The following is a 55,724-nucleotide window of genomic DNA, read 5'->3' on the forward strand; positions in this document are numbered from 1 at the left end:
CAAAGCTCGCTCGCAACTGTGCGCCCGGGATCACCGGCGAGATGGTGCTGATGGAGTTGCTCGATGCGGTAATCGACCGCTGCGCCGACATTCTCGAGAAGGTCGGGGCCGATATCGACCAGGTCAGCCACGAGATCTTCGAGCCGAACAATGAGCGTCACGGGCACGCCAAGCAGTATTCGCAGATCCTGATCGCGATCGGGCGCAAGGGCGACCTGACCTCGAAGGTGCGTGAGAGCCTGGTGTCGATCGGTCGTCTCGTCACGTTTCTCTCTGCGGTCGTCGAAGGCGTGAAGTGGTCGAAGGATATGCGCGAGCAGCTCAAGACCATGCAGCGCGACGTCGCCTCGCTGACCGACCACGCGTCCTATCTCGCGGGCAAGATCACCTTCGTGCTGGATGCGATGCTCGGTGTCGTCAACCTCGAGCAGAACAACATCATCAAGCTGTTCTCGGTGATGGCGGTGGTGCTGATGCCGCCGACCTTGATCGCATCGATCTACGGCATGAACTTCAAGATGATGCCGGAGCTCGAATGGGTGCACGGCTATCCGATGGCGCTGGTGCTGATGCTGATATGCGCGATCGTGCCGTACTACATCTTCAAATTGAAGAAGTGGCTGTAGTGCCGCGGGCCTGAAAATCCAGGCTCTGTCGACAGATCTGGGCGATGCCTGCGGCATTGTGCCGTCATTCCAAGTGATGCCTCATTCGCGCCCCGTTGTTAGCAGCGGGACAGAGTCCGTCGCTATGCACCTCAGGTGACACAAGCGGTGAGATGCAACACATAATGGGAAATACTTGTTAGGCCGGCTGCAATGCCGCTGCAAAGCCGCCCCAATTCCTCAGGTAAAATTTGATGGGAACGCTGAACGTTTGATCGAAACTTCTCTGCGATAAATCTGCACCAGCATGACAAACAACGAGCGCCTCGGCGCGTGGCATGCAAGGCAGAGCTCGAGGGCGCGTTCATCGCGCCTTATCCAAGAGGCGGCGGCAATGATTGAGAAACGCATAATGGCATCGAACAACGTGATCGATCTTGCCAGCTATCAGCGCAGCCGCGCCGACATCGTCGTGGCCCATGCGCTGTCGCCGCGCACCTGCCGCTACTGCGGCGCCGATCTCGAGGAGGACGAGCGCGACGATGATTGCTCCAGCGCCCTCAACGTCGAGTCCGACCGCCTGCGCTGGCGCGCCGCGCAGATTCTGCGCGGTTTGGTGTGCGAAGGCTGAACGACCGTTCTCGACCGGACGGTATTTAGGCAATGCCGCCCGCGCAGCCAGCGACTGGAAATTCAGTACGCCGATCCCATCCCATGAACAGCGTTCCCTCCGGGAGCGCTGTCTTGTTTGTGGTGGTCGGTAGGTCCGTATCGATCTTCGGAGATGGCGTTAATCACGCCTTCGCGCGGTCATCGGGAACTTGCCGAACGTGGCAAGCCGCCATGAACCAAATCGAACACGGGCAACCGTCTCTGCGCCGAATGGCTCAGACGTGCTGGCCGCCGTTGATGTGGATCTCGGCGCCGTTCACGTAGGAGCTGGTCTCCGTGCACAGCACGTAGATGATCTTGGCGACCTCGTCGGGCGTGCCGAGGCGCTGCATCGGGATCTGCTCCTGCACGATCTTCTCGGTGCCCGGCGACAGGATCGAGGTGTCGATCTCGCCCGGCGCGATCGAGTTGACGCGAACGCCGACCCGGCCGAAATCCGACGCCATCTCGCGGGTCAGGGCGGCCAGCGCCGCCTTGGAGGTCGCGTAGGCCGCGCCGGCGAAGGGATGCACGCGCGAGCCGGCGATCGAGGTGACGTTGACGACGGAGCCCCTGGCCGCCTTCAGCTCGTTGATCAGGCCGCGCGCCATCATGATCGGCGCGAAGAAGTTGACGCGGAAGACGTGATTCCAGGTGTCGAGGTCGGTGTCGACGGTGCCGAGCCGGGCGCCGCCGGCGCCCTTCGGCGAGATCGCGGCGTTGTTGACCAGCGCGTGCAGCTCGCCGCCGTCGATCCGCTGTTTGATCTCGGCGATCGCGCGCACGGTGTCCTGGGGATCGGACAGGTCGACCTGGACGTGGTCCTCGGGGCCGGCGCCCCACGGGCATTCTTCGGGAAAGGGGTGCCGCGAGCAGGTGAGGACGCGCCAGCCGGCTGAGGAGAAGCGGATCACGGTGGCATGGCCGATGCCGCGGCTGGCACCGGTCAGCAGCATCGTGCGCCGTGGCTGATTGGAAGAGGTCGGCATGAACTGCGTCTTTCACGATCCCGGACGGGATCAACTTACCACAATGGTTGTGCGTTCGGCGCCTGATTCACGCGCGCGATGGCGATTCGTTGGCGTATCGGACGCCTGGAGGCCGGGCGCAAGCCCGCGCGGCGATCCCCTACGGATACATCCGCACCTTGGTCCACGGCCGGCCCGAAGCCTCGCGCCGGAATTCGATGCGGTCGTGCAGGCGGAATGGCCGGTCGTGCCAGAACTCCATGCTGACGGGAGTGATGCGCCAGCCGCTCCATCCTGGCGGGCGCGGCACCTCGCCGATGATGTATTGCGCGGCGACCTTGGCGATCGCCTGCTCGAACGCGAAGCGGCTCTCCAGCGGCTGCGACTGCTTGCTGGCCCAGGCGCCGAGCTGCGCCTGCTTCGGCCGGGTCGCGAAATAGGCGTCGGCCTCTTCGTCGGTCACCGGCGCCACGAGGCCGCGGATGCGGACCTGGCGGCGCAGCGATTTCCAGTGAAACAGCAGCGCGGCCTTCGGATTGGCGGCGAGCTCGCGGCCCTTCTGGCTGGCCTTGTGGCTGTAGAAGACGAAGCCGTCCTCGTCATAGCCCTTCATCAGCACCATGCGCACGTCAGGCAGCCCGCTGTCGTCGACCGTTGCCAGCGCCATCGCATTCGGATCGTTGGGCTCGCTCTTGCCGGCTTCGGCAAACCACGCCGCAAACAGCGCAAACGGCTCGCCGGCCTGGGTAAAATCGGCCGATGTACCGGATGTTAAGGTTGTCTGGTGTTTGATGCTCGTGGGGTCGGTCATGTGTATGGGGAGTCCGAGTTTTGCGTTCACCCGCGGCCAGGCGCGTGCAAGTCCATTCTGGTCCGGCCCTATATAGGGCATCGGTCCGGCTTGGCCTATCCGCGATCGGTCATGCCGGCACGGCTTTGACACTCATTCTAATCGGCCTGTCCGGCGGCGGCTGCAGCCTGTCGCGCCCTGAAACGGCCTTTGCCAAGATGGACGATGCGGAGATCACCGGCGCGGTCAGCTCGCCGCCCGAGCGCGAGCCGACCGAAGCCGATCTCGCTTTTGCCCGCAACGCCGCGTCGGACGTGCTGACCAAGGGGAGCAAGGATTCCAGCCAGCCGTGGCAGAATCCCCAGACCGGCGCCCGCGGCTCGGTGACGCCGATCGCCAAGTCCTACACGGCCGACAACGGCCGCACGTGCCGCGATTTCCTGGCGAGCTACGTCAACGGCAAGACGGAACGCTGGCTGCAGGGCTCGGCGTGCCGTATCGAGCGTGGGCGCTGGGACATCCAGACGCTCAAACCCTGGCAGCAAAGCTAGCGGGGGTCGTCTGGAACCCGTTGCAAAAATACAACGGACTCCCCAGATGAAATGCGAAGCGGGCGGGGAGCCCATAGGTTAGTATCTGACTTTCTGTAAGGAGACGTGACGGATGCGCGACCCCTATGAGGTCTTGGGGGTGCCGCGAAGCGCCAGCGCTGCGGCCATCAAGAGCGCCTATCGCAAGCTCGCCAAGAAGCATCATCCCGACAGCAACAAGGATGACCCGAAGGCATCGGCGCGGTTTGCCGAGATCAATTCGGCCAACGAGATCCTGGGCGACGAGGAGAAGCGCAAGCAGTTCGATCGCGGGGAGATCGACGCTGACGGCAAGCCGCGCTTCCAGGGCTTTCCGGGTGGCGGCGCCGGCCGCGGCGGGCCGGGTGGCGGCTTCGAGAGCTATACCTTCCGCAGCGGCGGCGGGCCGGGCGGCGGCTTCGGCGGTGGCGGATTCGAGGACATTCTGAACAGCATGTTCGGCGGCGCCGGCGCGCGCGGTGCACGCGGCGGCGGCGGCTCGTTCGAGTTCGACACCGGCGGTGTCGGCCTCGACCTCGATCTGAAGGTTGCAATGTCGGTCTCGCTCGAGGAGTCCGTCAATGGCGGCGAGAAGCGGGTGCGGCTGCCGTCGGGCAAGGAGCTCAACGTCAAGGTCCCCGCCGGTGTTACCGCCGGCCAGCAGATTAGGCTGAAGGGGCAGGGCGAGAGCGCGCCCGGACACCGGCCGGGTGATCTCCTGATCACGATCCAGATCGCGCCGCATCCGTTCTTCAAGGTCGAGGGCAGCGACCTCAGGCTCGATCTGCCGATCACGCTTTACGAGGCGGTCCTGGGCGCCAAGGTGAGGGCGCCGACTCTCGGCAGCGCGGTCGAGCTGTCGATCCCGAAGAACACCTCCAGCGGCCGGACCTTCCGGCTCAAGGGCAAGGGCCTGCCCAAGAGCGACGGCTCGGCCGGCGATCTGTTCGTCACCACCCGGATCGTGCTGCCCGATGGCAACGACGCCGAGCTCGAGGCCCTGATGACCAAATGGCGCGACCGTCATCCCTACAATCCGCGCAGCAACCTCTCCTGAGGTTGCGCGTTGCGGACGACTCGGCTGAAAGCTGAAGGACGAGCTGGAAAGCTGAGAAAAAAGTGCGGCCTCGAAAGGGGGACCAGCGCGGTACAAAACCCCAATCGAGGCCGCTTCCGTGTCGATCGGCGGATCGAACACTCCTCATTTTTTCGTGAACATTTGGCGCTATATTGAGACGTGCCGGTGACCTGATTCCAGATTTCCGGTGACCGAATTGCGGCGCCGACCCTGGCGTGTCGCCCGCCTGAGCCATGCGGGGATCAGTACCCTCTCGGGCAGCGTTCGCGGCCATCCTGCAAACGCTTCTGATCACGGCCGTAATCGCGCCGAGGCCGGCACCTCGCGAAATCGGGCAATGGTCCGCCGCTAGCCGCCCGTCCGTTCGGTCTGGTCATAAACAAGGCGCGCGACCTGGGTGAGACGCGTCCGGTCACTGCCGCCGCTGACGACGTAGCTGACGCCGCGCTCCGCCCACGACAGTGCAGCGGTGTTGCCCTGCGTCGTATAGCGCATCTCGGCCGCCTCGATCCCGACCTTGGTCGCATACACCGTGAAGCGCTCGCCGGAGGTGCTCTCGTACATCAGGAAGGACGCCGGGCCGGTCGGCCCCGGCAGCAGCCGGCCGCCGACGAGCTTCAGCCCGGTGGTTTCCAGCTCCGGCGCCTGCACGGTGCGACCGCAGCGCCGCGTCAGCCATTGCTGCAGATGGGCCTTCTCGTCGCCAGGAACCTCGACCGGATGGCGCACCTCCACGACATAGAGTCGGTGCGCATCGAGCGCCTCGCCGGCAAGGGCCTGGAGCGGCGACGGCGAGGAGGCGGCGCCACGCGCGACCCAGCCGACCGCGCCGCCGACCGCGAAGGCCGCCACGCTTGCCGCCATGGCCGCGACGACCCAGCGCCGCGGCCGGCGCTCCAGGCCGTCGAGGTCGAGCCGCGGCGGCACCGGCTCGTTGACGATCGAATCGTAGCGGGCATGGAGCGCCTCAGCCATGCTGCGCCAGGATTGCACCCGCTCGGCGTCCGCCGGATGCGCGGCCAGCCAGCGCTCGACGTCGCTGCGGCGCTCGGCCGGCAGCTCGTTGTCGACATAGGCGTGCAGCTCGTCTTCGGTGACGGGAATGGTCGGGTCGGTCATCATCGGGATCTCGTTGCAATCGGGCGGCTGCGGCGATGCGCGGTCGCTGCAGGCTTGGGCAGCCGAACATGGCAGGGCGGCTTTTGTGCAGTGGTCATTTCACCCTCCGCAGCGCCGGCCGCTCGCCCTCGAGCACGGCACGGACATGGGCGCGGGCGCGGGCGAGGCGGGACATCACGGTGCCGATTGGGACACCCTGGATGTCGGCGACCTCGCGGTAGCTCAGGCCCTCGAGCACGACGAGGAGAAGCGCCGCGCGCTGCTCCTCCACCAGGGTCGCCAGCGCGTGCTCGATGTCCCGGCCCTCGGCCTCGGTGCCGCTGGCGTCGGCATTGTCGTCCTGGAGCGGCATGAAGTGCGGCCGCCGCGCCAAGGAGCGCCGGCGGTTCTTGTTCAGATTGGTCAGGATCGTGTACAGCCAGCTCCTGATGTCGCCGCCCAGGAACAGCCGCTCCGAGCGCAGCGCCCGCACCAGCGTGTCCTGGACCAGTTCGTCGGCCGCGTCCATGTCGCGCGCCAGCGCCCGGGCATAACGGCGCAGTGCCGGAATCATGGTCTCGACGCTCTGGCGGAACGCGTTCATGGAATGCCCTGCGGCTGTTCGCTGCGATGACAAGGGCGCAGGCCGCAGCCGGCGTCTTGCAAAGATCATAACCCCGCGATGATCAGCGTATTCCGGACCGCAAGCCCTGCGGGGGAGTTTGCCACAGAGCGGGCGGAATGGGGCTGTACCGGGCCAGACCGGTGGTGTACGTCCAGTCCTTAATAATCAGTTCGATGGGAAGCCGCATGGCGCAGATTTCAGGTTTGATGCAGGGCAAGCGCGGGGTCGTCCTTGGCGTGGCCAACAACCGCTCGATCGCCTGGGGCATCGCCAAGGCCGCGCGCGCGGCCGGCGCGGAGATCGCGTTGACCTACCAGGGCGACGCGCTGAAGAAGCGGGTCGAGCCGCTGGCGGCCGAGCTCGGCGGGCTCGTGCTCGGCCATTGCGATGTCACCGATCCCACGACCATCGACGCGGTGTTCGACGTGCTCAAGGAGAAGTGGGGCCAGATCGATTTCGTGGTCCACGCCATCGCCTTCTCCGACAAGGACCAGCTCGACGGCCGCTACATCGAAACCACGCAGGACAATTTCTCCAAGAGCATGCTGATCAGCTGCTACTCGCTGACGGCGATCGCGCAGCGCGCCGAGAAGCTGATGACCGACGGCGGCTCGATCATCACCTTGACCTATTACGGCGCCGAGAAGTGGATGCCGCACTACAACGTGATGGGCGTCGCCAAGGCCGCGCTGGAAGCCAGCGTGCGCTATCTCGCCGCCGATCTCGGCGAGAAGAACATCCGCGTCAATGCGATCTCGGCAGGACCTATCAAGACGCTGGCCGCCTCGGGCATCGGCGACTTCCGCTACATCCTGAAGTGGAACGAATACAACGCGCCGCTGCGCCGGACCGTGACCATCGACGAGGTCGGCGACAGCGCGCTGTATCTCTTGTCCGACCTGTCGCGCGGCGTCACCGGCGAGGTGCATCACGTCGATTCCGGCTATCATGTCGTCGGCATGAAGCGGCCCGAGGCGCCCGACATCTCGCTGAACAATTCCGTCGGCGCCAAGGAATAACGTCAACGCGCAATGCCACGGCCCACGATCTACTACATCCGCCACGGCGAGACGGAATGGAATGCGCTCGGCCGGCTGCAAGGCACGCAGGACATTCCGCTGAACGCGCTCGGGCGGGTGCAGGCGGTGCAGGCCGGCAACATCCTGGCCGAGCTCGCTGCGCGCAACGGCCATGATGCGGCGCGCCTGCCCTACGTCGCTAGCCCCCTCAGCCGCGCCCGCGCGACCATGGAGTTGGTGCGTGAGACCCTGAGCCTGCCAGCCGAGGGCTATGCGCTCGATGCCCGGCTGCGCGAGATCGGCTACGGCAAATGGGAAGGGGCGACGCTGCCGGAAATGCAGGCGGCCGATCCCGCCTTCTATGCCAGGCGGCTGACCGACAAATGGTCGCTGGCGCCCGAGGGCGGCGAGACCTATGCCGACGTCGAGCGCCGCGTGCGCGACTGGTACGATGGGCTGTCTGGCGATATCGTGGCGGTCGCCCATGGCGGCACGGCGCGGGCGCTGATGGTCGCGCTGGGCTTCGAGACGCCGCACGGCGCCGTCGACCTGCCGATCCAGCAGGGCGCGGTCTATGTGTTCGGCGAGAACGGGTTCGAGAAGTACAGTTAGTTTGTCTCCGTCGTTCCGGTGCGCCTCGCGGAGGCGAACCCGGAATCTCGAGAGTCCGGTCTGGTCCTTGACCATCCCGGAATGATGGTTTTTCCGGTTGGGTGATCAGCTCATGTCCTTCAACACCTTCGGCCACATGTTCCGCGTCACCACCTTCGGCGAGAGCCATGGCGTGGCCATCGGCTGCGTGGTCGACGGCTGTCCGCCGCGGATCCCGCTCGCCGCCGACGAGATCCAGCGCGATCTCGACCGCCGCCGTCCCGGCCAGTCGCGCTTCACCACCCAGCGCCAGGAGCCGGACCAGGTGAAGATCCTGTCCGGCGTGATGGCTGATCCCGACACGGGCGTGCAGGTCACCACGGGCACGCCGATCGCGCTCCTGATCGAGAACACCGACCAGCGCTCCAAGGACTATTCCGAGATCAAGGACAAGTTTCGTCCCGGTCACGCCGACTTCACCTACGAGGCCAAATACGGCCTGCGCGACTATCGCGGCGGCGGTCGTTCCTCGGCGCGCGAGACCGCGACGCGCGTCGCCGCCGGCGCGATCGCGCGCAAGGTCCTGCCCGACGTGAAGGTGCGCGGTGCGCTGGTGCAGATGGGTCCGCACAAGATCGATCGCGGCAACTGGGACTGGGACGAGGTCGCGCGCAATCCCTTCTTCTGCCCTGACAAGGACAAGGCGGCGTTCTTCGAGGACTATCTCGACGGCATCAGGAAGTCCGGCTCGTCGATCGGCGCCGTGCTCGAGATCGTCGCCGAGGGCGTGCCGGCGGGACTTGGCGCGCCGCTCTACGGCAAGCTCGATGCCGATCTCGCCGCGGCGATGATGAGCATCAACGCCGTGAAGGGCGTCGAGATCGGCGCCGGCTTCGGCGCGGCCGAGCTGACCGGCGAGGAGAACGCCGACGAGATGCGCTCGGCCAATGACGGCACGCGCTTCCTCTCCAACAATGCCGGCGGCATTCTCGGCGGCATCGCCACGGGACAGCCGATCGTGCTGCGCTTCGCGGTCAAGCCGACCTCGTCGATCCTCACCCCGCGCCAGACCGTCGACCGCTCAGGCCAGGAGACCGAGATCCTGACCAAGGGCCGTCACGACCCCTGCGTCGGCATCCGCGCGGTTCCCGTCGGCGAGGCGATGATGGCCTGTGTGCTGGCCGATCATCTGCTGCGCCACCGCGGCCAGGTGGGGTAGCCGCACGCTGCCGCCGCGGCTGTTTGCTGTTGCCACGCTGCTCGCCTAGTGTCGTCCCATGGACACTTCCAAGCTGCGGGACATCAAGGACTGGCTGGTCGACGGCGCGCGTTCCGCGGCGACGCCGAGCCAGATGATGTCCGAATGCTGCGATCGTCTGGTCGGGCTCGGCGTGCCGCTGTGGCGCGTGGGCGTGTTCGTCCGCACCCTTCATCCTGATATCGCCGGCCGCAGCTTCATCTGGCGCCAGGGAGCGGAGGTCGAGATGGGCTCGGTCGATTTCGGCTTCGAGAGTACGCCGGCCTACAGGGACAGCCCGCTTGCGCGCGTGTTCGAGCAGGGGACCGAGTTCAGGGCCGATCCTCGCGATCGGGAAGCCGAGCTCTTTCCGATCCTGATGGATCTGCGGGCCGAAGGCGTGACCGACTATTTCACTCTACCTTTGACCTTCATCGACCGTGCGGTCCACGCGTCGAGTTGGACCACCAAATCTCCAACAGGCTTCACCGACGCGCATCTGAATGCAATTCGCTCGCTGATGCCGGCTTTGGCGCGCTACACCGAGATCGTCACGCTTCGACGTACGGCCTCGATGCTGCTCGACACCTATGTCGGCAACCGCGCCGGCGAGCGCATCCTGGGCGGCCAGATCCGCCGAGGCCATACCGATACGCTGGATGCGGCGATCTGGCTGTCGGATCTGCGCGGCTTCACGCCCTTGTCCGATCGCCTGCCGGCTGAGGACGTGGTGGCGATCCTCAACCACTATTTCGACTGCCAGGTCGATCCGATCCGCGAGCAGGGCGGCGAGGTGCTGAAGTTCATGGGCGACGGCCTGCTCGCCGTGTTTCCGTTTCGCGAGCAGGGCGGCGATCCGACCGAGGTCTGCGCCCGCGTCCTTGCGGCGGCGCGCGCCTCGCGGGCCCGCGTCGATGCGCTCGATTACGCGGCCGGCGGCACCGGGGAACGCTTCCGCTTCGGCGTCGCGCTGCATGTCGGACGGCTGCTCTATGGCAATATCGGCGGCGGCAACCGGCTCGATTTCACCTGCATCGGTCCGGCCGTCAATCTTGCGGCCCGGCTGGAGAAGATCGCCGCGCGGCTGAGGCGCACCGTGGTCGCCTCGGAGACTTTCGCCGGAGCCTGTGCCGAACCATGGACCGATCTCGGCGCGTTCCCGATCGCGGGCCTTGCGACGGAGCAGCGCGTGTTCGGGCTTCGCGAAGAGGATTAGTTCTCCGGCCTGAAGCACGATCCGGAAAGGTGGAAACCGGTTTTCCGAAAGATCATGCTCTAGGTCTCCGGCTCGGTGGTGAACAGCAGCGGGTATCCCTTGGCGCGGCCGGCATCGGTCGCGCGCGTCGCCTTGGTCTCGGCGACGTCCTTGGTGAACACGGCCACCACGCAGACGCCGAGCTTATGCGCCGTGATCATGACCTTGTAGGCCTGGTCCTCGGTCATGCTGAATTCCGCCTTCAGGATCATCACCACGAAATCGCGCGGCGTGAAGTCGTCGTTGACGAGGATCACCTTGTAGAGCCGCGGACGCTCGGTCTTGGTGCGTACCTTCGTTTTGGGCTTGGTGACGGCATCGTTCATTCTGAGGGCGTGCCTGTGTTCCGGATGCGGCAGTCACGCCACGATACAGGCTTCGGCCGCTCCGGGAAACCACGGGCTGCATGCCTTGCGCGATGGGCGCACGCGGCTGCCTGACATCCGGGCAAACCCCAGGGGACTAACCGGAATGTGAATGGATGTGTGCGTTCCCGCTTTGCGCTCTGCGGATTGCATGTCACCATCATCAGACGCGATTGGAGGGCAGCTCATGCGCTGGTGGATCTCGATCGGGGTGGCGTGTCTGGCGGGCGCCTTGGCCGGCGGCGACGTAGCCACCGTCGTGGCAGCGCCGAGGGCCCAGCCGGCGCAGCAGCTGAGCGAGAAGGAAGCGTCCGTCGACGTCGAACTGATCCTCGCCGTCGACGTGTCCTACTCGATGGACCTGGACGAGCTGGCGATCCAGCGCGAAGGCTACGCCCAGGCGCTCAGCTCGCGCGAGTTCCTGCAGGCGCTGAAGAGCGGCGTGCACGGCAGGATCGCCGTGACCTATTTCGAATGGGCGGCCTCGAGCGACCAGAAGATCATCATTCCATGGCGCCTGATCGACGGACCGGAAAGTGCCGACGCCGTCGCCGCCGAGATCATGAAGACGCCGATCCGCCGGGCGTCGCGCACCTCGATCTCCGGCGCGATCTACTTCGCCATGCCGCTGTTCGATGAGAATCCCTACCGCGGACTGCGCCGCGTCATCGACATCTCCGGCGACGGGCCCAACAACAATGGTCCCTCACCGGTGACGATCGCGCGCGACGAGGCCGTCGACAAGGGCATCACGATCAACGGCCTGCCGATCATGGTCAAGGAGCCGTCCTATTCGACCATGGATATCGAGAACCTCGATCTCTACTACAAGGATTGCGTCACCGGCGGCCACGGCTCGTTCGTCGTCACCATCAAGAGCCGCGACGAGTTCAAGGAAGCCATCCGCACCAAGCTGCTGATGGAGGTTGCCGGACGCTCACCTCCGCCGTGGATCGTGCCTGTCGCCGACGATGCCGACAAGGAGCCGCGCGTGTCCTGCACGATCGGCGAGAAGATCTGGCAGGACCGCTGGGGGCGGTGACCCGCAGGCCCAGGCTGCCGAGCAGACGCGCGCGCGGGGAGACTTGATTGGTAAGGCGCCGATCTCAGCTGGCCGTCGCAGCATGGACCAACGCCTGTTTCAATTCGGCCTCGACCTCCCGCAGGCTGCGGAGCGCCGCACCGAATTCGCCATTGCCGATCGATTGCCAGATGAGCTCCACGCGCGCCGCGAGATCGGCGAGTGCCAGTCCAAACGTCGCGGCCTCCATGAGCGCGCCCTTCTCGTTGATCAGGTAGCGCCCGTTGACCGCAAACAGCACCTGCGCAAGGCAGGCGAGGGCGCGATAGGCGCAGCCCGCGACGTGGGTATGATCGCCACGCCCGACAGCCAACTCGGCATTATCGATGCTGAATGCGATCTCCCAGTGGAAGCGCGCAATAATCGCGTCGCGCAGGCGGCGCGGATAGGGCGTGCAGCGCGACTTCAGCCCCGCCAGCAGTTGCGCGGGATCGTGCAGCGGGCGGCAGAGCGCGACCTCGCCCATCCAGATCGCCGAGACGAAGCCATGCGGATGGCCTGGCTGGTAGTGCATCTCGATCCGCCCTTTCCGGCAGTCGTCGATCACGCCGCCGACCGCATCGATCTCGCGATAGAGCAGGTCGACCTTGTGCCCGTCGATTCTGAGCCAGCCGCCGCCGACGATCCACTGTCCCCAGCCGCCGACCGCCGTCAGTTCGAGCGTTTGCGGGTCGTCGACGAGCCGCCGCACTGCTTCGCGCAGCACGTCGGTGTCGAGGCCGTGCCTGGATGCGATGTAGAGCCCGACGTCGTAGTCCGAGCCCGCCTGCGCGGTGCCGCGCGCACGTGATCCACCGAGCGCGATGGCGCGCAGTCCCGGGACATCGGCAAGTTCGCCGACGATGCGGGTCAGCAGCGGGTCAGGCATTCACGTGTTCTCCCAGGATGACAGTATGAAGTTCTTGCGTGGAAAAACTCCACAAGGCCGCTGTTCAGGCTGATCTGTTGCCATTGAGCCACAATCTCCCAAAAACCAGGGGTTGCATCTCCCGCAAGTTTCCCTTTGCCACCGTGCCGCCGCGATTGGGCCGCGACCATGAGCGGATTGAGGCGGAGGCGCACAGAACATGCGTATCATCGACCGGACAGCACGTCCCGCGCAGCGCGTCAGGCGCTCGTCAGTCATCCAAGGTCCGCGTGCAGGGCTCGCTTGCCAACTTCTCAGGGCAGCGCTGGTGTGTGCGGCGGCGGCTTCGCTCGCAGCCTGCGCGCAATCATCGGCGGTCCGGCAGGCGCGCTGGGCGGCGCCGACGAAGCAAGCCGGAGCCGAATTTCGGCCGCAGGTGCAGCGCGCGGAGAAGGCGCCGGAGTCAGTGGTGCGCGTCCGGCGGGCCGAGCCCAGCCCGCCGCCGGCGCACTCCGGAGCGTCCGGTCTCGCCAGCTACTATTCGGAAGGCCAGAAGACCGCGAGCGGCGAGCGCTTCAATCCCTCCGAGCTGACGGCCGCGCATCGCAGCCTGCCGTTCGGCACCCGCCTGCAGGTCACCAACGTCAAGACCGGCCGCTCCGTGGTGGTGCGCGTCAACGATCGCGGACCGTTCGTGCAGGGGCGGGTGGTCGACGTGTCCTACTCAGCCGCGCAGGCGCTCGGCATGGTCAACTCCGGCGTCGCGCCGGTGAAGGTCAGCGTGGTGAGGTAGCGCATCGGATAGGCGACATCGCTGGTCGATCGCCTACGAGTTCGTGCTCATAGTCAGCGGCGTTCTCAGTCGACCTCGCCCCGCAAGCGGGGCGAGGGGGCGCACCGAGCGTGATGCGCGAGCTCCGTGCGTCATTGCAGGGGCAACGCTTGGCGCTCCCCGAAAAAGCCGATCTCGCTCATAAATCCGTTGACGGTGCTCACCGCACCAGCCTCGCCACCAGCTCGACATGCGGGGTGTGGCGGAACTGGTCGACCGGCACCACGGTCTCGAGCTTGTAGCCGCCGTCGATCAGCATGCGCATATCCCGCGCGAACGTCGTGACGTTGCAGGACACCGCGACGATCACCGGCACCTTGCTGGCCGCGAGTTGCCTGGCCTGCGCCTGAGCGCCCTGGCGCGGCGGATCGAACACGACGGCGTCGATGTCGCGCAATTCCGGCGGCATCAGCGGGCGGCGGAACAGGTCGCGCGCCTCGGCCTTGATCGGCTTGAGGCCGGGCGTGCCAGACGCCCTTTGCAGCGCCGCGATCGCGCCGGCATCATTGTCCATGGCGGTGACGCGCGCCCGCGTGGCGAGCCGCAGCGCGAACGGGCCGACGCCGCAGAACAGGTCGGCGACGTGCTTGGCTTTGCCGATCCGCTCCATCACCAATTGCGCCAGCGTCTCCTCGCCTTGCACGGTGGCCTGCAGGAACGAGCCGGGCGGCAGCGTCACCTGTGCCGTCCCCATCGTAACCACGGGCGCATTGCGCATCAGCACCAGCTCGCCATGGCGCGTCAGCCGCGCCAGCCGGTGCTGTTCGGCGAGGCGGGACAGGGCCGCGATGCGCGGCGGCGGCAGCGGGCCGGAGCCGCGGATGTCGATGTCGAGGCCGTTGCTGGTCGCGGTCGCCTGGATGTCGAGCGGCTTGCCGGTCGGCTTCAGCGCCTCCGCCAGCGCCCATGCGGCTTCCAGCGCACCATCCAGAGCAGGATCGAGGATCGGACAGCGGTCGATCGGCACGATGTCGTGGCTGTTGGCTGCCGAGAATCCGACGCGGAGAACCTCGTGCGTGCCCATCCGGGCGTGGAAGGTGGCGCGGCGCCGGCCGGCGCCGTGGGCATCGATCAGATCGGCCACTTCGCAATCGACCTTGGCGGCCCGTAGCGTCTCGACGACGATGTTGCGCTTCCAATGCTGATAGGGCCCGGGCGCCCAGTGCTGGATGGCGCAGCCGCCGCACACGCCGAAATGCGCACAGAACGGCGCGATCCGCTCGGAGCTCGCCGCCTCCATGGCGAGCAGCTTGCGGCGATCGGGATGCCCGGGCACGACGGCCGCCTGGACGGTCTCGCCGGCCAGCGTGTAGGGCACGTACAGCGCCTCGCCTGATGACAGCGACACGCCATCGCCGCGATGGCCGACATGGTCGATGACGAGACGCTCAACCATGGCGGCGCGCTCCCAGGAAGAATTCGGCGTTGCCGTCGCCGCCCTTGATCGATGATGGGAAGATCTCGATGTCACTGCAGCCCAGCGAGGCGGCGAAGGTGGCGATGTCGTCGCAGACGGCGGCGTGCACCGCTGCATCCTTGATGATGCCGCCCTTGCCGTGCTTTCCCTGCGCCTCGAATTGCGGCTTGATCAGCGCCAGCAGGCTCATCGGCGAGGCAGCGAGTGATAGCGCGACCGGCAGCACCGCCTTGAGCGAGATGAAGCTGCAGTCGATCACGACGACGTCGGGGCGCTGCGGCAGGCGCTTGCCGTCGTAGCTGCGGATGTCGGTCTGCTCCATCGAGATGATCTTCGGGTGATTGCGCAATGATGGGTGCAATTGGTCGCGGCCGACATCGACCGCGAACACGAGCGCCGCGCCATTCGCCAGCAGGACCTCGGTGAAGCCGCCGGTGGAGGCACCGACATCGAGGCAGACATGGTCTTCGACCTCGATGCCATAATGCTCCAGCGCCGCCGCCAGCTTGACGCCGCCACGCGACACCCAGGGATGCGCCGGCTCGGCCTGCAGGACGGCGTCGGCGGGAATGTTCTCCGAGGCTTTGCCCACCTGCTTGTCGTTGGCGAACACGAGCCCCGCCTCGATCGCCGCCTGCGCCCGCGCGCGGCTCTCGAACAGGCCGCGTTCGACGAGGAGGATGTCAGCACGTTTGCGGGCAGGGGTCATGGGCCGGATCGCGAGATAGGTGAGATGAGGGCGACGCAATGAATTTTGAACTCCGTCATTGCGAGGAGCGAAGCGACGAAGCAATCCAGACCTCCTTTGTAGCCCTGGATTGCTTCGCTTCGCTCGCAATGACGGGTGTTGCAAGCTGTTCGTGCGTATTCGCGGCTTCGGAGGGGCCCGGGATCAAACCGTCCTCGTCGCCAGCCGCTCCGCCGCCAATCTCACGCAGGTCTCGAACGCTGCCAGATGATGCCAGACGTCCGCAGGGCGTTCGCGTGGAGCGACGAGCGGAGCGCCGCGTAGCTCGAGCGCGTGGATCATCATGAGATTGTCGGGCAGGCCGAAATCCTCGACAGTCAGGCCTTCGCCATCGACCAGGCGACCGTCCTGCTCCGTCACCGCCGTGAAGCGCCGGGCACGATCGGCGTAGACGGCCGGGTCGTTGCAGTAGCCGAGACACAGCTTGCCGGAGCCGGCCATGTAGCCGAACTCATAGACCGTGCCGGCATCGGCGCCGGGCCCGCGGAACGGTGTGAGATTGGCGATGATGGCATCGGCGTCGTCCATCATCGCCTCGTTGCCATGGAAGATCTGGCGCGAGGCGTCGGAGGAGGCGAGGTCGATGCTGTTGTCGAGGGGGTAGAGGCCGATCAGGCCGTGGCGGTCGCAGATCGCGACCTTCCGCCGGCCGATTTCAATGGCATCCGGCAGGAACACGTCGGGACCTGCCAGATAGATCTTCATGGCTCACCACTGCGGGACGCAAGCTCGCCTCAGGCGAGCTTGACCGACTCGGTCGTGTAATCCTTGCCGAGCGCCTCGAACACCTTGCGGACGATGCCTTTGGCGTCGAGCCCGGCGCGCGCGTACATCGCTGCCGGCGTGTCGTGGTCCTGGAACTCGTCGGGCAGCACCATCGAACGCATCTTCAGGCCGCCGTCCAGCATGCCCTGGTCGGACAGATACTGCATCACGTGCGAGCCGAAGCCGCCGATCGAGCCTTCCTCGATCGTGATCAGGATGTCGTGCTCGCGGGCGAGCTTCATCACCAGCTCCTCATCGAGCGGCTTCATGAAGCGCGCATCGGCGATCGAGGCGGACAGGCCATGGGCGGCGAGCTCGTCGGCGGCCTTCTCGCACTCGGCAAGCCGGGTGCCGAACGAGAGCAGGGCGACCTGCTTGCCCTGGCGGATCATGCGGCCCTTGCCGATCGGCAGCGGAACGCCAACCTCGGGCATTTCCACGCCGCGGCCTTCGCCGCGCGGATAGCGCACCGAGCTCGGCCGGTCGTTGATCGCGACCTGGGTCGCCACCATGTGCACCAGCTCGGCCTCGTCGGAGGCCGCCATGATCACCATGTTCGGCAGGCAGCCGAGATAGGCGTTGTCGAAGGAGCCGGCATGGGTCGCGCCGTCGGCGCCGACCAGGCCGGCGCGGTCGATGGCGAAGCGCACCGGCAGGCTCTGGATGCAGACGTCGTGGACGATCTGGTCGTAGCCGCGCTGCAGGAAGGTCGAGTAGATCGCGCAGAACGGCTTGAAGCCCTCGGCTGCGAGGCCGGCGGCGAAGGTCACGGCGTGCTGCTCGGCGATGCCGACGTCGAAGGTGCGCTTCGGGAACGCCTTGGCGAAGATGTCGATGCCGGTGCCCGAGGGCATCGCGGCAGTGATGCCGACGATCTTGTCGTCCTTCTCGGCTTCCTTGACCAGGCTCTGGCCGAACACGTTCTGATAGGCCGGCGCGTTCGGCTTGGCCTTCGCCTGGGTGCCGGTGGCGATGTCGAACTTGGCCACCGCGTGATATTTGTCGGCCGCCGCTTCCGCGGGCGAGTAGCCCTTGCCCTTCTGGGTCACGACGTGGACCAGGATCGGGCCGGTCTCCATGTCGCGGACGTTCTTCAGGACGGGGAGCAGATGGTCGAGGTTGTGGCCGTCGATCGGGCCGACGTAGTAGAAGCCGAGCTCCTCGAACAGCGTGCCGCCGTCCATCATGAAGCCGCGGGAATATTCCTCGACGCGGCTGGCGCGGTTGGCGATCACCTTGGGCAGATGCTGGCCGAGCTGCTTGGCGGCATCTCGCAGCGTTCGGTAGGTCTTGCCCGAGTACAGGCGCGACAGATAGGCCGACATGGCGCCGACCGGCGGCGCGATCGACATGTCGTTGTCGTTGAGGATCACGATCAGGCGGGAGTTCATCGCGCCGGCATTGTTCATGGCCTCATAGGCCATGCCGGCGGACATCGCACCGTCGCCGATCACGGCGATCACGTTGTTCTTGCCGCCCGACAGGTCGCGGGCAACGGCCATGCCGAGGCCGGCGGAAATCGATGTCGACGAGTGCGCAGCGCCAAACGGATCGTAGTCGCTCTCGGCGCGCTTGGTGAACCCGGAGAGGCCGCCGCCGGTGCGCAAGGTGCGGATGCGGTCGCGGCGTCCGGTCAGGATCTTGTGCGGGTAGGCCTGGTGGCCGACGTCCCAGATCAGGCGGTCACGCGGGGTGTCGAACACGTAATGGATGGCCGTGGTCAGCTCGACCACGCCGAGACCAGCGCCGAAATGGCCGCCGGTCACCGAGACCGCGTCGATGGTCTCCTGGCGCAATTCGTCGGCGACCTGCCGGACCTGCTCGACCTTCAGCCGGCGCAGATCTTCCGGGGTCTTGATGGTGTCGAGAAGCGGCGTCTTACTAAATGTGGTCACGGTGACATTCCAATTTTGCAGGTCGGGTTCAAGGGCCGACATCTGAGAGGTTCATCGTAACGGGCGGCGAAACCTGAGGTCTTGAAGGTCACATCCGCGCGGATCGAAGCCGCAGTCCGAAGACTAGCCGGGTTTGGGATCGATCTATGTGATGTAAGTCACTCTTGGTGGCCTTGCCGTCCTCGTTAGTCGCCCAAGATCGCCAAGTCGTTCAGCCAAGTCAGTTTTGCTAGCTCTTGCAAGCGCTTAGATTCCTCTCTCCGGAGAGGATGGACACTTCCAAAAACCCGCAGTTGCGAGAAGCTTTACACCAAAGTGCGTCTTAAAGCCAACCCGGCGGGAGTTGGCAAGCCCGCAAACGGTACCTTTGCGCCACGTCTCAACCGCGGCGGCGTGCCGGAGGTTCCATTGCTCTGCTCAAATCGACGGCAGCCGTCGCTCCGGAATAGAGCGGGGACGCGAGCTCGGTCCAGGCTTTTTCCCGCGCCGCAGAATCCGCCGATGCGGCGATTGCGCGCGCCGCGGTACGGTGAGCCATGCGTCCGCGTCAGGGGATCGGTCCACAGACGATCATGAAGAAGTCGCAGGCGTGCGGCCTTTCGTGGATCGTCGCGAAGCGGACGCGGAAGACCTGCGATCCAAGCAAGTTGTCATGATCGGGCCGGACGATCGCAGACGCGGAACGGCACGATCGTGGGATCGGGGGGACGCCACGACGAACTGCCCGGATCCAATCGTGCCGCATGGTAAACGAAGGACGTCGCGCTGGCTCTCGACCGGTGAACGCGGTGGCGGAGACTTCGCCGGCGGACACTTGGCGGCCAAGCCCATTGACGATGCAGTTGCACCGATGTGCGGCTGAATTGCACGAATGGGAGGCGCTTTGCCCGCGTGTCGCGTCGGGCCACACGCCGCGAAATAAATCCGGACTGTCGCTCGGAGACGGCCGGTCGGCCGCAAGCCGCTATTGCACGTCGAGCGGCACGGTTCCCACCGCATGGCCGCTGGCATCGGTCGTGATCTTCTCGACCCGGGCCTCCGCCTGACGCAGCAGCTCCTCGCAGCGGCGCTTCAGCGCCTCGCCGCGCTCATAGATCGCCACCGACTCCTCGAGCGGCACCTTGCCGTCCTCGAGGCGCTTCACGATCGATTCCAGCTCCTCGATCGCGCGCTCGAACGACAGCTTCTTGACGTCGGTTACGGTGTTGTCCGCCATGCGGGTTCCCTGCAGCTCACTCAACTCCGGGGCCGTGCTTTTACACCCCGCTCGCGGCCCTGTCAGGCCCTGCCGGGGTGGATCGGCTGGAACCTGGGGATTACGCCCCGGTCAGCGCCGCAACGTGGGCCGCGACGGATTCCTTAAGTCCCTGAAGGTCATAGCCGCCCTCCAGGACAGAGACGACGCGGCCGCCGGCGGTCTTGTCGGCGAGCTCCATCAGCTTGCGGGTGACCCAGCCGAAATCCTCCGCCCGCAGGTTGAGCGACGCCAGCGGGTCGCGATAGTGGGCGTCGAAGCCGGCCGAGATGATCACGAGCTCGGGGCTGAACTTGGTGAGCTGCGGCAGGATCAGATTCTCGAAGGCGGAGCGGAACTCGAGGCTGCCGTCCTCGGAGGCCAGCGGCGCGTTGACGATGGTGTCGTGCTCGCCGCGCTCGCCGCGGGCGCCGGTGCCCGGGAACAGCGGCATCTGATGGGTCGAGCAGTACATCACGCTCTTGTCGGCCCAGAAGATGTCTTGGGTACCGTTGCCATGGTGGACGTCGAAGTCGACGATGGCGGCACGCTCGATGCCGAAGGTGCGCTGGGCGTAGCGGGCGGCGATCGCGACATTGTCGAAGAAGCAGAAGCCCATCGGCTTGGCGATCTCGGCATGATGTCCGGGCGGGCGCACCGCCACGAAGGCGTTGCGGTGGCGGCCCGACATCACCGACTCCGTCGCCGCGACGGCGCCGCCGACGCCGCGCATCACGGCCTCCCAGGTGCCGGGCGACATCGAGGTATCGCCGTCGAGATAGATGATACCCGAGGTCGGGGCCATGTGGCGCAGCTCGGTGACGTAGTGCTCGTTGTGGCAGAGCAGGGCCAGCTCGATGTCGGCCTCCGGGGCCTCGTCGCGATCGAGCAGGGCGAAGCGCTCCTCGGTCAGGGCCTCCTCGACGGCGCGCAGGCGGTCGGCGCGCTCGGGGTGGCCGGACGGCGTGGCGTGATCGAGGCAGGCTTCGTGAGAGAGATACAGCGTCGACATCAGGGCTCTGCCACTCGCGCGTTGCGGGAGGGCCCAATCTATGCGCTGAACGCAGCCTCGGAAAGAGCCCCGCGGGCGATATGACCGGCTTTCCGCCCGGCGCGGCAGGCGTCACGAAGCCTTGTTGACGATACGGCCGCGCGGCGGCGGGGCCAGCGGGCTGTTGGCCTTGAGATAGGCGAACAGCGCCTCGTCGTCATAGGGTCCCGTGATCGGATCGCGGCCGCTCTTGAACGCGGTGAAGCCGTCGCCGCCGAGCGCGAGGTAGTTGTTGATGGTGACCCGGTAGGACGCGGCGGGATCGATGGCCTTGCCCTCGAGCATCATGCTGGCGGCATCGATCCGCGCGCCCGCGGACTGTTTCGCATCGAAGGCATAGGAAAAACCGCTGGAGACCTGCAGGATGCGCGGCCGCGCCGGGTCGAGCCATTGCTGCTCCAGCGCGGCCTTGATCTCGGCACCGGTCAGGGTGACCGTCATCAGCTGGTTGCGAAACGGCTGGCTCGCGAACACGTCGGCATAGGTCACCGCGCCGTCGTCGCGGCGAACGAGATCCGTCCGGATGCCGCCGGGATTGGTCATCGCGATGACCGCGCTCCCTTTGTCCGTCGCGGCTGTCGCTGCGAGCTGGGCATCGGCGATGACGTCGCCGAGCACGCTCTCGCCGGAGGCGTTCGGCAGCCGCGACAGCGTCGCGGTGAGCACGCCGGCGGGGCGATTGGCGTAGGGCGCCGCGAGCTTCTCATAGGCGTCGATCAGCGCGGTCTGCGCCGGATCCTTCGGCAGGCTGGTGTCGACGACGATGTTCGTCGCGGTGGCGCTGATCACGTCGCGCGTGGTGCGGTCGAGCTTGACGTCGATCGCCGTCACCAGCGTGCCGAACTTGTCGCCCGAGGTGACGAGCCGCTTGTCGATGGTGCAGACATAGGCCTGATGGGTGTGGCCGGAGATGACGATGTCGACCGCGCTGTCGAGGTCCTTGACGATGTCGACGATCGGCCCCGACAGCCCGGGACATTCGTTCATGCCACCGGACGGCCAGCCGCCCTCGTGGATCAGCACGACGATCGCCTGCACGCCCTTGGCCTTCAATTCCGGGATCAGCGCGTTGACGCTCTCGGCCTCGTTGCGGAAGTCGAGGCCGGCCGCGCTCGCCGGCGAGATGATGCCCGGGGTCCCTTTCAGCGTCAGCCCGATGAAGGCGACCGGGACGTCCTCGAAGGTGCGGATCTCATAGGGCGGAAACACCGTCTTGTCGGTGCCGGCGAGGAACGTCGACGCCGCGAGATAGTGGAATTTGGCACCGGTGAACGGCTGCGGCCCGCGGCAGCCGTCGGTCGGATGACAGCCGCCGTTCTGCATCCGCAGCAGCTCGGCCTTGCCCTCGTCAAACTCGTGATTGCCGACCGCCGACAGGGCGAGCCCCATCTGCGACATCGATTCGATGGTCGGCTCGTCGTGGAACATCGCCGACAGGAACGGGCTCGCACCGATCAGGTCGCCGGCTGCGACGAAGATCGTGTTGGGCTGGCCGTCGGCGAGCAGCTTGACGAGGCTCGCCATGTGCTCGGCGCCGCCGGCTGGAACAACGGTGGTCTTGGTTGGATCGGCGGGATCGGCGACGCGGATGCCGGAAGAGGGCGGCTCCAGATTGCCGTGGAAGTCGTTGATGGCGAGGATGCGCAACGCTATCGGCTCGTCCTCGGCCGATGCTGGCGGGCCGACGATGCTTGCAACGGCGGCGCCGGTCAGCAGGCAGGCAAGGGCGAAGCGGGAGAGACGGCTCATGGCAGGGTCACGTGTGATGCAGGGGCCGCGGGACGAAGCGCGATTGCCCCGCCGCGGTCGCAATGACATAAAACGATTTCATAACACCAATACATCGGGAGGCCGGAATGAAAAGAATGATGCTGCTCGCGGCGACATTGTCGCTGGCCGCCGGCTCCGCTGCAGCGCAATCGCTGCCGGACCTGATGAAGCAGATGGTCGCGGCGTGGAATAAGCCGACCGAGCCGTTCAAGGTGATCGACAACGTCTACTACGTCGGCACCAACGGGCTCGCTTCCTACCTGATCACCACGCCGCAGGGCCATATCCTGATCGATACCGTGATGCCGGAATCGACCGCGCAGATCGAGGCCAGCATCGGCAAGCTCGGCTTCAAGGTCGCCGACATCAAATACATCCTCAACACCCACGCCCATATCGACCACACCGGGGGGCTGGCGCAGATCAAGCAGGAAACCGGGGCGCAGATGGTGGCGGGCGCCAAGGACGTGCCGCTGCTGGAAGGCGGCTTCTATCCGGGCCGCGAGGAGGAGCGCTATCTCGGCTTCCCGCCGGTCAAGGTCGACCGCGCCGTGCGCGAGGGCGACACCGTCACGCTCGGCGGCGTCACGTTGACGGCGCATGAGACGCCGGGCCATTCGCCGGGCTGCACCAGCTGGACGACCGACGTGAAGGATGGCGACGCCACCCGCAGCCTGATCTTCTTCTGCAGCGCCACCGTGGCGCTGAACCGGCTGGTCGGCCGTCCCACCTATCCGGGCATCGTCGACGACTACAAGAAGACCTTCGCCTGGGCCAAGACCGCGCATCCCGACATCCTGCTGGCGCCGCATCCGGAGATGTACGACATGGCCGGAAAGCGAGCGAAGATTGCCGACGGCGCGCCCAACCCGTTCGTCAAGCCGGGTGAGTTCAACGCCTATCTCGACAAGCTCGAGACGCAGTTCGACGACGGGCTGGCCAAGCAGACGGCGGCGCTGCAGTCCGGCAAGTAGTTGCGCCGTCCGCTATGCTGGATCGGCGACGGCCAGCCGATCCAGCGTGAAGCCGGAGAGGTCGACGCGCGGCGTCTTGCCCAAGGCCATCGCCGCAAGCGCCTCGCCGACCGCCGGCGAATGCTTGAAGCCGTGGCCCGAGCAGGCCGAGGCGTAGATCACCTCGGCGTCACCTGGATCGTGGTCGATGACGAAGCGGCCGCCCGCCGCGTTGGTATAGAGGCAGACCTCGCTGCGCAGGCAGCGCGGGCCGAGATCCGGCACGAAGGGGCGGACATAGGTCTCGTAAACCTCGGCGATCTCGTCCGCCGTCACCGCCCGCGACACGTGGTCGGGATCGGTCTCGCCGGTCAGCACCTCGTTGGCGATCTTCACGCCGTTGTCCGGCGAGCCGAGCCAGGGGAAGCCGTAGATATCGGACGCCGCCCGCCCGCGTCCGCTGACGTCCCATATGAAGACCGGCGTGTCCGGCCCGAAGCGCTCGGGATGGGACAGGACCTCGAACCAGTACAGCACCTGCCGTGTGACATTCACACGCCGGCGCAGAGGCGCGATCAGCTCGGTGATCCACGGCCCGGTGGTGACGATCAATCTGTTGGCCGACGCCGTCGTGCCGTCGTCCATGGTCACGATGTGGGCGCCGGCGGCACGGCGAAACGCCGTCACGCGCCGGCCGGTCATGAGCTCCGCGCCATGCCGCGTGGCGACCGCGAGCTCTGCCCGGACGCAGTCCTCGACCATGAGATAGCCGCCCTCGCGATCGAGGAAGGCGCGATCGCCCGCCGCGATGGCGAAGGCCGGATAGTCGGCGCGCAGCCGCTCCGGCAAGATCGTCTCGCCGTCGACGCCGTGCAGCCTCGCGGCGGTTTCGATGTTGCTGAAGAACTGCGCGCTGCTGACGCCGTGGACCTCGCCGCCGTCCTGGCTCGGGATGAACAGGCAGCCGCATTGTTCGAACAGATGCGCGCCGGTCTCGCGCTCCAGCTCACGCCACAGCACGTGCGAGCGCTGCGCCAGCGGCGTGTAGTCGACGCCTTCGCCGATCGCCGCGCGGGTGATGCGGGTCTCGCCATGGGTCGAGCCGAAGCGGTGCGGCGGCTGGAAGCGGTCGATGCCGAGCACGCGCGTCCCGGCCTTGGCGAGATGCAGCACGGCGGCGCTGCCGACCGCGCCGCAGCCGATCACGATGACATCAAACTGCGCCATGCGCGCCCGCCGCGGCCCCGCTCATTTCTTCTTCTTGCGCGACAGGAACGCCTTGAACGCGCCGACCGCCTCCTCGGAGGTCATGCGCTCGGCGAACAGATAGGCCTCCTGGTCGATCCGGCGCGTGAGCTCGTCAGGCGCGGTGCGGATCAGCCTGCGCCCGATCGCCACCGCCTCGGCCGGCAGCCGGCAAATGTCGCGCGCCACCTTGTGCGCCTCGACCTCGGTATGGCCCGGCGCTACCACCGTGTTGACAAAGCCCGCGATCTGCGCGTCGGCCGCGGTCATGGTGCGCCCCATGACCAGCATCGCGAACGCCCGCTGATAGCCCATGGTCTGCGGCATCAACAGGCTCGAGGCGCCCTCGGGCACCAGGCCGAGATGGATGAAGGGCGTCGAGAACGTCGCCGTGGTGGAGGCCAGCACGTAGTCGCAGTGGAACAGCATCGTCGTGCCGATGCCGATCGCGACGCCGTCGACCGCGGCGATGATCGGCTTGACGTTATGCGCCAGCGAATACAGGAACTTGGTCGCCGCCGAGGTGCGCGCGGCGTCGTTGCCGGCCGCCCCCGCATGCAGGAAGTCCTCGAGATCGTTGCCGGCCGTGAACACGCCGGAGCCGCCGGTGATGATGATGCATCGCACCAGCGGATTGTTCTGCGCGGTGTCGATGGCATCGCTCATGCCGAGATACATGGCCTGGGTGATCGCGTTCTTCTTCTCCGGGCGCCTGAGCTTGATCGTCCGCGTCTCGCCCTCGTCGGTCACGATCAGATGGTCGGTCATGGGCCCCTCATGCGCGTGCGCCGGCGGCTGCGATGCTACCGGTCGTTTCGAGTCGTTGTTCTCGCCTCAGCCTACATCATCTGCTGAGCGCGCCAAGGGCTGAGCATGCGACGAAAACACGGGAAGGTTGCATCCCGTCGCGCGGGCAAGGCGTCATGCATTCATGGTTGATGACCGGTTTGCGGTCGCATCGGAGCAGGATGAGGTCGGGAGCCAGGCTGTGATCGTCACAGCTTGAACCCCAGGGTTGATTACATGACGAAGTTCTTTTCGGTGCTGATGGCGTTGCTGCTGTGCGCCGTGTTCACGGAGCGTGCGGGCGCGGCCCCCAATGATCGCGCGCTGTTGTCGCTGTTGTGCGCGCCGGGCGCGATCGCGGGCGCCAAGTGCAAGCGTGCGAAATCCTATCCCGAGGCCGACGAGCGTGGCTGCGATGTCACGCTGAAGCCGCAACGCCATCTCGGTCGCTTCCTCGTATCCGGCAATCCGCTGCTGGTCGTCACCTATGAAAGCGAATGCGAGTCGCGCGCGAACGATTTCGGCGGTTCGGTGCTGTTCGAGCAGACCGGCGCGACCTTCGTGTTTCGTGGCTTCCAGCCCGGTATGCGGGTGGACCAATGTGTGATGGCCGGCAAGAGCGACGGAGTGGATACGCTGGTCTGCCTGGTCGGCCACATGGGGCAGGGCGTTCTCGAAAGCGCCGTGGCCCGGATCGGCTTCAGCGGGGGCGGCCGCGAGCCCATCACGATGTCCAACGACTTTCTGCTGAAGGCCGAGGATACGACGGAGGCTGACATGGCCAATGTCGTGACCTGCGCGGAGCCGATCAAATATTTCGACCTGTCGAAGCTGGCGCCCGGTCCGCGCCCGGGCACCGTGGTCGCCGACGTGACCTATGCCGACCGCGAGACGATCGGCACCGCGTGCGGCAAGGGCTTTCCGAAGCCGAAGGATGCGCAGGACATGCGCAAGCTCGCGCCCGGCGAAGCCTATGTTCCGGAGGACAATGCCAAGCGCGGCAGCGTCATCGTCGACGTTGCGGGCCGCACGGCGAAACTGCGCTGACCCGGCTTGCGGTCGCGCGCGGCATCCCGCGCCTCACCGCGCCCCGTCCAGGCGCGGCAGCGTGCCGGGTGCGCGCGGTGTGGCAGGTTGCGCCTGCTGCCGCACGGCTTCGCGCCGCAAGGCCTGCTCGAGCACCGCCAGCCGCGTCGCCATCCGCGTTAACTCGTCATGCATCGAGGTCTGAACGCCTTGCACGGCGTGCTGCACCTCGCGCAGCGCGTCGCGCTGCGTCTCCGCTTTCAGCACCCTGAACTCGGCCTCGATCGAGGTCAGGCGGCTGTTCACGGCGCGGATCGCCTCGGCGATCTCCTTCTGGCCGTCCTGCAGCGCGCGCACGTGATCGACCAGCCGCAGATGGTCGGTCAGTTCCTCGACCGTCCTGCCGATATTGCTGCGGCCCCACATTACTTCACCGACCTGAGCAGCGTCCTGATCGTTGCCAGATGATCCTCGGGCGAGCCGAGCCGGGCCGAGATTACGCTCATGAATTCCTTGCGCAGCTCCGACAGCTCCTCCTCCGGTGTGATCCGCTCGACGGGGTCTTCGGTGGGCAGCCGCCGGGGCTCGACCTCGACGGGGCGCGGCGCAATGTCACGCGGCGTGACGCCGAAATAGGGGGGCCGCTCATAGACCGGGATGTGCGGCGCCTGGCGAGACGCAGTGACGCGCGCCAGAGATGGGAACTTCGGCGGCGACGTCATCGCCGGCCGCTCGATCTGGTCGATCAGCGCCGCGAGCGCGACGTCCATGTTGCTGTCGTCGGGCTCCTCGGCGAAGTGATAGGAGTAGGGTCGCGGTGCGGCCGTCATCGTGAGCGACGAGGACGCGAGCGAGGATGCGTGCGCGCGAAGCCGTCCGATGACGCGGCGAAGTCGCTCGCCGAGACCGGGTTTCTCCCTGGCTGGTGTCCGCATCAACATCTCACTCTCCAGCACCACAGCTTAGGCGAGCAGGGAAAAGCTTAGCAAGGGCCGCGGCCCAACTGCCAACAGGATGTCGTCGCAAAGTCACCGCATTTTAAGCCGGCCGCATGGATCGCAACGGGGGGCCGTAGCGGGTTCGCGCGGATTGCTCAGTGTGGCTCAGCGTGCATATGGCGCCAATCTAGCTCCCACTGACGGGCAGGTTCCGGCACGGAGGTAAGGAACAACCATGTACCCGCGCCGTTCGGACAATGCGTCCCCCGCCCAAACGTCCGAGGCCTTCCATGTATCACCACGTCAAGAAGCTGATGTTCACCGTCCGTGTCGACGAGCCGGATCCGCGCTTCGGCAACATGCTGCTCGAGCAGTTCGGCGGAGCCAACGGCGAACTCGCCGCGGCCATGCAGTACTCGATCCAGGGCCTGAATTGCGAGGATCCCGACCGCAAGGATCTGTTGATGGATATCGGCACCGAGGAGCTGAGCCATCTCGAGGTGGTCGGCACGCTCGCCCGCATGCACCTGAAGCCCGCCAAGTTCGACCGCGAGGCCGCCGAGGCCGATCCGCTCATTGCGATCGCCGGCGGCGGTGGCGTCAACCTGTTCAACTCGCAGGGAAATCCGTGGACCGCCGATTATCTCAAGATCACCGGCGAGCTCGACGTCGACCTGCGCAGCAACATCGCCGCGGAAGCGCGCGCCAAGATCGTCTATGAGCGGCTGATCAATTTCACCGACGATGCCGGAACCAAGGACGCGCTGCAATTCCTGATGACGCGCGAGATCACCCACATGAAGGCGTTCGCGCTGGCGCTGGAGAGCATGGGCAAGCCCGCCTTCAGCATCGGCCGCCTCGCGCCGACACCGGGCCTGGTCGATCAGTTCTTCAACGATTCCACCGGCGCCGGGGATCATGGCGAGATCGACACCCGCGGCCCTTGGAACGAGGGCGGCGACTGGGTGTTCACGGAATCGCCGGCGATCCAGGCCGGCGAGCCCGGAGCAGCCTCTGCGATTGTCACCGAAAGCTCGCCGCCGGCCGACGAATCCGGCCTCAGCGATCTCCTCATGGACGAGCTGCGCGACATCCTGCATGCTGAGAAGCAGCTCACAAAGGCGCTTCCGAAGATGGCGGAGGCCGCGCGCTTCGACCAGTTGAGCGAATTGTTCGAGCAGCATCTGGCCGAGACGGAAGCGCAGATCGAGCGCATCAACGAGTGCTTCGAGCTCCTTGGGAAGACGCCGCGCGCAAAACCCTGCAAGGGCATGATGGGCCTCATCGAGGAAGGCCAGGAGATCATGACCCAGAGCGAGGACAAGGAGGATGCCGCCGCCGACCTCGCACTGATCGGCGCCGCGCAGCGGGTCGAGCATTACGAGATCTCCGGCTACACCACCGCGCGCAACCTCGCCCAGCAGCTCCGCCACAGCGCCGTCGTCGCGCTGCTGTCGAAGTCGCTGGCCGAGGAGGAGAACGCCGACCAGCTCCTCAACCAGGTCGCCCGCTCGCTGATGTCGGTGGCGAAGATGCCGGCGGCGATCGAGCAGGCGTGAGGAGGGCGTAGTCGTAGGCGGATGAGCGCAGCGTCATCCGCCGCCTTCCAAATCAAGACGGCGGGGTACGCCTGCGGCTAACCTGCCCTAAGAGTCTCAACTCTCTCCCAGTCGTCATTCCGGGGCATTCGCGCGCAAACGGCGCAGCCGTTTGAAGCAGCGTGAATGAGCCCGGAATCCATAACCACAGGCCTCAGTTTGAGGCGAGCACGCGCCACATGCCGCTCGCACCTCACCACCATCGTGAGTATGGATTCCGGGCTCGCCCTGCGGGCGCCCCGGAATGACGGTGGAGGGAGCGATGACAACAACGAGCAAGCCAATATGGGCTGCCGTCTCACTCCGTATAGCTGTGCGACCGCTCCGCCCGGCGGAAGTGAACCGGCGACAGGCAGCGCCGGGCCCGGCTGATCTGGGCGTCGGTGGCGCCCCGGCTGCGCGCATACATCTCGGCCACCTCGGCGGTATATTTCTCGACGTAGTAGCGAACCTCGGAGCACGACATCCGCGTCTCCGGACCTGCTTCGTTGGCCGCCTGCAACTCGGACCCCATCGCCAGCACCAGCACTCCCGCGCCGATCACGCTTCGCAACATCGTCGTCTCCCCATTGTCGTAGCCGCCTGCCAGCAGGCGTGACTCGGCGCGCCGGGGCAAATTAACAATGGGCCGCGCATGACATCGCGCGCGGACTGTTGCTTCACGGCGTCACCGCGACGCGTGCGTCGCAGCGCGTTTTGCTGTTGTAATGCTCGTCCAGTTCCTCATTCGGAACCGGCGCGTTCGGATGCGACGCTCGCGATCGGCGCCACGCCATCGCTCGGCGCGACCCACAGCTCGTAGGACGGCGCGGGGATTCCGAACGAGCCTCAGGCCGTCACGCCTTGGCTCGACGCAGCCGTGCTGCTGGCTGCGCCATTGGTCGCGCCCTGCGCATTGTAGGTCTGCGCGTTGTTGCCGCTTCCGTTCGAGGCAGCGGCAGTCTTGGTCACCTCGGTCGAGCCGTCGGAATAGGTGATCGTCGTCGTGGTGATCCCGTCGAGGGTGATCGAGACCTCGCTGACCACGGTCTTGCCCGACGATGAGCCGCCGCTGCCGGAAGAACTTTCAGACGTGGCGCTGGCGGAGCTGGTGGCCGAGGACGACGACGTCTGAGACGTGGACGAGGTGGATTGCGTGGCGGTGCTTGCCTGGGACGCGGTGGCCGCGACGGGCGTTGTGACAGAGCTGATCGACATGGGACTCTCGCGTGAAGAAGGAAGCCGGGCCGCGCGGTGGGCGTTCGGCCCGCTTCTTCAACGCAACTGCCGCCCGAAACTGGCGGCGCCAGTTGCGTCTGATTATGTCCGGACGCCGCCGTCCTGATGCCGGACCAAGACCGAAGTTTGACGCCGGTGGCCCCATCGCGCTCGCATCTCATGTCCATCGTGGGCATGGATTGCGAACTCGGCGGCGGGAAAGAAGAGCGATTGCCAAGCTCCCGCGGCGCACTCTAGTCTCCTGCGCGCATGACCTTCGCGCTCTCTTCCCAGCAGAAATCGCAGTTCACCGACGCCGGCGCGCTGCACGTCACGACGGCACTCGATGCGTCCGCTTTGCACGCTCTCGCCGCCGCGCTGTCCCGCCACGCACCGGCGCAGGCCGGCACCCGGCTGCACGGTGTTGCCGCGCTGACGCCGTTGCTCGCCAATGACGGTCCGGTCGGTCGCGCTGCCGCCGCCGTTCTCGGCGATGCCGCGCGCCCGGTGCGCGCCGTCTATTTCGACAAGACGCCGCAGATGAATTGGGCGGTCCCGTGGCATCAGGACCGGACCATCGTAGTGCGCGAGCGCATCGAGCTCTCGGGTTTCGGTCCCTGGACCACCAAGGGCGGCCTGCAGCACGTCGCGCCGCCTTACGAGGTGCTGGCGCGGATGGTCACCTTGCGTGTCCACCTCGACGCCGTGCCCGACGGCAACGCCCCGCTCCTGATTGCGCCAGGCTCACACTGCCTCGGCCGCATCCCGGAAGCCGATGTGCCGATCGTCGTCGCGCGGTGCGGCACCGTCGCGTGCCACGCCGAGCCGGGCGACATCTGGCTGTATGCGACACCGATCCTGCACGCCTCGGAACTATCCGTGCAGCCCGGCCATCGCCGCGTGCTGCAAGTCGATTTTGCCGCGGATGAGCTGCCGGGCGGACTGCAATGGCTCGGCATTTGAGACGACGGAGGAGGGCGGATGAGCGGAGCGTCATCCGCCCTTGGCGGCGCGGTGGAAAGGCGGGTCACACTAACACCAGCCCGCCCTACGCGACACGGATGTTGCGCGTCGCCGGTTACTTGCCGAGGATCTTCTCGGCCGCCGTCACGATGCTGACCGTCGGATGCTCGGCGCAGTACGCGCCGAACTTCTTGGCGTTCGCGATGAACTCCTCGGTGTCGAACAGCGCTTCGTCCTGATCGCCCTTGTACCAGCCGTCCAGCCAGATCAGCACCATCTTGATGGTGTCGTCGCCGCTTTCGACGAACTGCTTGCAGCTCATGGTCGACAGATCGAGGACGACCGCCGACGCCGGCGCAGATGACAGCAGGAGGGCGACGACAAATAGTGGGGCAACGAGCGATTTCATATGTCTTCTCCGAATGGGCATGATCAAAAACGATGAACTATGCAGAGGCTCACCAATCCCTTCGCGAAGCGGCGCGAATTCCGTGATCACGATCGCGACGGGAGCGGTGGCCGGAACTGTCCGTACCGCGCGGAGAAAGTCAAGCATGAGCGGGAGAGCCGCAGGGTGCATCGAGCCTTTCCGGCTCCGAGGTCTGAATTGGGAGCCTCGGCGGGCGCGCGTGCCCGTCGGGCAAATCACGTTGACCCGAAATGATCGTGTCAAGGTTTGCTGAAAAACATAAATCGCTTTGTCGTTTCCCCAAATCAGCATTATGGTCCGCCCATCCCGTTGCACGGTAGGGGACGCTTCGCGGTCGTCACGGACGTTGGCAGCGGGATGCGGTGGACGCGGGCGGGCGCAGTGCTGTTGGCACGGACGAACGGCTGCTCGCGGACGGTGAAGGCGTGTGGTTCTGATACTCCGACGCTAGTATCCAGCGCGATGCGCGAAAGCGCATTGCGCGACATGGTGGCCAGAAAGCCCGGTGCACCAGGAAGAGCGCGCTATAGACCGTTAAAACCATCGCGCAGGGAAGGCCGGGTGGCGGATTCAATTGGTCGTCGCAACACTCGATGAGGAGGTTGCGATGGGCATTCGAAAGAAACGGTCAACGCGGGGCAAGCTGGGATCATTGGGGCGCCCACCAGTTGCGGGGCGTGCGGAACAGCAGAAATTTTGGCGTGGGATTGCCGCTGGGTTGAACAGCGAGAATGCTGCGCTGGCTGCTGGATTATCGGATGCTGTCGGCCCCCGATTATTTCGAAAAGCGGGCGGCGTGGCACCGGCAATGTTCCGACCTTCAGCGAAGCCGCTCTCCGGACGGCACCTCTCTTTTTCTGAGCGCGAAGAGATTGCGCTGCTGAATGCGCAGCGCCATTCTGTACGAGAGATAGCGCGGCGTCTCAATCGATCTCCCTCGACCATCTCCCGTGAACTCGATCGCAATGCGGCCACGCACGGCGGCAAGATGGCCTATCGGGCGACGGCCGCCCAGTGGCATGCAGATCGATCGGCCCGGCGTCCTAAGCCGAGCAAGCTTGCAAGCAACGCCGCCTTACGCGCTTATGTTGAAGAGCGGCTTGCAGGGTTTGTCGCACCTCCAGGCGGCGTTCGGCGGAAGGCCGGTCGTGCGGGCTCTAGCCAGAATCAGGGGTGGACGAAAGCGTGGAGTCCCGAGCAGATTGCCCGGCGCTTACCGATCGACTTCCCGGATGACGAGGCGATGCGCATCAGCCACGAAGCCATTTACCAGGCGCTTTTTGTTCAGGGCCGAGGAGCGCTGAAACGCGAGTTGTCGTCCTGTTTGCGAACGGGACGTGCGCTGCGCGTGCCCCGAGCGCGTACGCGGAAGCGCAGCAAAGGCTTCATATCGCCAGAGATCATGATCAGTGAGCGTCCGGCCGAAGTCGCGGATCGAGCTGTGCCGGGACATTGGGAAGGAGATCTGATCGTCGGCTCCGCCAGCTCGGCAATCGGCACGCTGGTCGAACGCAGCACGCGGTTTACAATGCTCCTGCACCTTCCACGGCTGCCGGGGTTTGACGATGGCCCACGTACGAAGGATGGGCCTGCGCTCTCCGGACACGGAGCTGAAGCGGTACGCGATGCGATCACGCGCACCATCGTCACCTTGCCCAAAGAACTCCGCCGCTCGCTAACCTGGGATCAGGGGACCGAAATGGCTCAACACAGTGACCTCAAGATCGATACAGACCTTCAGATCTACTTCTGCGATCCAAGAAGCCCCTGGCAACGTGGCACGAACGAGAACACGAATGGCCTGCTGCGGCAGTACTTCCCGAAAGGTACCGATCTGAGCGTCTACGATGCTGACGAGATCGCCGCCGTGGCCGCAGCGCTCAATTCCCGACCGAGAAAGACGCTAGGATGGAAAACTCCAGCAGAAGCGCTTGACGAGCTGCTGTCACGAATGAAAACACTTGGTATTGCGACCACCGATTGAGCCCGCCGGGTCTGTCCGGCTGTACCTGTGGTGACTGCCGCCTGCTTTTTTTCTGCAGGCGGGCCACGGGCCTCAGCCGAGGTCCGGCCTTCCTCGCGCCCTCCACTCGGTGAGGGCGGGAATTTAGCTCATAGCTCGGGCGCGGAGCGCGTCGCGAGAGCGCGGATGCTCATGCCGAGCTACGCTCCGAGCTGATCGTGACATGCTGTTTGAGATTGTGGATCACACGATGCTACATGGCCGGTGCTCACCCTCCCCTGGAGGGGGAGGGTCGATCGCGCGCGAAGCGGGCGAGCGGGGTGGGGTGATGTCTCCACCGGCACGGGTGCGTGCGGAGACATCACCCCACCCCCGCCTCACGTTTCGCTGCGCTCCTCGTGAGGCGACCCTCCCCCTCCAGGGGAGGGTGGGAGCCCGGTGATCAGCCATGATGCAAGGACGTCAAAGCTGCGCTGTCACGACCGAGTCGAACTCACGCCACCAGCACGGCCTCGGCGCCGAGCACCGCATCGGCGCCGTCGGTGACGGTCTTTTCCAGGGACGGCGCCTGCACGGCAAACGTCTCGGCGAAGAACCGTGCCAGCGCCACGTGACGGGCGCCGACGGTCTCGCTCTCGCTGCGCGCGGCCAGCGCCTCGTTGGCCAGCATGCAGCCGCCGAGCGCCGAACCGAACAGGCGCAAGTACGGCGTGGCGCCGGCAAGCGCGTCGTTCGGGGCTGTCGCCAGCTTCTCCAACAGCCAGCGGCTGGAGCGGTCGAGCGCGCCGAGCGCGTCGCGCAGCTTGGCGCCTGTCGTGCCGAACGCCGGATCGTTGGAGGCCTCGACGCGGCGGACGATGTCGGTGAGCTCGTCGAGCAGCTTGAACACCGAGGCGCCGCCGTTCGCACCCAGTTTGCGGGTGACGAGGTCGATCGCCTGGATACCGTTGGTGCCCTCGTAGATCGCGGTGATGCGCGCGTCGCGATAGTGCTGCGCAGCGCCGGTCTCCTCGATGAAGCCCATGCCGCCATGGATCTGCACGCCGAGATAGGCGACCTCGTTGCCGATGTCGGTGGAGAACGCCTTGGCGATCGGCGTCAGCAGCGCGCCGCGCGCGGCCGCCTCGGCGCGCACGGCGGGATCCTTGGCGCGCACGGCGACGTCGAGCGCCACGGCGGTCGCGTAGCAGATCGAGCGCGACGCGGCGGTCAGGACGCGCATCTGCATCAGCATGCGCTTGACGTCGGGATGGGCGATGATCGCGTCCGAGCCGGTGCCTTTGCTGCCGACGGCGCGGCCTTGGCGGCGGTCCTGCGCGTAGGCGAGCGCCTGCTGATAGGCGCGATCGGCGACGCCGACGCCTTCGAGGCCGACTCCGAGCCGCGCCTGGTTCATCATCGTGAACATGCAGCGCATGCCGGCGTTTTCTTCGCCGATGAGATAGCCGATGGCGCCGCCATTGTCGCCCATCGTCATGGTGCAGGTCGGCGAGGCGTGCATGCCGAGCTTGTGCTCGACGCCGGTGGCGTAGATGTCGTTGCGGGCGCCGAGCGAGCCGTCGGCATCGACGAGGAATTTCGGGATCAGGAACAGCGAGATGCCCTTGGTGCCGGCCGGCGCGTCCGGCAGCCGCGCGAGCACGAAATGCACGATGTTGTCGGTCATGTCGTGGTCGCCATAGGTGATGAAGATCTTGGCTCCGGTGATGCGGTAGCTGCCGTCCGCGGCCCGCTCGGCGCGGGTACGCAAGGCGCCGACGTCGGAGCCGGCCTGCGGCTCGGTCAGTTGCATCGTGCCGGTCCATTCGCCGGAGATCAGCTTGCCGAGATAGATGTCCTTCAGCTCCTTGCTGCCATGGGCATCGAGCGCCTCGATGGCCGACAAGGTCAGCAGCGGGCACAGGCCGAAGGCGACGTTGGCCGCGCTCCAGATCTCGGTGCAGGCGGCGTTGATGGCGAGCGGCAGGCCCTGGCCGCCATGCGCCTCGGGGCCGGACACCGCGTTCCAGCCGGCCTCGGTCCAGCGCTTGTAGGCATCCGGCCAGCCCGGCGCGGTGGTGACCTTCTTGTCGGCGAGCTTGACGCCGTTCCTGTCGCCGATCTGGTTGAGCGGGGCGAGCACGTCGGTGGCGAACTTGCCGGCTTCCTCGAGCACGGCGGCGGTGATGTCGGGGTCGAAATCGCCGTAATGGCCGGCCTCGACCGCCGCCTTCAGCCCGGCGCCATGGTTGAGGGCGAGCAGCATGTCGTTGAGCGGGGCGCGATAGGTCATGGCGTGTCCTCGGGGGTCGAAATTGGCCGGTTTGGCCGCCGTCATCCCATGAAACCGGCCGGGTCTCAACTTTTTCGCAAGCCGTTGCGGCGGGCGGCCGCGGCGGACCCGGCGGGACAGGGTAAAGGCTTGTTCAGATTGACGAATCGGCGAGCGCGGCGGATCACCCGGAGCCCGCGCAAATTTCCTGCGGCGCAGCGGTTGAAATGGGCCGGCGCGCTCTGTAGACCACGGGCGCCGATCCGGAATCGCATGGCGCCCGCGCGCCATGCCGATCCGCCGGGCCTGATGGGGCGTAGCCAAGCGGTAAGGCAGCGGATTTTGATTCCGCCATTCGGAGGTTCGATCCCTCCCGCCCCAGCCAGATTTCCGGAGCCCAGTCGGTATCTTATATCTTTACGATTTTGTTGTTCTGAACCTCGCCAGGCGCCGCATTCCGAAACTCTGTTTGCGTTGTGTTCGCCAAAACGTGCGCTCGTCGTTTGCGTGCTGCCGCAAGGATGCGCGGAGCCGTGCGCTTGGCGTAGCCGGCGTTACTCCGGGCCAAGGATTCGGGATATCCCTGGCGAATTCGGCCGGGTACAGTCGACGAACCACGCGCCATGCCTTGCGGCACAGGCCAACGAATTTCTCGCCGCGCCGAAAGAGTGTGCTCTCGCCCGCGTCATCCCTGATGAACATTTCGTAGAGCTTATCAGCGGCACGCGGGGTGATACTCTTGATCGGCAAGCACCCGATGCGCTCGCCTCCTTTGTTGCGCACGTCGCAGATGGCTTGCATGCTGTGCTCGTAGCCGGGTCGCGAGCGCTTCGAGACCTCTTCGAGACATGCCTTTGTCTGCGCATATTCGCGGAAAAGCCAATCAACCGAGCCGACGCGCGCTACAGAAGCCTTTGGATCGGGGATGCCCTTTCGATTTTGGCATCGGCATCACTCCACGTCTCGTCGTCAGAATCACTGTCATCCGAAGGCAGCCGATCATTGGCACAATCAAGCTCTCCGACGTTCCATGCTCTTCGGCGAGCGCCAATGAGTGCGGGCTTCGGCATACTTCCTGCCTGCACCATCTGATCGAAGACGTTGAGGGAAGCGCAGATGCAAGCGGCTATGGCCTCACGGGTGATGAGCCGGGGCTTGAGCGATGACGAGAGAGACGTCCGCCTTGGCTCGGCGAGATCTTGGTAACAGAGCCTAGATTCTTCGTGCCCGTTCTATCTTTTTCGGCGTAGTTCGCTATCCTTGTTACGACATGAAAGATATCATCGTCATACGTCGATGTAGGTGCAATGGAGTTGCTGGAGATGAACAAGCAGGGTGGAGGCGTCGAGATCGCGAAGGGAAATCCCTTTCACGCAGATGTCGTCCGTATGCTCAGAGACGCAGACGAATATTATGCGTCGCTTTACCCGCAAGAAAGCAACCACTTGATCGATGTGAATGAGTTGGCGAAGGACGATACTCTTTTCTTCGTCGCTCAGATCAACGACAGGGTGATTGGCTGCACGGCCCTCGTCTTGTCACCTGACTATGGTGAGTTGAAACGCATGTATGTAGATCCTGCCTATAGGGGGCTGGGGGTCGCGCAAGATCTGCTGGATACGATCCTGCAGGCCTCGCGAGGGGCAGGGCTATCTTGTATTCGTTTGGAAACCGGGTACCTGCAGCATTCCGCGATAGCATTGTATCGAAAGAACAGCTTCTTCGAAATTCCGCCGTTTGGCGGTTACAGCATTGACCCGCTGAGCATATTCATGCAGCGCGACCTCTAGCAACCTGTTGAATGTCCCACAGGCATCTGCCTGCACTTTGGTGCCGACGTTGGATTCTGTCGTTGTCTTGGTCGTTGCGCGGTATTCGCTCTTCTGCGCGGCGGCCGCAGGCGGCCTATTGAGGTCAAGCTCGAACAGGAATTGAATCGGAGAGAAGGGCATAAGAACCCTGTCTTTCCATTTGAGGAGCATCAAGTGGACGCCAGTTCCCTAAGGGCTATGCGCTTCAACAGCAGCGCGGCACGCTCGATGTTGCGATCGTCGAAATCATATGAGGGGCTGTGCAGGCTGGCAGCACCGTCCGTCCCCTGACCAATCAAGCAATACGCCCCCGGGACCTTTTGTAGAAAGAACGAAAAGTCCTCTCCGGCCATGCTCGGACGAACGTTGCTCAGGATGTCGTCTTGATCAAGCAAGCTGTCTGCAACGCCGGTCACGAGAGCAGCGCGGTCCGCACGATTGATCGTGGCTGGATAGAGCCTTTTGTAGGTCACCAATCCCGTCAAATCATGGGCATCGCAGACGTGGTCCACGATATCTCGGATCTTCTTCTCAATAGTCGATTGAACGTCCGTACAATATGTACGTACCGTGCCGACACAGTCGACCCGATCGGGAATCATGCTGCCCTTGAGAGGGCTTCCGCCGTGAATGCCTCCGATAGATATGACGGCAGCCTCCCCGGGATCCACATAGCGCGATACGACGTTTTGCAGCATCGAGATGATGTTTGCGGTGGCAACGATCGGATCCCTCGTCTGGTGGGGAATTCCGCCATGGCCACCCGCTCCAAGGACGGAGATTTCGATCCGGTCCGCCGCGGCCATCACCGCCCCGCTATTGATGGCGATCTTTCCGATTGGAAGCCACGGCGCATTATGAATTGCATAGATCGAGCTGAGCGGGAATCTCTCAAGCAATCCATCTTCGATCATCGCTTTTGCACCCGCTCCCCCCTCCTCAGCGGGCTGAAAGATGCAACATACGGTTCCGGAAAACTCACGGTTCGCTGAAAGCTCTCGTGCGGTGGCGAGCAGAATGGCCATGTGGCCGTCGTGACCACACGCATGCATGCAGCCGCTGTTCTGCGACTGCCAAGCAAGACCCGTCTGCTCCGTCAATTCCAGGCCGTCCAACTCTGCCCTCAACCCCACATACTTTCTGGGGCCAGTCCCTTTGATGCCGCGAATGATGCCGACCACGCCGGTTCCGCCGATCCCGGTTTGTATCTCGTCGGCACCGAGCGCTTGCAGACACTCCACAACCATCGCCGACGTCTTGAGCTCCTTGTACCCTAACTCCGGAATCGAATGCAGCGCCCTGCGGATGCGTATCGCTTGATCGAGAGTGCCTGGCTGCAGTGCGTCACGCAATGACATATCATCTCCTTCGTCTCGAAGCGGGCGTCCTCGTCGCTGCGACCCGCTACGCCAGCCTCTGGATGTTCTCGGACAAGGCCATTGCCTCCGACCTTCCACGAACAGGAGCGAGTTGGTGAAACGACAGCATGTCCTCCAGGGCGGCCGCACAGGAAATGACGTCGTGGTCGCCATTTGTCGGCCCGATCACCTGCAGTCCTACTGGAAGACCCGACCGCGTCACACCGCAAGGCAGCGACAACGCAGGAAGACCGGCCACGGCCGCAACGTAGGTCAACGCTGTCCAGTCGAAATAGCCATCGAATACATGGCCTGCACATTCAACTACGGTCGGCTGATCGATCGGATGAGCCGGCACGATTGTCGACGGACATATCAAGAGATCGTATGTTTCGAAGAAATCAGCCACATGCTGCACGATGCGAACCCGCGCCTGTTCGGCTTCAAGCATCTGGTCGATCGTCAGCTGCAGCCCCTCGGTCACGTTCTCCCTGATATCGGTTGATCTCACCAGCGTACCCTGCTTCCTCAGGACGCTACCAAGGCTGCACGCCAATACGTAAGCACGCATCACTCGAAAACATCGCTGGACACCATCTAGATTCGGAGACGCCTGATCCACGACGACGCCATTGGCCTGAAGTCGCGCCGCGGCATTTTGCACGATGCAAGCGACTTCGGGGTCCACAGGGCCAATGTTCAGATCAGCGGAGAAGGCGACTCGCTTCGGCAACTTCTGGACTTCAGCCGCGCTGGCAAACGACCGCAATGGACGTGGTTTGGAAAGCAGATCCCTGTGGGTCTCGCCCGACATGGCGTCAAGGAACATTGCAAGATCGACGACGTTTCGTGCCATGGGGCCTTGGACCGCTAGCGTCTGATCAACGGATGCGCGGTTAGCCATCGCGACCCGCCCCGGCGACGGCCTCATCCCAACAACGCCACAAAAGCTCGCGGGAATGCGCAAGGATCCCCCCATGTCAGAGCCATGAGCAAGCCACGTCATATTCAACGCCAGAGCAGCAGCCGAACCGGAAGATGATCCCCCCGGCGAATATTTGACGTTCCACGGGTTCAAACACGGGTCAAAGACCGGATTCAGAGAATTGAATCCAACGCCGAGTTCAGGGACGTTGGATTTTCCAAATACAAGTCCCCCTTCATCCTCGATGTGCTGGACGACCGCATCAGTGAAGGCTGGAACATGATCGCTATATATGAGAGATCCGGCCGTCGATCGAACCCCGGACACTTTCTGAAGGTCCTTGATGACCAGCGGCAGGCCAGACAGTTGGCCGCGCTCGTCGCGAGGCTTCTGCATCAATTTTGATGCACGATCATGCGCCCTATCGAAGCAGAGCGTCGGCAGGGCGTTGACGGTCGAGTTGACCTCGCCGACGCGCTGTTCCACGGCATCAAGGCAATCATGCGGAGTCACGTCGCCGCGTCTAAGCAGGGACACGATCTCAACAGCCGAATAGTCGAGCAAGGCGTTCATCGCTGGTGTGCCCCTTCGAAGATGAGTAAAGCGGTGCCCGCCACTGCCGTGATTGCGCCCAGGAGCGAACTTGCATTCGGTCTCTCACCCCGCGTAAGCCAGAGCAGAAGCAGGAGCACCAGCGGCGTCGAGGACGCGTATGTCATCGATATTGCGATTTTTCCGCTCGTGATCGCCAGCATAAGAAGCGTCAGGCCGCCGCACATTCCAACGAGCGCACTCACAACGATCTTGGCGTAAACGGTAGCTGAGCTGGCGTCTGTCCTGATGTCGTCGCTGCGGGTCCGGCCCATGATGACAAACAATAGGGACGCTGCGCAGAACCGTATTGTCGTCGCCATGATGGGCGACGTTCCCGCCGTTACGACGGGAGTCGAGATCAGCGTGCCGATCGCCTGGCATCCGGCTGCAAGAACCGCCAATGCGACGCCCGTGTTCTGACGTTCGGCGTTGAGATGTCCATTCAGGGGAGCGCCGGCGCCTCCTCTGAAGGCAATGACAATCAACGCCCCAGTCATTACAAGAAGAATACCAACTCCCGCCTCTATCGTGGTCCTCTTGTGATAGATGGCAGCCTCCAGCACGGCGCCGATAACGACGTTGGACGAGAATATGATGCTGGTCTTCTTCGGCCCTATTTTGCTGATGGCGGCAATGAGAGACAGGTCGCCGACCACAATTCCAATGAGGCTCGATGCCGCGAGCGTCAGCGCGTCCGCGACACTCACGCGAAGCGGAACATCGGCGATGAACAGCACCGGTAGCATGAAAAAAGACGCGAAGATCATTCGCGTCTTCGTGAACTCGAAAACACCTGTGGTGCGACTGACGTCAGCGGCAATGAGGCTACTGATCGCCAGGCACGCAGCGGTTCCAAGCCCGGCAACTTCGACGCCGACCGTCATTCGACGTTAGCCGTCTCGACTGTTGCGTCATCAGACCTGGTATCATCTGGATAGATGTCTTCCATCGAGTTGTGCGTTATGGAATCCGACACCATGTCTTCCGGCGACGCAAACGTCAGGACCACAACGGTTCTCTTGGTAGATCCCGTCAGGGGCGCCACACGATGCAGTGTCGTATTCGCCTTCATAAAATAGCAATGTCCGCTGTTGACGTAGAGAGACCGAACGACGTTGTCTTGCAGGATCCGCCGGAGGTATGGCTCAGTCGAGCCTTTCTGCCATTCGACGTTCGAGAGGTACTCGACGCGTCCCCCGAGGAGCGGATCTGGAGCCTCAATGACAAAAATGAGGGCATAGGCATAATCGTCCCAATGCCATCCATGGGTGTCGCCAGGCTCGCACTGGCTGTTGATGATATACTCCTCGGGTCGGTAAGGAACCCGTTCAATGTTCTCACCGGCGAGCTTCCGGAGGAAGGAGAGAACCGCGTCGCTATTGAAGATGGCCGGAATAATCCCGTCATGTTGACAAATAGCGTCACGCCCGACGCTGCTGTAGGCTCTTGGTGTGTTGCCGCTTTCCTTGATGGTCAGCTTTCGCCGCTTCGACTCCCGGTCGAGCAGGATATTGGCTTCGCTGGTGAGCGCTTCGACCATATCCTTCGGAAGAAGCTGATCGATGACAGCGACGTGATTGCTCCTGAACGTTTGTGACAGCTGATCGATGGCGGCTTGCGACAGGCCGCCAATGTGACTGGCTAGGCGCAGCTCGGTGTCTGTGGGCGTGCAGTTTGCTGACAGATTCATTGCAACCTCAAGTTCGCTGCTGAAAGAGCCAGGGCGGATCCCCCCGCCCGAGGACGTGCGGCTATGCATCGCGCGCGTCGCGACTGCCTCCGTCGTTCTGTACGGTGCCTGTGGGCCATGGAAGTATCGATACCGTATTTTTCGGATATGGCCGCCCGCGGTGGTCGTCGGTAGCTATGGACGACAGGGCATTGGGCTCGCTCTGCTTCGCGTTGAAGGCGACAAATCACAAAGGATGGCGTCGGTGAGCGAGAGCCAAGCAGGATGCGGCGCGATATTGCGAATGTTCGACGCGGCTCCCTGACGTTCAGTATCGTGTCGCGAAATTAAGGAGTGCGTCTCCGACGGACATCCTCCCTACGTCACGCCGCCTGTTCGGCGTTCATCGCCGGTGCCGTTCGCCGCGGCGCTGCTTGCCTGCTAATCACCGTGTCATCCACCGCCGCTCGGAGCTCTCTCTCAAGCCACCTCGACTTCACCGACGATGTGTTCGCTCAATAGAGTGGAATCAGCGATGATGAATTATGAAGGCATATTTGTCCGGGCGATCGACGCTCTTCGTGAGGAAAGGCGATATCGGACATTTGCCACTCTGGTGCGCAATCCCGAGACTGCGCCGACTGCGCTCTGGCGACCGCCGGGCGAGACACGAGCACCACAGCCCGTCACCGTCTGGTGCTCCAATGACTATCTCTGCATGGGCCTGCATCCGGATGTGATCGAAGCGTCCACGGAAGCGTCCCGGAGCTTTGGCACGGGCGCGGGAGGAACAAGGAACATCTCCGGCACGCACCAAAAAATCGTAGAGTTGGAGCAGGAGCTGGCCAGTCTGCATGGAAAGGAGGCGGCGCTCGTCTTCACGTCAGGCTGGGTATCGAACTTCGCAGCAATCTCCACCATCGGGACTCTGTTGCCGGACTGCGTGATATTTTCAGACGCGGACAACCATAACTCGATCATTGAGGGTATCAGCCGCTCGAGATGCGAGAAGAAGATCTGGCGTCATAACGACGTGAGGCATCTTGAGCAGCTGCTTGCCACGGAGCCCCGCAATCGCGCAAAACTCATCGTATTTGAAAGTCTCTATTCGATGAGCGGCAGTATTGCGCCCATCGGCGGGATCGCTGCTCTCGCTGAACGGTACGGTGCCATGACCTACATCGACGAAGTTCATGCCGTGGGGCTGTATGGACCTCAAGGTGGGGGCATTTGCGATCGAGACGGCCTCGCAGATCGGATCGACGTCATTCAAGGTACGCTCGCCAAAGGGTTCGGATCGCTTGGCGGCTATGTCGCCGCAAATGCATCGATCGTCGATTCAATCCGAAGCTATGCGCCGTCGTTCATCTTCACGTCGACGATACCGCCACACGTCGCCGCGAGCGCAACGGCGGCGGTACGGCATCTGCGCCGGTCCAAGGCCGAACGCGACCAACAGCAAGCGGTGACGCGCAGGGTCCGGCGTGCGCTTCAGGCCGCGCGCCTGCCGGTCATGGCCAATGAATCGCATATCATCCCGGTCGTGGTAGGCGACGCGCAGAAATGTACCGCCGCGAGCCAGATGCTGTTGGAACGACACGGGATATATGTTCAGCCTATAAATTATCCGACTGTGAGCAAGGGCACGGAGCGGCTTCGTCTGACTCCGACACCGGCCCATCGAGACGTGCACATCGACCTGCTGGTCGCCGCTCTCTCTGATGTCTGGGCGTCTCTCGAGCTTCCGTACGATGAACGGGCCGCGCGATCTCCGATCGTTGGCATGACGGACGACGCGGTCAATCCGAAAGACATGACGAATCAGCGGTCGGTTCCGGCGGAGTAAAGGCGGACGCACCGCGCGTCGTGACGATGCGGCATCAGGCATGACGAGGGCGGATACATGACGCATTCCAAGTACAAGATCCTGTTCGTAACGCAGCACTATCATCCAATTCATCTGGCAGACGACCGGATCTATATTGTTGAACCCATCCAGTACGAAGTGCTGGCGTCCATGCTGGACAAGGATGAGGTGGACATTTCTCTGCTGGATCAGCGCCTTGATCGCCGCCCGTTGGCCCTGCTCGAGACGATAAGGCGCCTGCGTCCGAACTTCGTCGGATTCACGTCTTGGACGATGCATGTCGACCTCGTGCGGATGCAGGCGGCGCTGGTCAAGCAGATCGACCCTTCGATCATCGTTGCGGTAGGGGGGCATCATGCTAGCCTAAGTCCGTCCGACTTTGCGGACCCCAACATTGACTACGTCATGATGGGAGAGGCTTATCTCTCTTTCCGGGATCTGATCCTGCGCTGCCGGGAAAGCGAGCGTAACGTAGCTGATCTGGCAGGCGTTGCCTGGCAGGACAACGGCAAATTCTTCTCGAACGGCAAGGCGGTCGTTCCGAAGTCCTTCGATCTCGACAGCCTCCCCCTCCCGGACCGAAGCATCCTCGGCAAATATAAGGGCAGATACTATCACCTCTGGTGGAAGCCGGTTGCTGCCCTGAGGACGTCCATGGGATGTCCCGCAAGATGCTCGTTCTGCAATTTGTGGCGGCCGAACCTCGGAAAGTATCTAACGTGGAGCCCGGAATACATCGTCGAGTATCTCAAGACGATCGAGGAGCCGTATGTCATATTTACAGACGACCACTTCTTCGGGGACGGGCGCCGGGCGCACGCCATTGGTGAAGCGATCCTTCGGGCGGGCATCAAGAAGGAGTACTTGTTCTACAGTCGGGCGGACGCGATTGTCAGAGACCCGAGCCTGGTCGCGCTGTGGTCGCGGGTTGGGCTCAAGCGCCTTCGGATGGGTCTGGAGAGCTATTCCGATTCCGAGCTCGGTGCCATGGAAAAGGGCAGCTCCGTGGCGCACAACGACAGGGCCATCGAGATTCTCAAGAAGAATGATGTCTTGATCGAAGGCCTGTTCATCGTCGGTGTCGACTACAAAAGAGAACAGTTCGAAAACTTGACGAGCTACATCCGCAGCCGAAAAGTCGATATCCCGAACATCACTGTCGCGACGCCGATGCCGGGGACGACAGACTACGCCAAGAACGAAGACGCGCTCATTTACAAGAATCCGACGTACTACGATTTTCAGCACGCCGTGCTCCCCACAAGGCTCGATATCAAGGAGTTCTGCCATCTCTATGGGAAGATGCTGCTCAAGGTCCAGAGACCGCCACTCGAGCAGATCCGGCGCATAGGTCTGTTCAAATTCATTTGTAACGTTCCGTCATTCTGGATCTACTTTCTTCGCGTCTACACGTCTTACAAGCACTACGGCTACGTAGAGCGAAGCGGGGGCGAACTTCCAACACTTCCATGGGTTGATATGCGGCGCGGAAGCTGCGGCGGTGACGCGGTAGCGGACAAGAAATATGGCTCCGTCGACATCGACAAGGTGTTTCCGACAGGGGTTCCGTCATGACGGACGAGGCCGACGTCACGAATGATATCAAGCTGCGCTTCGGACGCCCCGACGATTTTGCCGCGCTTAGGTCTCTGCGGGGCGAGGTGTTCTGCGATGAGCTTGGGATTCAGGAGCGATCCTATCACGACGTCATTTTCGATTGGTATTCGAAGAATGTCGTTTTGCTTGCGGGCAACCGTTTGATAGGTGCTGTTCGTCTTGCCTACATCCGAGATTGGCAGGAGTACTATGTCAGCTACCTATGCCTCGCGGCGCAATACCGCCGGAAAGCGCATCTGCGGCTGTTGTTCGGAGCCATTATTCTGCTCATGAAGCGAAATGGGATCAGGTCAATCAGGGCGGATTCGTCCGACGCAAATCTGATGATGTATCAGGCGATGGGGTGCGTTCCCATCGGAGGAAAGTTCAAGAAGCCAGGATTTGTCTGCGACTGGACACCGATGCGCTACGACATTGGTGTCAATGCAGCGGCGGAGGAGAGTCTTTCAGAACGCGCGGCGGCTCATTTTGAACCGTGGACCGAGAGCGATCTGACATGGGTGTTCGACACCGTGTTTCATCGGTGTGACACCGCGTCGGCATTCGGGGCGACTTTCGAGGCCCTTCTCGAAAAGGATCTGATCCCTGGGCATCTGCCGTATCTGGCTCGTCCCGACCGGGTGATCGACCTGCCGCACGATGAGGCGTTTACGCGTCATCTGAGGACAGTCGAGGTGCGGTCAGATGACGATGAATTCTTTTCGGCAACTTCAACAGCATCTCCCACTCGCCCTGCCTGCCCGGATCGCACGACCATCACCGCGAGCAGTCGGTTCGCGCATCTGAATGCTCGGTTTTCGTCCAAGACCCTGGTGGCGGTTCTTGTCGACTCGGAGGCGTTGGTCTTCGCGCGACTATACGCTGTCCTGACCTGCAAGCGTCTGGTCGAGTTGAACGATTGGGGGGAACTGCCCTCTCTCTGCCCACCGTCCGTATCGAGCGTGACTGCCATTATCGGACCGGCTGATCGGGCGCTGCCGAAGGCGGTTTTATCGGCAGCGCAACGCCGATGCGCTATCGGGCTCCTGAGCGCCGCGGACCTGCCGGCTCTCTCGTCGACGTTGCTCGGCTCGTATCTGAACTTCATTGGACCAACACAAGTCGCGATCGCGGTCCATCCGGCGGGTCTTGCGTCGTACGAGGCGCCGACAGGCGAGTGCGGTCGTGGGCTCGGCCCAGGTTTGTGGAGCCTCGCCGGTGGACCAGAAATGACCGTCGTCGCGATTGGCCCGTATCATTTGCTCATCGTGCCCGCCAGGATATGCCGAGCTGCCGTAGCGGCCATTTCAGAATTTCTCAAGGTTGGCTATGCCATCGGACAATCAGTCCGATTGGTCCGCGAGGAGTGCCTGGGCGATGAGCCGATCCTGCTGATGGGAGATCCGAGCCTTCGCCTCGATGTCGCCCCGTCAGAGAAGAACGTGGAGGCGACGTGGCGCTTGGCGGCCGTCTCGAACTGATGTTCGTGCTGAACAACTCATTTTCGATGCCTGCTTTCACGGCCGCGGTGGTGACAGGGACGCTATGCGTTGTTGGGCCGTGTTTTCTTTTCGGGCTGGCGCTGGTCGCGACGATCTTCGTGCGCGCGATGCCAAGGCGATCGGGTGAACGCAGGCTTGCCGGGTTGGGGAACGAGGTCAGGATTTATCACGACAAGCATGGCGTTCCCCATATCTTCTCGGAGAATTTTCAGGATGCCGCGCGGTGCCTGGGTTACCTGCACGCAAGCGAGCGCCTGTTTCAGATGGAAATTCACCGACGTGCTGGACAAGGGCGACTTTCCGAAATCTTCGGGGCGGATTTCGTCGACACAGACAAAATCATTCGTGTTCTAGGTCTCTACCAGCTGGCCAAGACCAGCTTTGCCGCGCTTGCGCCGGAAACTCAATCCACGCTTTCGGCCTATGCGGACGGCGTCAATGCATTCTTGTCGACGCACCGAAGCAAACTGCCGTTTGAGATGGTCTGGTTGAGATTCCGGCCGGAGCCATGGTCTCCCATTGATTCAATCGTGTGGGGCAAGCTCATGGCTTGGCAAATGAGCCGGAACTATCTCGCCGAGCTGAATCGAGCCGAGTTGACCAGCAGAATCGGAACGGTCGATGCCGGCCCGTTCTATCCCGATCCCATGCGGGGCAAGACTGGACCATCGGCGTCGGGTGGGTCTGGTGGCTCGCGCGGACAATCCGACTTTTCAGACAAGATGGGAGCGCTGCTCGGATTGGCCAATGGCGCTTCAAATGCTTGGGTCGTCGCCGGCGAGCGAACCACCAGCGGCCACCCGCTCCTCGCGAACGATCCGCATCTTGACGTGTCGTCGCCAGTGCTCTGGTTTTTATGCCGGATCGTCACCCCCGAAGGATGGGTGAAAGGAGCCGGAGTACCAGGCGTACCGATGATCCTGCTTGGACAGAACGAGAGCTTCGCCTGGGGAACCACGGCGGCGATGTCCGACGTTCAGGATCTGTTCGTGGAAACTCTGGATCCGGCGGATCCGACCAAATATCTTGCGCAGGCTGGCTCTCACGCATTTGACAGGCATGAAGAGACGATCCGAGTCCGAGGTCGGCCCGACGTCAAATTCGCCATCCGCAAGTCGCGGCATGGCCCGGTGCTATCCGATGCTGTCCCGCGTCTTGCCGCGCTGGCGGGCAGCGATGGCGTCATCGCGCTATCCTTCAGCGGGCTCGGAGATTGTGACCGCACTGCCGAGGCGTTTCTGAAGCTCAATCGGGCGCGGAATTGGGAGGAGTTCAAGGATAGTTTGCGGCTGTACGAAACGCCTGCGCAGAACATGTTCTACGCCGACGTCGCCGGCAATATCGGTGTCATGAGTCTAGGGCGGGTCCCAGTGCGCAAGTCGGAATATGGCCTGCATCCCGCGGCGGGATCAACGGGTGATGCAGACTGGTCAGGCTACGTTCCGTTCGAGCAGATGCCGCACTCGTTCAATCCGGCCTGTGGCTATATCCATAATGCGAATGGTCGACCGGCCTGGTGTGGGCACGATGTCTTTATGGGATGCGATTGGGAAGAGCCGTATCGGACACAAAGAGTCCAGCAGTTTTTCGACAACATCAGATTGCACTCGCTGGAAACATCTGCCCAAATGCAGGCCGACATTCTATCTCTCGCCGCTCAGGATCTTCTGCCGATTTTGCTTCGAGCAACCCCGTCCAGTCCACTGGGACGGCAAGCCCTCGCGCTGCTCTCGAAGTGGGACGGCACGATGCACAAGGACTGGGCAGAACCGCTCATTTTCAACGGGTGGATGCAGGCGCTCCGACGAATGCTGATCGATGACAAGGCGAAGGTGAAGCTTGAGTATGTCGGGCCATGTGCGGCTTCGCTCCTCAGGAAGCTTATCCTGGAGCATCCCAAATGGTGCGCTTCGGGCGAAGAGACGGATCTGGAATGTCGTGCATGTCTGACGCGGGCTCTCGAAGAAGCTATGGCGATGCTCTCGAGGCGCCGCGGATCTGACCTGACGAAATGGCGGTGGGGAGACGAGCACATCTCGACGCTTTCGCACGTCTTCTACTCGCGGATACCGATCTTCAGGTCATTGAGCGAGCTTGGCGTCGGAAGTGGCGGGGACCTGTATACGCTCAACAGCGGAGGTGCTCTGCAGCCGCACCATGATCGCCCGTTCGAGCGGAAACACGTTCCGACATTTAGAGCCCTATATGATCTCGGCGATCCGGATCGGTCCCGCTTCATGATCGCGACCGGCCAATCTGGCCATATCTTCTCGCGCTTTTACGGAAACCTGACGCCGCTTTGGAACGAAGGCGAGTCGATCACGCTGGCTGGCGATGAGTTGGCCTTGCAGCGTGAAGGCGCGACTCTCATGAGATTTATTCCGTAGGGCTGACAGGGCAGTCACATGGCGGTCGAGGAAGCATCTTTGGTCAAATCGGGTGATACGGAAGCCGATTCCTCGGGCGCGCCGTTGCCGCCGGTTGACTCAGGGTCCAGTCGATCAAGTCCCTATGTTTCGGGGCTGATCGCAGTCATGTTTTGGGGAACGACTCCGGCCGCGACGGTACTGGTCGCCCATGACATGCCCTCATCGTTGATCGGGCCGTCCAGACTTCTCCTGGCCGCGGTCTTCCTCCTACCAATGGTTCTCCTGCTTCGGCCGCCGCTTCCGACCGATAGGGGAGGTTGGATTGCCGTCGCGATCAACGGTATGATCGGGTTCGGTGGTTCGTTCTTTCTGCAGGGTCTGGGCTTCTCGCGAACGTCGACTTCGCACGCGGCTCTCATCTTGGCTTGCGCTCCGGTGTTTACATCCATCATCCAGCATGTGCTGTCCCGGACATTTCCCCGCACTCTTTGGCTGATCGGAAGTGCGATGGCATTGTGTGGTGAGACGTTTCTGATCGGCGCTCGTTCGAACGGCGATGTCTTCGGCAGTGGAACAATGGTGGGCGACGTCATCGTTCTCATCGGCACCATTACGGTCAGCATTGGATATGTTGCAGGCGCTCGCGCATCTGCGCGAATTGGCCTGTTCGGAGCGACGGCATGGTCGATCATCTTCGGTGCTGCTCTTGTGACGCCGCTGTTGCCCTCTGTCCTGGAGGCGATCTCCGGGGTGACGGTCGTAGGAGGAGGGGCCCTGTTCTTTCTTGCGGTCTTTTGCACCTTGATCGGATTCGCCGCATGGTTCTGGGCTCTGGACAAGGGAGGCGTCTCGGCGATTGCGCCTCTGCAGTTCGGACAGCCGATCGTATCACTCTTGATAGCCGTGATCTTTCTGGGAGAGCAGCTTTCGATGAGCATTTTTGCTGCAGTTGGATTGGTTCTCACGGGGGTATACTTCTGTCGAAAGTCGGCGTGAGAGGTCGTATCCCGCGAGGTGGGTCGCCGGTTAGCAATGCGGCTCTTGATGTGCGTTCCGCAATAGCGGCTGGGCGAATTGCTGTGCTGGATGAATGCGGTTGCAGGTTGTTGTTGTCAGCGAGCCGGACCGCAAGGTCGAAGAACAGCGTTTCGTTCAAGAACTCGTCGCGGATCTCTGCATCCGGTTCATCATGACGCTGCGGGTGAGCTCGGTACTTTGTCCGAGACGATCGCGCCCGGCTTGCCGTCCGGTGCGACAATCGCAGTCAGCCCGCGCTTCCTGTCGCCCGAGAGCGAAGTATCGGCAAATGCTCCCAGCCATTCCGCGGTGACGATCGTCGATCGCACAGCTGTCAGCGCGAACGCTGGCTCGGCACGCTCTTGGCGCGGCGGACCGCAAACTGCTGATCGGCACTCGAACTGCCGAGCTCTCGTCCTTGGACGGGGCTTACCGCCTGCAGGTGCTTGCGGGCGGCTCGCTGTAGCCAACAGCCAGAAGGCAACTTGGGCCCGGAATGAGAGGTCTGGTTAGGTCACCGGGGTCGCCGCGCTGTAGGTGCGGTTGGCGCCGTCCACCTGCAAGGAGCATAGATCCAACGGCTCGGGTACAATCTCTCGTTGCGCGTGAAGTACCCCGGTCCTGCGCAGCGCTCCTGCGCAGATGTGACGTTTTGCTTTGGAAGCGGCGAGGTCTCGGAGGGATGGTTGGTCTAAGATGTCAGTGTCGATTCCCAAGCATTTGCGCGATGTAGATACCGTACGGTCAGAGACTCTCGCCTCCAACGCAAGGGTCGGTCGCCCATCAAAGACCACGGGATCGGCGAGTGGTTGCGCATTCCATCCAAGCCGGTTCAGCCGCCGTACCCAACCCGGCTTGGATTGCGCGATAAGACCCGTGATGCCGAGGTACTGGCATATCTCTGCTATGGCGACCATCAGTCGACGCGAGGCTAGAACGTCACCGTTTCCGATCTCGGACCTGGCGCAAAGACGGGTCCATTCGAAGATGTCCGGCGCCTTCGGATATGATCGCCCCCGCACCAGCTCCGGATACACGTGCGACAGGAGATGCGGCCTGGTCGTCGGAAGAAGCCGCGAGTACGCCATCACCCGTCCGTCGTGGATATCAACTACATGCAGCGCATCATCACCATCAAACTGGTCCCGATCGCGCCGGTCCGGCTTGACAAGGCTTGACCACGCAAGCGCTTCCACGAAGATCCTATATCTAAGATCGTAGATTTCATCCATAAGGCTGGGGGTCGCCAGTTTTGAATCCTCGTAGAACGCAAATATCATCATGGTCTCCTCGGGTAGGGAGACCAACCGATCATTTTGCAGAAGTATTGGCGATGCCGTTCTAGTACAGTATTTACTTCATACCGGCTTTAGCGAACCGTTCAATATCGCGATGCGGACGGCCTCTGTTCGGCTGCCGGCGCGAAGCTTCGACATCGCGTTGCGAAGATATTGATCGACGGTTCGCTTGGAAAGACGAGCCTCAAAGGCGATTTCCTTGGATTTCAGGCCGTGCATCGCCCAATGTAGGCATTCCAGTTCGCGCGGCGCGAGCACGCACGCTCGCTCCTCTTTCGCCGTTGCAGGTCTTTTCGCGTGTATCATTTGGTCGACACGCTGATGACTGAGTAACGCCATGAAATGAAGATTGTGCCGATCGCTTCGCTGCAGCGGCTTGGCGCCCGTCGCAAACGATACGCAGGTTGTGCGCATTTGCGGACCGTGGATCGGGACCGTGAAGCCGTCAATCAGTCCTGCGTCCCTTGCTTCGTCCATGAGCTTTCGTTGTTTTGCGGTGAGCGGCTGAACCGCACACTCCTCGCTCCAGACGTACGGCGTCGCTCTTTCCCGAAGCAGTTGGGCAATCGGGTCTATATGGACATAATTTCTCTCATTATAATATCTGATCCAGGCATCATTCCAGCCACGTAGCTGGATATGAGGCTCGAGGATTTCCATTCGGCTCGGCAGGTCAGCGATAAAGACGCCGGTCACTCCGAAGCGCTCAGTGGAGGCTAGAAGCAGCTCGAGTAGGCTGTCGATGCTAGTAGCATCAGCGATAGCTTCGCCGTAGGCCTGAGGGATCTCAAACATTGCCTTCTGTCTCGAACGCAAAGTAGTCAGGATACTGCCGATAGCTGACGGATATCTCTCGTCCGGACAGTCACCCTAGAAGTTCGCGAGTCGCCACACATTCAACCAGCGCACCTCTTCCCGACGTTCCGTTCAGAAATTCCTCGTCTCGCCCGCGCGGTCGTGCACAAAAAAATTGGAGAGTCGCTTCTTCGACATGCCCTACAACCTCTGCGGATGATTAGCAGTGACGGTATAGGAATGCAACCGTTCTGGTTTCCTTGGAATGGTTTTTTGCAGATTGAATGGCAATCTGGTCGGAGCGGTGCGTCGAATGTCTGCCGTACGACTCTGGTAATCGGCCGCAGACATCAAGAAAGCTGTGGCGAAACCCATTCACCGATTCCTCTGCTGGGCGGCTCTCGCTGCCATCAAACGCGACCGAACGATAATGAACGGCCAGAAGCCGGCGGCCCCGACGTCCTGGGTAGGAGACGAGAGTGTCAGCGAATACACGTATTGATTGACGATGAGAAGACTGATCCAGCCAGCACTTGAAAAGCGGTCTGCAAGCGCAGCGTTTTTTCGCCATCAACGCGAACAGCCGGCCTGCTGAACCGATCGCGCCGCGCGTCGGGATACGACGCGTTCATTGAGAAGGCAAACAACCGATTGATATTGCGGCAGTTCGTCTCGACGATTTGCCAAAATGGCTTTGATATCGTTGCATCATCAAACTGATTTTGAATCCGCCATGCGGCCTCTCATCCAGCAGCGTGGCCCGACGTCATGGAATCGTCATTGGTGGAATGACCATGGAAGTTGCTGGCAAGTCATATGCCTCTTAATCAGCGGGTCCTAGGTTCGAGCCCTATGCGCCTGCCGCCAACAATCTATGGTTGTGTTTGATCCAAGGCCTGAACTGCAGGCCTCGTACGGGCAATCTTCAACACGGTGGGTGAGATCGATTATGTCGTCGGTGACGTGCCCGTGGTTGCTCACTCTGCTCGAACCAAGGAGCGCGACATCAATCGACGCCCGTGAGGCCGGCACATCGAGACTGTGAATAGCTCGGATCAAAACGATCAATTTTACGAATGATCTGGGATCGCTCATCAATGACGCGATCGGTCGGGCGCGGGCGCGTCGCCGTGAGGTCGGTCGGGGGCAAGCTCGTTTCGTAGAAAACGCGCCACCAAGGGGGGATTCATGACAAGAGGACTGCAGCGGTCCGCTTCCGCAGCGTTGATGTTGGCCGGGATGATCCAGGGTGCGTGGGCCGCCGAGAACGCGGCCACCAACTATCCGGCGGGCTCGCCCGGCGTGTTCATTGCGTCGTTTCCGCCGATCCCGGGCCTGTTTGCGATCAGCCAGACCAGCTACACCAGCGCCAACGGCCTGTATGACGGGCAGGGCAAAAAGCTGCCGATCGACTTCAAGCTCTCCGCCGTGTCGGAGACGATGCGGTTTCTCGCCAGTTATCCCGGCGACTTTTTCGGCGCCCATGTCTATTCGCAGCTCGTGGTGCCCTTCGTCCATCTCGAAAGCACCAATCCCGGCGGATCGTTCCAGGCCAACGGCCTTGCCAATCTGACCTTCTCGCCGATCATTCTGAGCTGGGCGCTGTCGCCCGTGCAGACCTTCACGGTCGGCCTGGACATCATGCCCAACACCGGCACCTATTCGGCGCGGCAGCCCCTCAACGTCGGCACGAACTACACCACCATCTCGCCCGTCCTCGCCTATCGCTATGCCGATCCGAAGGGCTTCGAATTCGCCGTCTCGCCACGTCTGCTGCTCAACGGCACCAATACCGATTCGGTCAACGCCTTCACGCAGCTGACCCAGCAGTACCGCAGCGGTGATGCGCTGGTGGTCGACTTCAACGCGGGCTATAATATCGGCGCCTGGAAGCTCGGCGTCGTCGGTGGCTATACGCATCAGTATCAGGACGACAAGATCAACGGCGTCAAGGCATTCAATTTCGCCGGGGTGCAGGACGGCAACCGGTTGCGCTCGATCAATGCAGGCCCGTCGCTGACCTATAATGCGGGTCCCTTCCAGATCAACGTGAACTACCAGCATACATTCTACGTCGAGAACGGCAGCCGCGGCGATACGGTCTGGGCCAATCTGGCATTCCCGATCTGGGTGCCCGCGCCGCCGCCCGGAGCCGGACCGATCAAGCGCTGACTCGCGCAAGCTGGATTGATCGCTCATCAACGAAGGCGGCCGGCGTCTCGCGCCGGCCGTTCGCCATCGCCAGTGCCGGTCGACGGTGGTCAGGGCAGCTCGGCGACGACCTCGCGGATCAGAGTGCGCAGCCACAGCAGGCCGGCATCGTTGGAGCGGTAGCGATGCCATTGCACGCGCTGCCGCAGCGCCGGCAGCGCGATCGGCAGCTCGATGATGCGGATGGGAAGGCTGCGCTGGGCGGCGATGGCGAGCCGCCGGTGCACGGTGGCAAGGCGGTTCGTCCCGGCAACGAGATGCGGAATGGCGGTGAACGCGTAGACCGAAACGTCCTCGCTGCGGCTCGTGTTGCGCTGCTCCAGATAATAGGTTTCGAGCGATTGTGCCGCGATCGCCGGCCGCATCACGACGTGGGACGACTTGGCGAAATCCTGCCGTGACAGCTTGCCCTTGCCATACTTTCCCTTGCTCCACGCGATGACGCAGAAGTCGTCCTCGAAGATCACCTCGGACGGGTGCAGCTTGGAGCTGAATTCCTCCGGGATGATCAGCAGGTCGACGTCGCCGCGCTCGAGCGCGCGCTCTGGCCGCTGCACCTGCTGCAGGAAGTCGAAGCGGATACCGGGCGCAAGGGCCTCGCTGCGCGCCAGCAGCCGCGGGATCAGCGTCACCAGCGTGTAGTCCGACGCCAGGATCTTGAAGCAGCGGTCGGACTGCGCGGGATCGAACTCGGCAGACGAGGCGATGGCCCAGTCGACCCGCACCAGAAGGTCCCTGATCGAGTCCTTCAGCGTCTCCGCTCGCGGCGTCAGCTCCATTTTGCGGCCGATCTTCACCAGCAGTTCGTCATCGAAATAGGTTCGCAGACGCAGCAAGGCATTGCTCATCGCGGACTGCGTCATGTTCATGC

The 55,724-nt window shown here is 63.5% G+C and carries 51 protein-coding genes and 1 tRNA gene (2 of these 52 only partly in view); 23 read left to right on the forward strand and 29 right to left on the reverse strand.

From position 1 onward, the window contains the following. Positions 1-626, forward strand: the 3' portion of a protein-coding gene (locus QX073_RS25890; RefSeq protein ID WP_316226605.1) for a magnesium transporter CorA family protein. Its footprint begins 352 nt before the window's first position; only the last 626 of its 978 coding nucleotides appear in the window; its start codon lies beyond the left edge, outside the window; its stop codon occupies positions 624-626. A gap of 391 nt (positions 627-1,017) precedes the next feature. Beyond that, positions 1,018-1,236, forward strand: coding sequence for a hypothetical protein (locus QX073_RS25895; protein WP_409998659.1), 219 nt, complete (start codon positions 1,018-1,020; stop codon positions 1,234-1,236). A 256-nt stretch (positions 1,237-1,492) separates the two neighbouring features. Here the strand turns inward: QX073_RS25895 and QX073_RS25900 are convergent, their stop codons facing one another. Both QX073_RS25900 and pdxH read right to left on the reverse strand, forming a co-directional pair. Beyond that, on the reverse strand, positions 1,493-2,245 hold the full coding sequence (locus QX073_RS25900; RefSeq protein ID WP_316226606.1) for an SDR family oxidoreductase: 753 nt from the start codon (positions 2,243-2,245) through the stop codon (positions 1,493-1,495). A 139-nt stretch (positions 2,246-2,384) separates the two neighbouring features. Continuing rightward, on the reverse strand, positions 2,385-3,035 hold the full coding sequence (pdxH, locus tag QX073_RS25905; protein ID WP_315715527.1) for a pyridoxamine 5'-phosphate oxidase: 651 nt from the start codon (positions 3,033-3,035) through the stop codon (positions 2,385-2,387). A gap of 125 nt (positions 3,036-3,160) precedes the next feature. Here pdxH and QX073_RS25910 point away from each other — a divergent pair, with 125 nt between their 5' ends. Both QX073_RS25910 and QX073_RS25915 read left to right on the forward strand, forming a co-directional pair. After that, the gene (locus QX073_RS25910) at positions 3,161-3,565 is read left to right on the forward strand and encodes an RT0821/Lpp0805 family surface protein (protein ID WP_315715528.1); all 405 of its coding nucleotides are present in this window, start codon (positions 3,161-3,163) and stop codon (positions 3,563-3,565) included. Between the two features lie 112 nt (positions 3,566-3,677). Beyond that, entirely contained in the window at positions 3,678-4,640 is a 963-nt protein-coding gene (locus QX073_RS25915) for a DnaJ C-terminal domain-containing protein (protein ID WP_315828080.1), read from the forward strand. A 369-nt stretch (positions 4,641-5,009) separates the two neighbouring features. Here QX073_RS25915 and QX073_RS25920 read toward each other — a convergent pair whose 3' ends face one another. After that, entirely contained in the window at positions 5,010-5,783 is a 774-nt protein-coding gene (locus QX073_RS25920) for an anti-sigma factor (protein WP_315828081.1), read from the reverse strand. Between the two features lie 91 nt (positions 5,784-5,874). Then, positions 5,875-6,363, reverse strand: a complete 489-nt coding sequence (locus QX073_RS25925; protein WP_315752062.1) for a sigma-70 family RNA polymerase sigma factor — start codon at positions 6,361-6,363, stop codon at positions 5,875-5,877. A 206-nt stretch (positions 6,364-6,569) separates the two neighbouring features. Here QX073_RS25925 and fabI point away from each other — a divergent pair, with 206 nt between their 5' ends. The 4 genes from fabI (at position 6,570) to QX073_RS25945 (ending at position 10,447) form a co-directional block, all read left to right on the forward strand. Then, positions 6,570-7,403 carry an enoyl-ACP reductase FabI gene (gene fabI, locus QX073_RS25930; protein WP_315752061.1) on the forward strand — a complete coding sequence of 278 codons (834 nt, stop codon included), beginning with the start codon at positions 6,570-6,572 and terminating at the stop codon, positions 7,401-7,403. 12 nt (positions 7,404-7,415) lie between these two features. After that, positions 7,416-8,015: a histidine phosphatase family protein gene (locus QX073_RS25935; RefSeq protein WP_315715533.1), complete on the forward strand. Its 600-nt coding sequence runs from the start codon at positions 7,416-7,418 to the stop codon at positions 8,013-8,015. Between the two features lie 112 nt (positions 8,016-8,127). Continuing rightward, positions 8,128-9,213, forward strand: a complete 1,086-nt coding sequence (gene aroC / locus QX073_RS25940) for a chorismate synthase (RefSeq protein WP_315715534.1) — start codon at positions 8,128-8,130, stop codon at positions 9,211-9,213. A 58-nt stretch (positions 9,214-9,271) separates the two neighbouring features. Then, positions 9,272-10,447 (forward strand): adenylate/guanylate cyclase domain-containing protein, encoded by a 1,176-nt coding sequence (locus QX073_RS25945; RefSeq protein WP_316185985.1) that lies wholly within the window; start codon positions 9,272-9,274, stop codon positions 10,445-10,447. Between the two features lie 59 nt (positions 10,448-10,506). Here QX073_RS25945 and clpS read toward each other — a convergent pair whose 3' ends face one another. Next, entirely contained in the window at positions 10,507-10,812 is a 306-nt protein-coding gene (gene clpS / locus QX073_RS25950; protein WP_315715536.1) for an ATP-dependent Clp protease adapter ClpS, read from the reverse strand. Between the two features lie 226 nt (positions 10,813-11,038). Here clpS and QX073_RS25955 point away from each other — a divergent pair, with 226 nt between their 5' ends. After that, positions 11,039-11,893: a DUF1194 domain-containing protein gene (locus QX073_RS25955; RefSeq protein ID WP_316185986.1), complete on the forward strand. Its 855-nt coding sequence runs from the start codon at positions 11,039-11,041 to the stop codon at positions 11,891-11,893. Between the two features lie 64 nt (positions 11,894-11,957). On the opposite strand, the gene QX073_RS25960 is transcribed toward QX073_RS25955, so the two are convergent. Next, entirely contained in the window at positions 11,958-12,800 is an 843-nt protein-coding gene (locus QX073_RS25960) for a nucleotidyltransferase domain-containing protein (protein ID WP_316185987.1), read from the reverse strand. A gap of 199 nt (positions 12,801-12,999) precedes the next feature. On the opposite strand from QX073_RS25960, the gene QX073_RS25965 reads away from it, so the two are divergent. Further along, complete coding sequence (locus QX073_RS25965; protein WP_315752056.1) at positions 13,000-13,572, forward strand: septal ring lytic transglycosylase RlpA family protein; 573 nt, start codon at positions 13,000-13,002, stop codon at positions 13,570-13,572. 199 nt (positions 13,573-13,771) lie between these two features. On the opposite strand, the gene QX073_RS25970 is transcribed toward QX073_RS25965, so the two are convergent. From QX073_RS25970 to QX073_RS26000, 7 genes are all read right to left on the reverse strand, one after another. After that, complete coding sequence (locus tag QX073_RS25970) at positions 13,772-15,007, reverse strand: class I SAM-dependent RNA methyltransferase (RefSeq protein WP_316164257.1); 1,236 nt, start codon at positions 15,005-15,007, stop codon at positions 13,772-13,774. Further along, positions 15,000-15,737 (reverse strand): TlyA family RNA methyltransferase, encoded by a 738-nt coding sequence (locus QX073_RS25975; RefSeq protein WP_316185988.1) that lies wholly within the window; start codon positions 15,735-15,737, stop codon positions 15,000-15,002. The genes QX073_RS25970 and QX073_RS25975 overlap by 8 nt, the downstream gene beginning before the upstream one ends. A gap of 183 nt (positions 15,738-15,920) precedes the next feature. Continuing rightward, on the reverse strand, positions 15,921-16,481 hold the full coding sequence (locus tag QX073_RS25980) for a nucleoside 2-deoxyribosyltransferase (protein WP_315715542.1): 561 nt from the start codon (positions 16,479-16,481) through the stop codon (positions 15,921-15,923). Positions 16,482-16,510: 29 nt separating this feature from the next. Then, positions 16,511-18,436 carry a 1-deoxy-D-xylulose-5-phosphate synthase gene (dxs, locus tag QX073_RS25985; RefSeq protein WP_315715543.1) on the reverse strand — a complete coding sequence of 642 codons (1,926 nt, stop codon included), beginning with the start codon at positions 18,434-18,436 and terminating at the stop codon, positions 16,511-16,513. A gap of 964 nt (positions 18,437-19,400) precedes the next feature. Beyond that, a complete protein-coding gene (locus QX073_RS25990) occupies positions 19,401-19,652 on the reverse strand; it encodes an exodeoxyribonuclease VII small subunit (RefSeq protein ID WP_315715544.1) in 252 nt (83 codons plus the stop codon). A gap of 100 nt (positions 19,653-19,752) precedes the next feature. Beyond that, entirely contained in the window at positions 19,753-20,682 is a 930-nt protein-coding gene (locus QX073_RS25995; protein WP_315715545.1) for a histone deacetylase family protein, read from the reverse strand. Positions 20,683-20,793: 111 nt separating this feature from the next. Continuing rightward, positions 20,794-22,470 (reverse strand): bifunctional metallophosphatase/5'-nucleotidase, encoded by a 1,677-nt coding sequence (locus tag QX073_RS26000; RefSeq protein WP_316226607.1) that lies wholly within the window; start codon positions 22,468-22,470, stop codon positions 20,794-20,796. Positions 22,471-22,577: 107 nt separating this feature from the next. Between QX073_RS26000 and bla the strand changes: the two genes are divergently transcribed. Continuing rightward, the gene (gene bla / locus QX073_RS26005) at positions 22,578-23,465 is read left to right on the forward strand and encodes a subclass B3 metallo-beta-lactamase (RefSeq protein WP_316164259.1); all 888 of its coding nucleotides are present in this window, start codon (positions 22,578-22,580) and stop codon (positions 23,463-23,465) included. A 12-nt stretch (positions 23,466-23,477) separates the two neighbouring features. On the opposite strand, the gene solA is transcribed toward bla, so the two are convergent. Together solA and QX073_RS26015 are read right to left on the reverse strand one after the other, a co-directional pair. Beyond that, entirely contained in the window at positions 23,478-24,671 is a 1,194-nt protein-coding gene (gene solA / locus QX073_RS26010) for an N-methyl-L-tryptophan oxidase (protein WP_316226608.1), read from the reverse strand. Between the two features lie 21 nt (positions 24,672-24,692). Beyond that, on the reverse strand, positions 24,693-25,457 hold the full coding sequence (locus QX073_RS26015; RefSeq protein ID WP_316193372.1) for a crotonase/enoyl-CoA hydratase family protein: 765 nt from the start codon (positions 25,455-25,457) through the stop codon (positions 24,693-24,695). A gap of 255 nt (positions 25,458-25,712) precedes the next feature. Here QX073_RS26015 and QX073_RS26020 point away from each other — a divergent pair, with 255 nt between their 5' ends. Beyond that, on the forward strand, positions 25,713-26,522 hold the full coding sequence (locus tag QX073_RS26020) for a hypothetical protein (protein WP_315715550.1): 810 nt from the start codon (positions 25,713-25,715) through the stop codon (positions 26,520-26,522). A 33-nt stretch (positions 26,523-26,555) separates the two neighbouring features. Here QX073_RS26020 and QX073_RS26025 read toward each other — a convergent pair whose 3' ends face one another. Beyond that, positions 26,556-26,927 (reverse strand): hypothetical protein, encoded by a 372-nt coding sequence (locus tag QX073_RS26025; RefSeq protein ID WP_316164263.1) that lies wholly within the window; start codon positions 26,925-26,927, stop codon positions 26,556-26,558. Then, complete coding sequence (locus QX073_RS26030) at positions 26,927-27,442, reverse strand: hypothetical protein (RefSeq protein ID WP_316174736.1); 516 nt, start codon at positions 27,440-27,442, stop codon at positions 26,927-26,929. The genes QX073_RS26025 and QX073_RS26030 overlap by 1 nt, the downstream gene beginning before the upstream one ends. Positions 27,443-27,729: 287 nt before the next feature. Here QX073_RS26030 and QX073_RS26035 point away from each other — a divergent pair, with 287 nt between their 5' ends. Then, positions 27,730-28,998: a DUF892 family protein gene (locus QX073_RS26035; RefSeq protein ID WP_315715553.1), complete on the forward strand. Its 1,269-nt coding sequence runs from the start codon at positions 27,730-27,732 to the stop codon at positions 28,996-28,998. 337 nt (positions 28,999-29,335) lie between these two features. Here the strand turns inward: QX073_RS26035 and QX073_RS26040 are convergent, their stop codons facing one another. Beyond that, a complete protein-coding gene (locus QX073_RS26040; protein WP_315715554.1) occupies positions 29,336-29,593 on the reverse strand; it encodes a hypothetical protein in 258 nt (85 codons plus the stop codon). Positions 29,594-29,865: 272 nt separating this feature from the next. Continuing rightward, positions 29,866-30,234 carry a hypothetical protein gene (locus QX073_RS26045; protein ID WP_315715555.1) on the reverse strand — a complete coding sequence of 123 codons (369 nt, stop codon included), beginning with the start codon at positions 30,232-30,234 and terminating at the stop codon, positions 29,866-29,868. A gap of 270 nt (positions 30,235-30,504) precedes the next feature. Here QX073_RS26045 and QX073_RS26050 point away from each other — a divergent pair, with 270 nt between their 5' ends. Then, positions 30,505-31,197 (forward strand): phytanoyl-CoA dioxygenase family protein, encoded by a 693-nt coding sequence (locus QX073_RS26050; protein WP_316226609.1) that lies wholly within the window; start codon positions 30,505-30,507, stop codon positions 31,195-31,197. A 115-nt stretch (positions 31,198-31,312) separates the two neighbouring features. Here QX073_RS26050 and QX073_RS26055 read toward each other — a convergent pair whose 3' ends face one another. Continuing rightward, complete coding sequence (locus QX073_RS26055; RefSeq protein ID WP_316185995.1) at positions 31,313-31,606, reverse strand: HdeA/HdeB family chaperone; 294 nt, start codon at positions 31,604-31,606, stop codon at positions 31,313-31,315. 628 nt (positions 31,607-32,234) lie between these two features. Here QX073_RS26055 and QX073_RS26060 point away from each other — a divergent pair. Then, a complete protein-coding gene (locus tag QX073_RS26060; protein WP_316226610.1) occupies positions 32,235-33,611 on the forward strand; it encodes an IS30 family transposase in 1,377 nt (458 codons plus the stop codon). 472 nt (positions 33,612-34,083) lie between these two features. Here QX073_RS26060 and QX073_RS26065 read toward each other — a convergent pair whose 3' ends face one another. Beyond that, positions 34,084-35,862, reverse strand: a complete 1,779-nt coding sequence (locus QX073_RS26065) for an acyl-CoA dehydrogenase (protein WP_315715558.1) — start codon at positions 35,860-35,862, stop codon at positions 34,084-34,086. Positions 35,863-36,151: 289 nt separating this feature from the next. Here QX073_RS26065 and QX073_RS26070 point away from each other — a divergent pair. Further along, a tRNA-Gln gene (locus tag QX073_RS26070) sits at positions 36,152-36,226 on the forward strand. 32 nt (positions 36,227-36,258) lie between these two features. Here the strand turns inward: QX073_RS26070 and QX073_RS26075 are convergent. Next, the gene (locus tag QX073_RS26075) at positions 36,259-36,642 is read right to left on the reverse strand and encodes a hypothetical protein (RefSeq protein ID WP_316226611.1); all 384 of its coding nucleotides are present in this window, start codon (positions 36,640-36,642) and stop codon (positions 36,259-36,261) included. Between the two features lie 521 nt (positions 36,643-37,163). On the opposite strand from QX073_RS26075, the gene QX073_RS26080 reads away from it, so the two are divergent. After that, positions 37,164-37,631: a GNAT family N-acetyltransferase gene (locus tag QX073_RS26080; RefSeq protein WP_316226612.1), complete on the forward strand. Its 468-nt coding sequence runs from the start codon at positions 37,164-37,166 to the stop codon at positions 37,629-37,631. Positions 37,632-37,822: 191 nt separating this feature from the next. Here QX073_RS26080 and QX073_RS26085 read toward each other — a convergent pair whose 3' ends face one another. From QX073_RS26085 to QX073_RS26100, 4 genes are read right to left on the reverse strand one after another with little or no spacing between them, the layout of a single operon-like run. Beyond that, positions 37,823-39,010, reverse strand: a complete 1,188-nt coding sequence (locus QX073_RS26085) for an amidohydrolase (RefSeq protein ID WP_316226613.1) — start codon at positions 39,008-39,010, stop codon at positions 37,823-37,825. A 46-nt stretch (positions 39,011-39,056) separates the two neighbouring features. Then, positions 39,057-40,508, reverse strand: coding sequence for an amidase (locus tag QX073_RS26090; RefSeq protein ID WP_316226614.1), 1,452 nt, complete (start codon positions 40,506-40,508; stop codon positions 39,057-39,059). Then, entirely contained in the window at positions 40,505-41,413 is a 909-nt protein-coding gene (locus QX073_RS26095) for a DMT family transporter (protein ID WP_315828099.1), read from the reverse strand. The genes QX073_RS26090 and QX073_RS26095 overlap by 4 nt, the downstream gene beginning before the upstream one ends. Beyond that, positions 41,410-42,219 carry a hypothetical protein gene (locus QX073_RS26100; protein ID WP_315828100.1) on the reverse strand — a complete coding sequence of 270 codons (810 nt, stop codon included), beginning with the start codon at positions 42,217-42,219 and terminating at the stop codon, positions 41,410-41,412. Before QX073_RS26100 ends, QX073_RS26095 begins: the two co-directional genes overlap by 4 nt. A 517-nt stretch (positions 42,220-42,736) precedes the next feature. Between QX073_RS26100 and hemA the strand changes: the two genes are divergently transcribed. The 5 genes from hemA to QX073_RS26125 are packed head-to-tail and all read left to right on the forward strand — an operon-like array spanning position 42,737 to position 50,528. Then, on the forward strand, positions 42,737-44,044 hold the full coding sequence (gene hemA, locus QX073_RS26105) for a 5-aminolevulinate synthase (RefSeq protein WP_315828127.1): 1,308 nt from the start codon (positions 42,737-42,739) through the stop codon (positions 44,042-44,044). Positions 44,045-44,101: 57 nt separating this feature from the next. Next, entirely contained in the window at positions 44,102-45,640 is a 1,539-nt protein-coding gene (locus QX073_RS26110; protein ID WP_315828101.1) for a B12-binding domain-containing radical SAM protein, read from the forward strand. Further along, complete coding sequence (locus QX073_RS26115; RefSeq protein WP_315828102.1) at positions 45,637-47,142, forward strand: hypothetical protein; 1,506 nt, start codon at positions 45,637-45,639, stop codon at positions 47,140-47,142. Before QX073_RS26110 ends, QX073_RS26115 begins: the two co-directional genes overlap by 4 nt. Further along, positions 47,115-49,550, forward strand: coding sequence for a penicillin acylase family protein (locus QX073_RS26120; protein WP_316226615.1), 2,436 nt, complete (start codon positions 47,115-47,117; stop codon positions 49,548-49,550). The genes QX073_RS26115 and QX073_RS26120 overlap by 28 nt, the downstream gene beginning before the upstream one ends. A gap of 18 nt (positions 49,551-49,568) precedes the next feature. Continuing rightward, on the forward strand, positions 49,569-50,528 hold the full coding sequence (locus QX073_RS26125; protein ID WP_315752036.1) for a DMT family transporter: 960 nt from the start codon (positions 49,569-49,571) through the stop codon (positions 50,526-50,528). A gap of 530 nt (positions 50,529-51,058) precedes the next feature. On the opposite strand, the gene QX073_RS26130 is transcribed toward QX073_RS26125, so the two are convergent. Both QX073_RS26130 and QX073_RS26135 read right to left on the reverse strand, forming a co-directional pair. Further along, complete coding sequence (locus tag QX073_RS26130; RefSeq protein ID WP_316170679.1) at positions 51,059-51,829, reverse strand: acyl-homoserine-lactone synthase; 771 nt, start codon at positions 51,827-51,829, stop codon at positions 51,059-51,061. Positions 51,830-51,907: 78 nt separating this feature from the next. After that, positions 51,908-52,642 (reverse strand): LuxR family transcriptional regulator, encoded by a 735-nt coding sequence (locus QX073_RS26135; RefSeq protein WP_315715569.1) that lies wholly within the window; start codon positions 52,640-52,642, stop codon positions 51,908-51,910. A gap of 1,188 nt (positions 52,643-53,830) precedes the next feature. Between QX073_RS26135 and QX073_RS26140 the strand changes: the two genes are divergently transcribed. Continuing rightward, positions 53,831-54,814, forward strand: coding sequence for a transporter (locus QX073_RS26140; RefSeq protein WP_315715570.1), 984 nt, complete (start codon positions 53,831-53,833; stop codon positions 54,812-54,814). Between the two features lie 89 nt (positions 54,815-54,903). On the opposite strand, the gene QX073_RS26145 is transcribed toward QX073_RS26140, so the two are convergent. Further along, positions 54,904-55,724: the 3' portion of a LysR family transcriptional regulator gene (locus QX073_RS26145; RefSeq protein WP_315715571.1), read on the reverse strand. 88 nt of this gene lie beyond the right edge of the window; only the last 821 of its 909 coding nucleotides appear in the window; its start codon lies off the right edge, out of view; its stop codon occupies positions 54,904-54,906.

The sequence above is a fragment of the Bradyrhizobium sp. SZCCHNS3052 genome (genome assembly GCF_032484495.1).
In the GTDB taxonomy this organism is placed as follows: Bacteria; Pseudomonadota; Alphaproteobacteria; order Rhizobiales; family Xanthobacteraceae; genus Bradyrhizobium.

What these genes read in the sequence shown, in the direction of transcription:
- QX073_RS25895 (WP_409998659.1), top strand. Translation starts at nt 1,018, where the DNA reads ATGGCATCGAACAACGTGATCGATCTTGCCAGCTATCAGCGCAGCCGC.
- QX073_RS25900 (WP_316226606.1), bottom strand. Translation starts at nt 2,245, where the DNA reads ATGCCGACCTCTTCCAATCAGCCACGGCGCACGATGCTGCTGACCGGT.
- pdxH (WP_315715527.1), bottom strand. Translation starts at nt 3,035, where the DNA reads ATGACCGACCCCACGAGCATCAAACACCAGACAACCTTAACATCCGGT.
- QX073_RS25915 (WP_315828080.1), top strand. Translation starts at nt 3,678, where the DNA reads ATGCGCGACCCCTATGAGGTCTTGGGGGTGCCGCGAAGCGCCAGCGCT.
- QX073_RS25920 (WP_315828081.1), bottom strand. Translation starts at nt 5,783, where the DNA reads ATGATGACCGACCCGACCATTCCCGTCACCGAAGACGAGCTGCACGCC.
- QX073_RS25925 (WP_315752062.1), bottom strand. Translation starts at nt 6,363, where the DNA reads ATGAACGCGTTCCGCCAGAGCGTCGAGACCATGATTCCGGCACTGCGC.
- fabI (WP_315752061.1), top strand. Translation starts at nt 6,570, where the DNA reads ATGGCGCAGATTTCAGGTTTGATGCAGGGCAAGCGCGGGGTCGTCCTT.
- QX073_RS25935 (WP_315715533.1), top strand. Translation starts at nt 7,416, where the DNA reads ATGCCACGGCCCACGATCTACTACATCCGCCACGGCGAGACGGAATGG.
- aroC (WP_315715534.1), top strand. Translation starts at nt 8,128, where the DNA reads ATGTCCTTCAACACCTTCGGCCACATGTTCCGCGTCACCACCTTCGGC.
- QX073_RS25945 (WP_316185985.1), top strand. Translation starts at nt 9,272, where the DNA reads ATGGACACTTCCAAGCTGCGGGACATCAAGGACTGGCTGGTCGACGGC.
- clpS (WP_315715536.1), bottom strand. Translation starts at nt 10,812, where the DNA reads ATGAACGATGCCGTCACCAAGCCCAAAACGAAGGTACGCACCAAGACC.
- QX073_RS25955 (WP_316185986.1), top strand. Translation starts at nt 11,039, where the DNA reads ATGCGCTGGTGGATCTCGATCGGGGTGGCGTGTCTGGCGGGCGCCTTG.
- QX073_RS25960 (WP_316185987.1), bottom strand. Translation starts at nt 12,800, where the DNA reads ATGCCTGACCCGCTGCTGACCCGCATCGTCGGCGAACTTGCCGATGTC.
- QX073_RS25965 (WP_315752056.1), top strand. Translation starts at nt 13,000, where the DNA reads ATGCGTATCATCGACCGGACAGCACGTCCCGCGCAGCGCGTCAGGCGC.
- QX073_RS25970 (WP_316164257.1), bottom strand. Translation starts at nt 15,007, where the DNA reads ATGGTTGAGCGTCTCGTCATCGACCATGTCGGCCATCGCGGCGATGGC.
- QX073_RS25975 (WP_316185988.1), bottom strand. Translation starts at nt 15,737, where the DNA reads ATGACCCCTGCCCGCAAACGTGCTGACATCCTCCTCGTCGAACGCGGC.
- QX073_RS25980 (WP_315715542.1), bottom strand. Translation starts at nt 16,481, where the DNA reads ATGAAGATCTATCTGGCAGGTCCCGACGTGTTCCTGCCGGATGCCATT.
- QX073_RS25990 (WP_315715544.1), bottom strand. Translation starts at nt 19,652, where the DNA reads ATGGCGGACAACACCGTAACCGACGTCAAGAAGCTGTCGTTCGAGCGC.
- QX073_RS25995 (WP_315715545.1), bottom strand. Translation starts at nt 20,682, where the DNA reads ATGTCGACGCTGTATCTCTCTCACGAAGCCTGCCTCGATCACGCCACG.
- QX073_RS26000 (WP_316226607.1), bottom strand. Translation starts at nt 22,470, where the DNA reads ATGAGCCGTCTCTCCCGCTTCGCCCTTGCCTGCCTGCTGACCGGCGCC.
- bla (WP_316164259.1), top strand. Translation starts at nt 22,578, where the DNA reads ATGAAAAGAATGATGCTGCTCGCGGCGACATTGTCGCTGGCCGCCGGC.
- solA (WP_316226608.1), bottom strand. Translation starts at nt 24,671, where the DNA reads ATGGCGCAGTTTGATGTCATCGTGATCGGCTGCGGCGCGGTCGGCAGC.
- QX073_RS26015 (WP_316193372.1), bottom strand. Translation starts at nt 25,457, where the DNA reads ATGACCGACCATCTGATCGTGACCGACGAGGGCGAGACGCGGACGATC.
- QX073_RS26020 (WP_315715550.1), top strand. Translation starts at nt 25,713, where the DNA reads ATGACGAAGTTCTTTTCGGTGCTGATGGCGTTGCTGCTGTGCGCCGTG.
- QX073_RS26025 (WP_316164263.1), bottom strand. Translation starts at nt 26,927, where the DNA reads ATGTGGGGCCGCAGCAATATCGGCAGGACGGTCGAGGAACTGACCGAC.
- QX073_RS26030 (WP_316174736.1), bottom strand. Translation starts at nt 27,442, where the DNA reads ATGTTGATGCGGACACCAGCCAGGGAGAAACCCGGTCTCGGCGAGCGA.
- QX073_RS26035 (WP_315715553.1), top strand. Translation starts at nt 27,730, where the DNA reads ATGTATCACCACGTCAAGAAGCTGATGTTCACCGTCCGTGTCGACGAG.
- QX073_RS26040 (WP_315715554.1), bottom strand. Translation starts at nt 29,593, where the DNA reads ATGTTGCGAAGCGTGATCGGCGCGGGAGTGCTGGTGCTGGCGATGGGG.
- QX073_RS26045 (WP_315715555.1), bottom strand. Translation starts at nt 30,234, where the DNA reads ATGTCGATCAGCTCTGTCACAACGCCCGTCGCGGCCACCGCGTCCCAG.
- QX073_RS26050 (WP_316226609.1), top strand. Translation starts at nt 30,505, where the DNA reads ATGACCTTCGCGCTCTCTTCCCAGCAGAAATCGCAGTTCACCGACGCC.
- QX073_RS26055 (WP_316185995.1), bottom strand. Translation starts at nt 31,606, where the DNA reads ATGAAATCGCTCGTTGCCCCACTATTTGTCGTCGCCCTCCTGCTGTCA.
- QX073_RS26060 (WP_316226610.1), top strand. Translation starts at nt 32,235, where the DNA reads ATGGGCATTCGAAAGAAACGGTCAACGCGGGGCAAGCTGGGATCATTG.
- QX073_RS26065 (WP_315715558.1), bottom strand. Translation starts at nt 35,862, where the DNA reads ATGACCTATCGCGCCCCGCTCAACGACATGCTGCTCGCCCTCAACCAT.
- QX073_RS26075 (WP_316226611.1), bottom strand. Translation starts at nt 36,642, where the DNA reads ATGCAAGCCATCTGCGACGTGCGCAACAAAGGAGGCGAGCGCATCGGG.
- QX073_RS26080 (WP_316226612.1), top strand. Translation starts at nt 37,164, where the DNA reads ATGAACAAGCAGGGTGGAGGCGTCGAGATCGCGAAGGGAAATCCCTTT.
- QX073_RS26085 (WP_316226613.1), bottom strand. Translation starts at nt 39,010, where the DNA reads ATGTCATTGCGTGACGCACTGCAGCCAGGCACTCTCGATCAAGCGATA.
- QX073_RS26090 (WP_316226614.1), bottom strand. Translation starts at nt 40,508, where the DNA reads ATGAACGCCTTGCTCGACTATTCGGCTGTTGAGATCGTGTCCCTGCTT.
- QX073_RS26095 (WP_315828099.1), bottom strand. Translation starts at nt 41,413, where the DNA reads ATGACGGTCGGCGTCGAAGTTGCCGGGCTTGGAACCGCTGCGTGCCTG.
- QX073_RS26100 (WP_315828100.1), bottom strand. Translation starts at nt 42,219, where the DNA reads ATGAATCTGTCAGCAAACTGCACGCCCACAGACACCGAGCTGCGCCTA.
- hemA (WP_315828127.1), top strand. Translation starts at nt 42,737, where the DNA reads ATGAATTATGAAGGCATATTTGTCCGGGCGATCGACGCTCTTCGTGAG.
- QX073_RS26110 (WP_315828101.1), top strand. Translation starts at nt 44,102, where the DNA reads ATGACGCATTCCAAGTACAAGATCCTGTTCGTAACGCAGCACTATCAT.
- QX073_RS26115 (WP_315828102.1), top strand. Translation starts at nt 45,637, where the DNA reads ATGACGGACGAGGCCGACGTCACGAATGATATCAAGCTGCGCTTCGGA.
- QX073_RS26125 (WP_315752036.1), top strand. Translation starts at nt 49,569, where the DNA reads ATGGCGGTCGAGGAAGCATCTTTGGTCAAATCGGGTGATACGGAAGCC.
- QX073_RS26130 (WP_316170679.1), bottom strand. Translation starts at nt 51,829, where the DNA reads ATGATATTTGCGTTCTACGAGGATTCAAAACTGGCGACCCCCAGCCTT.
- QX073_RS26135 (WP_315715569.1), bottom strand. Translation starts at nt 52,642, where the DNA reads ATGTTTGAGATCCCTCAGGCCTACGGCGAAGCTATCGCTGATGCTACT.
- QX073_RS26140 (WP_315715570.1), top strand. Translation starts at nt 53,831, where the DNA reads ATGACAAGAGGACTGCAGCGGTCCGCTTCCGCAGCGTTGATGTTGGCC.